Source organism: Colwellia sp. KU-HH00111, assembly GCF_040362745.1.
Classification (GTDB): domain Bacteria; phylum Pseudomonadota; class Gammaproteobacteria; order Enterobacterales; family Alteromonadaceae; genus Colwellia.
Map to the genome: position 1 here is coordinate 173,015 of NZ_BAABWO010000005.1, position 57,671 is coordinate 230,685.

The 57,671-nt window shown below is 39.0% G+C and carries 50 protein-coding genes (2 of these 50 running past the window's edge); 22 read left to right on the forward strand and 28 right to left on the reverse strand.

All coding sequences use genetic code 11. The features are described from left to right. Both ABXG98_RS11025 and ABXG98_RS11030 read right to left on the reverse strand, forming a co-directional pair. Positions 1 to 590, reverse strand: partial view of a hypothetical protein gene (locus ABXG98_RS11025; protein ID WP_353538736.1) — the start only. The gene continues 787 nt to the left of window position 1, outside the view; the window shows 590 of its 1,377 coding nt (coding positions 1–590); it begins with the start codon at positions 588 to 590; its stop codon lies off the left edge, out of view. A 135-nt stretch (positions 591 to 725) separates the two neighbouring features. Further along, positions 726 to 1,802: an acyltransferase family protein gene (locus ABXG98_RS11030; RefSeq protein ID WP_353538737.1), complete on the reverse strand. Its 1,077-nt coding sequence runs from the start codon at positions 1,800 to 1,802 to the stop codon at positions 726 to 728. A 197-nt stretch (positions 1,803 to 1,999) separates the two neighbouring features. On the opposite strand from ABXG98_RS11030, the gene ABXG98_RS11035 reads away from it, so the two are divergent. The 4 genes from ABXG98_RS11035 (at position 2,000) to ABXG98_RS11050 (ending at position 6,109) form a co-directional block, all read left to right on the forward strand. Next, the gene (locus ABXG98_RS11035; RefSeq protein WP_353538738.1) at positions 2,000 to 2,485 is read left to right on the forward strand and encodes a transcriptional repressor; all 486 of its coding nucleotides are present in this window, start codon (positions 2,000 to 2,002) and stop codon (positions 2,483 to 2,485) included. A 129-nt stretch (positions 2,486 to 2,614) separates the two neighbouring features. Then, positions 2,615 to 4,981, forward strand: a complete 2,367-nt coding sequence (locus tag ABXG98_RS11040; protein ID WP_353538739.1) for a M1 family metallopeptidase — start codon at positions 2,615 to 2,617, stop codon at positions 4,979 to 4,981. After that, positions 4,981 to 5,505, forward strand: coding sequence for a DUF6702 family protein (locus ABXG98_RS11045; RefSeq protein WP_353538740.1), 525 nt, complete (start codon positions 4,981 to 4,983; stop codon positions 5,503 to 5,505). The genes ABXG98_RS11040 and ABXG98_RS11045 overlap by 1 nt, the downstream gene beginning before the upstream one ends. Positions 5,506 to 5,644: 139 nt before the next feature. Continuing rightward, positions 5,645 to 6,109 carry a chemotaxis protein CheX gene (locus tag ABXG98_RS11050; protein ID WP_353538741.1) on the forward strand — a complete coding sequence of 155 codons (465 nt, stop codon included), beginning with the start codon at positions 5,645 to 5,647 and terminating at the stop codon, positions 6,107 to 6,109. 100 nt (positions 6,110 to 6,209) lie between these two features. Here the strand turns inward: ABXG98_RS11050 and metE are convergent, their stop codons facing one another. Further along, entirely contained in the window at positions 6,210 to 8,492 is a 2,283-nt protein-coding gene (gene metE / locus ABXG98_RS11055; protein ID WP_353538742.1) for a 5-methyltetrahydropteroyltriglutamate--homocysteine S-methyltransferase, read from the reverse strand. Positions 8,493 to 8,631: 139 nt separating this feature from the next. On the opposite strand from metE, the gene ABXG98_RS11060 reads away from it, so the two are divergent. Both ABXG98_RS11060 and ABXG98_RS11065 read left to right on the forward strand, forming a co-directional pair. After that, entirely contained in the window at positions 8,632 to 9,552 is a 921-nt protein-coding gene (locus ABXG98_RS11060; RefSeq protein WP_353538743.1) for a LysR substrate-binding domain-containing protein, read from the forward strand. Positions 9,553 to 9,621: 69 nt separating this feature from the next. Beyond that, on the forward strand, positions 9,622 to 10,224 hold the full coding sequence (locus ABXG98_RS11065) for a DNA-J related domain-containing protein (RefSeq protein ID WP_353538744.1): 603 nt from the start codon (positions 9,622 to 9,624) through the stop codon (positions 10,222 to 10,224). 22 nt (positions 10,225 to 10,246) lie between these two features. On the opposite strand, the gene ABXG98_RS11070 is transcribed toward ABXG98_RS11065, so the two are convergent. Continuing rightward, on the reverse strand, positions 10,247 to 13,354 hold the full coding sequence (locus ABXG98_RS11070) for an efflux RND transporter permease subunit (protein ID WP_353538745.1): 3,108 nt from the start codon (positions 13,352 to 13,354) through the stop codon (positions 10,247 to 10,249). After that, positions 13,354 to 14,421 (reverse strand): efflux RND transporter periplasmic adaptor subunit, encoded by a 1,068-nt coding sequence (locus ABXG98_RS11075; RefSeq protein ID WP_353538746.1) that lies wholly within the window; start codon positions 14,419 to 14,421, stop codon positions 13,354 to 13,356. The genes ABXG98_RS11070 and ABXG98_RS11075 overlap by 1 nt, the downstream gene beginning before the upstream one ends. Before the next feature lie 185 nt (positions 14,422 to 14,606). Here ABXG98_RS11075 and ABXG98_RS11080 point away from each other — a divergent pair, with 185 nt between their 5' ends. Beyond that, on the forward strand, positions 14,607 to 15,026 hold the full coding sequence (locus tag ABXG98_RS11080; RefSeq protein WP_353538747.1) for a secondary thiamine-phosphate synthase enzyme YjbQ: 420 nt from the start codon (positions 14,607 to 14,609) through the stop codon (positions 15,024 to 15,026). A gap of 172 nt (positions 15,027 to 15,198) precedes the next feature. Here the strand turns inward: ABXG98_RS11080 and dnaB are convergent, their stop codons facing one another. From dnaB to rpmE, 7 genes are all read right to left on the reverse strand, one after another. Beyond that, on the reverse strand, positions 15,199 to 16,617 hold the full coding sequence (gene dnaB / locus ABXG98_RS11085; RefSeq protein ID WP_353538748.1) for a replicative DNA helicase: 1,419 nt from the start codon (positions 16,615 to 16,617) through the stop codon (positions 15,199 to 15,201). Between the two features lie 141 nt (positions 16,618 to 16,758). Next, positions 16,759 to 17,706 (reverse strand): DUF4097 family beta strand repeat-containing protein, encoded by a 948-nt coding sequence (locus ABXG98_RS11090; RefSeq protein ID WP_353538749.1) that lies wholly within the window; start codon positions 17,704 to 17,706, stop codon positions 16,759 to 16,761. 66 nt (positions 17,707 to 17,772) lie between these two features. Next, complete coding sequence (locus ABXG98_RS11095) at positions 17,773 to 18,336, reverse strand: hypothetical protein (protein ID WP_353538750.1); 564 nt, start codon at positions 18,334 to 18,336, stop codon at positions 17,773 to 17,775. Beyond that, positions 18,329 to 18,934: an RNA polymerase sigma factor gene (locus tag ABXG98_RS11100; RefSeq protein WP_502901555.1), complete on the reverse strand. Its 606-nt coding sequence runs from the start codon at positions 18,932 to 18,934 to the stop codon at positions 18,329 to 18,331. The genes ABXG98_RS11095 and ABXG98_RS11100 overlap by 8 nt, the downstream gene beginning before the upstream one ends. 286 nt (positions 18,935 to 19,220) lie before the next feature. Beyond that, on the reverse strand, positions 19,221 to 19,826 hold the full coding sequence (locus ABXG98_RS11105) for a hypothetical protein (RefSeq protein WP_353538751.1): 606 nt from the start codon (positions 19,824 to 19,826) through the stop codon (positions 19,221 to 19,223). 12 nt (positions 19,827 to 19,838) lie between these two features. Next, positions 19,839 to 23,798, reverse strand: a complete 3,960-nt coding sequence (locus ABXG98_RS11110; protein ID WP_353538752.1) for an ExeM/NucH family extracellular endonuclease — start codon at positions 23,796 to 23,798, stop codon at positions 19,839 to 19,841. A gap of 460 nt (positions 23,799 to 24,258) precedes the next feature. Then, positions 24,259 to 24,471, reverse strand: a complete 213-nt coding sequence (rpmE, locus tag ABXG98_RS11115) for a 50S ribosomal protein L31 (protein ID WP_353538753.1) — start codon at positions 24,469 to 24,471, stop codon at positions 24,259 to 24,261. Positions 24,472 to 24,692: 221 nt separating this feature from the next. On the opposite strand from rpmE, the gene priA reads away from it, so the two are divergent. From priA to ABXG98_RS11140, 5 genes are all read left to right on the forward strand, one after another. Further along, complete coding sequence (priA, locus tag ABXG98_RS11120; protein WP_353538754.1) at positions 24,693 to 26,945, forward strand: primosomal protein N'; 2,253 nt, start codon at positions 24,693 to 24,695, stop codon at positions 26,943 to 26,945. A 71-nt stretch (positions 26,946 to 27,016) separates the two neighbouring features. Further along, on the forward strand, positions 27,017 to 27,586 hold the full coding sequence (locus tag ABXG98_RS11125) for an SPOR domain-containing protein (protein WP_353538755.1): 570 nt from the start codon (positions 27,017 to 27,019) through the stop codon (positions 27,584 to 27,586). A 94-nt stretch (positions 27,587 to 27,680) separates the two neighbouring features. Next, positions 27,681 to 28,199, forward strand: coding sequence for an ATP-dependent protease subunit HslV (gene hslV / locus ABXG98_RS11130; protein ID WP_353538756.1), 519 nt, complete (start codon positions 27,681 to 27,683; stop codon positions 28,197 to 28,199). Positions 28,200 to 28,296: 97 nt separating this feature from the next. Then, positions 28,297 to 29,640: an ATP-dependent protease ATPase subunit HslU gene (gene hslU / locus ABXG98_RS11135; protein WP_353538757.1), complete on the forward strand. Its 1,344-nt coding sequence runs from the start codon at positions 28,297 to 28,299 to the stop codon at positions 29,638 to 29,640. Between the two features lie 23 nt (positions 29,641 to 29,663). After that, positions 29,664 to 30,023, forward strand: coding sequence for a gamma-butyrobetaine hydroxylase family protein (locus ABXG98_RS11140; protein ID WP_353538758.1), 360 nt, complete (start codon positions 29,664 to 29,666; stop codon positions 30,021 to 30,023). A gap of 41 nt (positions 30,024 to 30,064) precedes the next feature. Here the strand turns inward: ABXG98_RS11140 and ABXG98_RS11145 are convergent, their stop codons facing one another. The 6 genes from ABXG98_RS11145 to dusB form a co-directional block, all read right to left on the reverse strand. After that, a complete protein-coding gene (locus ABXG98_RS11145; protein ID WP_353538759.1) occupies positions 30,065 to 31,924 on the reverse strand; it encodes a methyl-accepting chemotaxis protein in 1,860 nt (619 codons plus the stop codon). Between the two features lie 186 nt (positions 31,925 to 32,110). Beyond that, entirely contained in the window at positions 32,111 to 33,403 is a 1,293-nt protein-coding gene (gene purD / locus ABXG98_RS11150; RefSeq protein WP_353538760.1) for a phosphoribosylamine--glycine ligase, read from the reverse strand. 80 nt (positions 33,404 to 33,483) lie between these two features. Beyond that, complete coding sequence (locus ABXG98_RS11155) at positions 33,484 to 34,362, reverse strand: class I SAM-dependent methyltransferase (protein WP_353538761.1); 879 nt, start codon at positions 34,360 to 34,362, stop codon at positions 33,484 to 33,486. A gap of 343 nt (positions 34,363 to 34,705) precedes the next feature. After that, positions 34,706 to 36,307, reverse strand: a complete 1,602-nt coding sequence (purH, locus tag ABXG98_RS11160; protein WP_353538762.1) for a bifunctional phosphoribosylaminoimidazolecarboxamide formyltransferase/IMP cyclohydrolase — start codon at positions 36,305 to 36,307, stop codon at positions 34,706 to 34,708. 102 nt (positions 36,308 to 36,409) lie between these two features. Further along, positions 36,410 to 36,697 (reverse strand): DNA-binding transcriptional regulator Fis, encoded by a 288-nt coding sequence (gene fis / locus ABXG98_RS11165; protein ID WP_114325692.1) that lies wholly within the window; start codon positions 36,695 to 36,697, stop codon positions 36,410 to 36,412. A gap of 54 nt (positions 36,698 to 36,751) precedes the next feature. Next, positions 36,752 to 37,759 (reverse strand): tRNA dihydrouridine synthase DusB, encoded by a 1,008-nt coding sequence (gene dusB, locus ABXG98_RS11170; protein WP_353538763.1) that lies wholly within the window; start codon positions 37,757 to 37,759, stop codon positions 36,752 to 36,754. A 267-nt stretch (positions 37,760 to 38,026) separates the two neighbouring features. On the opposite strand from dusB, the gene ABXG98_RS11175 reads away from it, so the two are divergent. The 5 genes from ABXG98_RS11175 (at position 38,027) to ABXG98_RS11195 (ending at position 43,738) form a co-directional block, all read left to right on the forward strand. Next, the gene (locus tag ABXG98_RS11175; RefSeq protein WP_353538764.1) at positions 38,027 to 38,884 is read left to right on the forward strand and encodes an MBL fold metallo-hydrolase; all 858 of its coding nucleotides are present in this window, start codon (positions 38,027 to 38,029) and stop codon (positions 38,882 to 38,884) included. Between the two features lie 28 nt (positions 38,885 to 38,912). Further along, positions 38,913 to 40,688: a GGDEF domain-containing protein gene (locus tag ABXG98_RS11180; RefSeq protein WP_353538765.1), complete on the forward strand. Its 1,776-nt coding sequence runs from the start codon at positions 38,913 to 38,915 to the stop codon at positions 40,686 to 40,688. Positions 40,689 to 40,717: 29 nt separating this feature from the next. Beyond that, positions 40,718 to 41,539, forward strand: coding sequence for an SAM-dependent methyltransferase (locus ABXG98_RS11185; RefSeq protein ID WP_353538766.1), 822 nt, complete (start codon positions 40,718 to 40,720; stop codon positions 41,537 to 41,539). A 69-nt stretch (positions 41,540 to 41,608) separates the two neighbouring features. Further along, on the forward strand, positions 41,609 to 41,878 hold the full coding sequence (locus tag ABXG98_RS11190) for a hypothetical protein (RefSeq protein WP_353538767.1): 270 nt from the start codon (positions 41,609 to 41,611) through the stop codon (positions 41,876 to 41,878). Between the two features lie 15 nt (positions 41,879 to 41,893). Beyond that, positions 41,894 to 43,738 (forward strand): GGDEF domain-containing protein, encoded by a 1,845-nt coding sequence (locus ABXG98_RS11195; RefSeq protein ID WP_353538768.1) that lies wholly within the window; start codon positions 41,894 to 41,896, stop codon positions 43,736 to 43,738. Positions 43,739 to 43,757: 19 nt separating this feature from the next. Here ABXG98_RS11195 and prmA read toward each other — a convergent pair whose 3' ends face one another. After that, positions 43,758 to 44,639 carry a 50S ribosomal protein L11 methyltransferase gene (prmA, locus tag ABXG98_RS11200; protein ID WP_353538769.1) on the reverse strand — a complete coding sequence of 294 codons (882 nt, stop codon included), beginning with the start codon at positions 44,637 to 44,639 and terminating at the stop codon, positions 43,758 to 43,760. Between the two features lie 115 nt (positions 44,640 to 44,754). On the opposite strand from prmA, the gene ABXG98_RS11205 reads away from it, so the two are divergent. Next, positions 44,755 to 45,234, forward strand: a complete 480-nt coding sequence (locus ABXG98_RS11205; protein ID WP_353538770.1) for a putative 4-hydroxy-4-methyl-2-oxoglutarate aldolase — start codon at positions 44,755 to 44,757, stop codon at positions 45,232 to 45,234. A gap of 96 nt (positions 45,235 to 45,330) precedes the next feature. Here ABXG98_RS11205 and ABXG98_RS11210 read toward each other — a convergent pair whose 3' ends face one another. The 3 genes from ABXG98_RS11210 to ABXG98_RS11220 all read right to left on the reverse strand — a co-directional run bounded on the left by ABXG98_RS11210 (position 45,331) and on the right by ABXG98_RS11220 (position 49,595). Then, a complete protein-coding gene (locus ABXG98_RS11210; protein WP_353538771.1) occupies positions 45,331 to 46,953 on the reverse strand; it encodes a di-heme oxidoredictase family protein in 1,623 nt (540 codons plus the stop codon). A gap of 98 nt (positions 46,954 to 47,051) precedes the next feature. Next, positions 47,052 to 48,197 carry an imelysin family protein gene (locus tag ABXG98_RS11215; protein WP_353538772.1) on the reverse strand — a complete coding sequence of 382 codons (1,146 nt, stop codon included), beginning with the start codon at positions 48,195 to 48,197 and terminating at the stop codon, positions 47,052 to 47,054. A gap of 33 nt (positions 48,198 to 48,230) precedes the next feature. After that, entirely contained in the window at positions 48,231 to 49,595 is a 1,365-nt protein-coding gene (locus ABXG98_RS11220) for an OmpH/Skp family outer membrane protein (protein WP_353538773.1), read from the reverse strand. A 216-nt stretch (positions 49,596 to 49,811) separates the two neighbouring features. On the opposite strand from ABXG98_RS11220, the gene ABXG98_RS11225 reads away from it, so the two are divergent. Beyond that, positions 49,812 to 50,810: an NAD(P)-dependent oxidoreductase gene (locus ABXG98_RS11225; RefSeq protein WP_353538774.1), complete on the forward strand. Its 999-nt coding sequence runs from the start codon at positions 49,812 to 49,814 to the stop codon at positions 50,808 to 50,810. Between the two features lie 94 nt (positions 50,811 to 50,904). Continuing rightward, positions 50,905 to 51,792: a kinase gene (locus tag ABXG98_RS11230; protein ID WP_353538775.1), complete on the forward strand. Its 888-nt coding sequence runs from the start codon at positions 50,905 to 50,907 to the stop codon at positions 51,790 to 51,792. A gap of 65 nt (positions 51,793 to 51,857) precedes the next feature. Here ABXG98_RS11230 and ABXG98_RS11235 read toward each other — a convergent pair whose 3' ends face one another. From ABXG98_RS11235 to ABXG98_RS11245, 3 genes are read right to left on the reverse strand one after another with little or no spacing between them, the layout of a single operon-like run. Next, positions 51,858 to 52,073, reverse strand: a complete 216-nt coding sequence (locus tag ABXG98_RS11235) for a TIGR02450 family Trp-rich protein (protein ID WP_353538776.1) — start codon at positions 52,071 to 52,073, stop codon at positions 51,858 to 51,860. After that, positions 52,060 to 52,701: an HAD family hydrolase gene (locus tag ABXG98_RS11240; RefSeq protein WP_353538777.1), complete on the reverse strand. Its 642-nt coding sequence runs from the start codon at positions 52,699 to 52,701 to the stop codon at positions 52,060 to 52,062. Before ABXG98_RS11240 ends, ABXG98_RS11235 begins: the two co-directional genes overlap by 14 nt. Before the next feature lie 18 nt (positions 52,702 to 52,719). Further along, the gene (locus ABXG98_RS11245) at positions 52,720 to 53,013 is read right to left on the reverse strand and encodes a DUF3081 family protein (protein ID WP_353538778.1); all 294 of its coding nucleotides are present in this window, start codon (positions 53,011 to 53,013) and stop codon (positions 52,720 to 52,722) included. 229 nt (positions 53,014 to 53,242) lie between these two features. On the opposite strand from ABXG98_RS11245, the gene ABXG98_RS11250 reads away from it, so the two are divergent. After that, the gene (locus ABXG98_RS11250; RefSeq protein ID WP_353538779.1) at positions 53,243 to 54,121 is read left to right on the forward strand and encodes a tetratricopeptide repeat protein; all 879 of its coding nucleotides are present in this window, start codon (positions 53,243 to 53,245) and stop codon (positions 54,119 to 54,121) included. A 133-nt stretch (positions 54,122 to 54,254) separates the two neighbouring features. On the opposite strand, the gene ABXG98_RS11255 is transcribed toward ABXG98_RS11250, so the two are convergent. The 3 genes from ABXG98_RS11255 to ABXG98_RS11265 all read right to left on the reverse strand — a co-directional run bounded on the left by ABXG98_RS11255 (position 54,255) and on the right by ABXG98_RS11265 (position 57,420). After that, positions 54,255 to 54,986 carry a LytR/AlgR family response regulator transcription factor gene (locus ABXG98_RS11255; RefSeq protein WP_353538780.1) on the reverse strand — a complete coding sequence of 244 codons (732 nt, stop codon included), beginning with the start codon at positions 54,984 to 54,986 and terminating at the stop codon, positions 54,255 to 54,257. 11 nt (positions 54,987 to 54,997) lie between these two features. Continuing rightward, the gene (locus ABXG98_RS11260) at positions 54,998 to 55,891 is read right to left on the reverse strand and encodes a sensor histidine kinase (protein ID WP_353538781.1); all 894 of its coding nucleotides are present in this window, start codon (positions 55,889 to 55,891) and stop codon (positions 54,998 to 55,000) included. Positions 55,892 to 56,292: 401 nt separating this feature from the next. Next, positions 56,293 to 57,420 (reverse strand): formylglycine-generating enzyme family protein, encoded by a 1,128-nt coding sequence (locus ABXG98_RS11265; RefSeq protein WP_353538782.1) that lies wholly within the window; start codon positions 57,418 to 57,420, stop codon positions 56,293 to 56,295. 156 nt (positions 57,421 to 57,576) lie between these two features. On the opposite strand from ABXG98_RS11265, the gene ABXG98_RS11270 reads away from it, so the two are divergent. After that, positions 57,577 to 57,671 carry the beginning of an RCC1 domain-containing protein gene (locus tag ABXG98_RS11270; protein ID WP_353538783.1) on the forward strand. It continues 1,483 nt past the right edge of the window, so only the first 95 of its 1,578 coding nucleotides appear in the window; it begins with the start codon at positions 57,577 to 57,579; its stop codon lies beyond the right edge, outside the window.

The window sequence follows — 57,671 nt, forward strand, 5'->3', positions numbered from 1 at the left end:
TTTTCATCACGACAAAAAGCCAGTAAAAACTCTCGCTCAGTAGAAAAGTCACTACTTTTGGGGCCTTTTGACAATAGTTTCAAAAAAGACTGTTCTATATGCCAACTGAGGTAATTATCGGCATTTTCAAAAAACGAACTTAGTTTTTTATCTGAAGGTGTATAACGGCGAAGTTTTTTAATTAACGTAGCAATTTGCTCAACAAGCTCAATGGCGGCAGGATAAAATTCTTCCGCTGTTTTTAACTTTAACGTTTGCTTGATATCAGCATCTAGCGCTATTTTTAGCTGATAAGAATATAAATTTAAATTCAGTCGATAATCGCTTTGACTATCAGGATTTTCGCCTTCAAAACGCTGACTAATAAACCGACTTCGAACTAACGGCAGATGTATTTTAGCGGCATAGTACGCGCTGTGGTTTTTAATATTGCTGTAAAAAAAGTCTTCTACATTCAATGTGCTTGGGCTTATTCCCATATCTAACGGCAGCGAAAAATACAAATCTATTCGTTGTTTTTCTTCTGGCAATAGTTGATGATTTAATTTGAAGGACAAATTCTCATCTTGAGTTAACTTAACTTTTTTCACGCGATAATAATTACCCTTAAACCTTGCTGCTGGATCGACTAAAACCAATTTATTCTGAGATCAAAATGATAAAGTAACTGATTAACCTCATTAATTTTTTACTTAAGTTAAATATACAGCATTAAGGAAAGTTTACTAAATTTTAATGAATATTTTTCTTTGATACAGCTTTAATGAAACGAACCAAAAGACGACCACATGGCTCAGCGCAAACAACAACGACGCTAGCTTTGGCTCAGCAATGGCGTTGAATTGTAAATATAACCAACGGTACAAACTACTACCTCCCACCTCAATAGTTAAATATACCGTAACAACAACAAATGATAAAACATAGACAAACAAAGGGTTAGTGCCATAAACGAGCAAAGGCGATACCAGATGTGTTTGTGCCTTGATATCGATTAACCACACAAAGAAAGCTAATAATAAACAAGCACAACCTGTGGTATAAATAACATACGAACTGGTCCACAATGACTTATTAATCGGTAACACTTGGCTCCATAAAGCGCCCAAACCAATAGCTAAACCACCAATAATAATGAGTTTTACCACGCTCGATTGTTTATCTTCAATTTGGGTTAAATAGCGCGTTAATTCAAAGCCTAGCAACATATTTACCACCGCAGGTAAGGTACTCAACAAGCCCTCAGGCTCAAAACTTATCCCATTGATGGTATACATGTGACTAGCACCAATAATGGCAAGATCAAACTGGCGAACAATATTGCCATCAAGGGTTAAAGCAGCCTCACCAGCGCTGAGTAGTAACAGCCAATATGTGGTAAGAATCACACCGCAGGCTATATAGATTGCCCGTTTATTTAACAAGATAATCAGACTTGCTGCGATAACGTAAGCGATACCAATGCGTTGTAAAACCCCCATAATGCGCCATTGTTCCATCGGCATATTAAAAGGAATAATATTGAGCAAAAGTCCAATAACAAACATAATCCCTCCCCTTTTTACAATACGAAAAAACTGGGTTGGCGTTGCGGCAAAATCACTCTTTTTAAAGGAGAAAAACATGGCAGAGCCAATAATAAACAAGAAAAACGGAAACACTAAATCAGTAGGGGTGACGCCATGCCATTTTGCATGTAGCAAAGGGGCATAAACCTGTGACCACGTGCCAGGCGTGTTGACTAAAATCATTAGCGCGATAGTAACTCCTCTAAAAGCGTCAAGGGCAAGGTAGCGGGTCATAATAGTTCCTGAGAATAGATGTGTTTTTGTCTAATAAGTTTAAAAAAATCGCAAATGACAGCGGTGTCATTTGTAAGGTAACAAAAATATGACCTAAATCATATTCATTTATTGGTTAATAAAACTAGGGCATGTGAAAAAAATATCAATAATGCTACACTGGTTGAAATCATTATAGACACAAATAAAAATTCAAAATGGCAGAACCCGTTTCATCACATGACACTACTCATGACTCTATACACGACACGGTATATGAAAAATTACTTATTCAAGCTCAGCAAGTATGTCAGAGCAAGGGCGCTCGTTTAACAAAAACGCGTGAGCAAGTTTTTTTATTACTCGCGAAACATCAAGGTGCGGTTGGCGCTTACGATTTATTAGATGAATTAAAGCTGCTAGACGCAGCGGCAAAACCTGCAACCATTTATCGCGCACTAGACTTTTTATCAAAGCAAGGCTTTGTCCATAAAATTGAGTCTATTAATGCCTTTGTTATGTGCCATCACTTTGGTGATTGCAACCACCCAGTACAATTACTGATTTGCGATGAATGTGGCCATGTTGAAGAAATTCAATCAAACAACTTTGATTTAGCATTACGCTCAATGGCTGACGCTAACGGTTTTAGTATTAGCCATCAAATTGTTGAAGCCCATGGCCGTTGTAAAAGGTGTCATTAATCTTATTAATGACACCTTTTATCTCAAATACCCTTTTCTGCCTTACCAAGCGACTCTGCAACATGCTATAAAAGCCGACTAAAAAATGGATTTTGTCCATCAAATTTGCAACTATAAAATTGGAAGGTTATGAAATATTCATTATCAACAGCACTTGTTTGCCTATCTGTTGCCTTTGCGAGCAGCATAGTTTCTACCAGCGCTCAAGCTAAAAACACCATAGCTAGTGACAAATTTCGTCAACTAGATGAAATGTTACCGACACCAAACGTCTATCGCACAGCTTCAGGTGCGCCAGGTCATCAATATTGGCAGCAACAAGTTGATTACCAGATTGATATCAAACTAGATGACCAAACCCAGCAATTATCAGGCTATGAAACGTTAACCTATACCAATAATTCACCAGATACACTGCGTTATATCTGGTTGCAACTTGATCAAAATAAATTAAAACGCAACGCTGATGCCAAACTGATAAAAACTACACCACCATTAAAAAAAGTAACATACACTGGTGTGCGTAATATGATTGAGACGCCAAAATTTGATGGTGGCTATAATATCACTAAGGTTACTGCCAGCAGTGGTAAGGCACTAAATTATGTGATTAATGGCACCATGTTACGTATTGATTTGCCCAAAGCGCTAAAATCAGGGAAAACCACTGAATTTAATGTTGAGTGGAATTATCAATTACACGAACAAAAAGTATTAGGTGGTCGTTCAGGCTATGAATATTTTAAAGAAGATGATAACTACTTATACGAAATTGCTAGCTGGTTCCCTCGTGCTGTGGCTTATTACGATACCATGGGTTGGCAAAATAAACAGTTTTTAGGGCGCGGCGAATTCACCTTAGAGTTTGGTGATTATGATGTAAAAATTACCGTACCAAGCGACCATATTGTTGCAGCTACTGGTGAATTACAAAATGCCAGTAAGGTATTAACCAAAACTCAACGCAAACGTTTAAAACGTGCCAAAACAGCGAAAAAGCCTGTACTAATTGTGACTGTTGACGAAGCATTGGCTAATGAAAAATCCCGTGCTAAAACAACCAAAACTTGGCACTTTAAGGCCAAAAACGTTCGAGATTTTGCCTTTGCTTCAAGCCGCAAATTTATTTGGGATGCTCAGGGTTATCAACATGGTGGTACCAACACCATGGCAATGTCTTATTATCCTAATGAAGGTAACCCTTTGTGGGAAAAATACTCCACAGAAGCAATAATTCATACCATGGAGCAATACAGCAAATATACCTTTGACTACCCATATCCGGTATCAATATCGGTTAATGGCCCTGTTGGCGGCATGGAATACCCAATGATCACTTTCAATGGCCCACGCCCAACGCTGAATAAGAAAACCGGTGAAAAAACTTATTCACGCCGCACTAAATATGGGTTAGTTGGGGTGATCATCCATGAAGTTGGTCACAACTATTTCCCGATGATAGTCAATTCTGACGAACGTCAATGGACCTGGATGGATGAAGGTTTGAATACTTTCTTGCAATTTTTGGCCGAACAAGCATGGGAAGAAGACTACCCTTCACGCCGTGGTGATGCCGCCAATATTACCAGTTACATGAAAAGCAGCAATCAAGTGCCTATCATGACCAACTCAGAGTCAATTTTGCAATTTGGCAACAATGCCTACGGTAAACCAGCAACGGCGCTCAATATTTTACGTGAAACCATCATGGGTCGTGAATTATTTGATTTTGCTTTTAAAGAATACGCTCAACGTTGGAAATTTAAACGCCCGACTCCAGCTGACTTTTTCCGAACCATGGAAGATGCCTCAGCCGTTGACTTAGACTGGTTCTTCCGTGGCTGGTTTTATACCACAGATCACGTTGATATCGCTTTAGGCGACATTCATTTGTATAGTGCTGATAGCCAAAACCCTGATACCGAGGAAGCTTGGTTGCGTGCATTAGAAAATGAAAAGCCTGAATTCATCTCAAGCTTAATGAATAAAGGACAATGGGTGAGAACCCAAGATAGACCTGAATTATTAGATTTTTACAATGAGCATGATAAGTTTACCGCCACCAATGCTGCGCGTAATAAATACAATGCAAGTATGAAAAAATTAGAGCAGTGGCAAAAAGATTTATTATTAACACAAAGTAATTTTTACTTAATCGACTTTGAAAACAAAGGCGGCTTAGTAATGCCCATTATTTTGGACATCACTTATGCTGATGGCACCAATGAGCATATGAAAATACCTGCAGAAATCTGGCGTCAAAACTCAAAAAAGGTTTCAAAATTATTGATTCGTGATAAAGAAATTACCGCTTTAGCTATTGACTCAAAATGGGAAACCGCTGATGTCAATGTGAATAATAACTACTGGCCAGCCAGACCTATTAAATCTCGCTTTAATCTTTACAAAAGAAAGAAAAAAGACATGATGCGCGACTATAATGAAAAATTAAAGTCGGCTGATGATAAAGGCAATGAAGAAAACGAAGTGAATTAATGTTGGCTTTAATTCGTTCTTTAATCAGTAAAGCATTCATTGCCATACTGTTGGTTGGAGCAGTAGCATCCGCTACTGCTCACACCTATTTTTTTGGCGTTTCAGAGCTAAATATCAATAATGAAAACCATCGTATTGAAGTTATTCATCAGTTTACTGCCCATGATATTGAAAATGCTATTGCTGAAATAAAACAAGTCAGTTTTTCTCCTGAGCACCCGCAATATGACCAACTAATACAATGGTATATTGAGCAGCATTTTATTTTAGCGCAATCTAATCAAGTCATTGAGCTAGATTGGATTGGCTTTGAAGTAAAACGAGGGCAACTCTTTGCTTATCAAGAAAGCCGCTCACAACACGCATTGCACAACTTACGCATAAAGAATACTGTACTCACCCAAACGTATGTTGAACAAGTAAACACGGTTAATTATCAAGATTTAAATCCTTTAAATAAAATTCAAGGTAGTTTAACCTTTGATATATCATCTAGTGTTGCTATTATTAAAGCGAATAAATAAATACTTGTACTCACCTGATACGGTTTATTGCCTCCTAGGACACAATCAAGTGAGTATTAATTTCACAGTTTGATTTACATTTGTAGCAGAAGTGTGCAAAATCAAAACATTACCTAGTAACTAAGACTCGGACGACTTCATGAAAGTAGAGTTTATTAACCCGTTTTTATCATCCATGTTAAATGTCATGTCTACTATGGCAAGAATGGAATTGACTCCCGAAAAGCCTAAATTAAAGAAAGATGATGTTGCCATGGGCGATGTATCTGGCTTAATAGGCATGGTCAGCCCAGAAGCAAAAGGTTCGCTTTCTATCACCTTTGACGCCCCGTTAGCACTTGCCACCATGAAAGGTATGGTTGGAGAAGCCCCAGATGAAGTCAATGACGAAATAACCGATTTAGTTGGCGAAATAACTAATATGGTCACTGGTGGAGCTAAACGCATGCTCAGTGAAAAAGGCTTTGAATTTGATATGGCTACGCCCATTGTTGTCTCTGGCAAAGCTCATACTATTCATCATAAATCAAAAGGGCCTGTAGTGATTATTTCATTAAAAGGAGAAGTGGGTAAAGCCTACATAGAATTCTCTTTTGATGAGTAAGATTAACGTTATCTAAACTAGCTCTTCACAACTACATACTGAAAAAGCACGCTACAATAGCGTGCTTTTTTATTGGCTCTGCTTATAGCTAATCATTTAATTAATCACTGACCGCTCTTAATTGCTTTGCCGCCAAAACCATATTAGCTAATGCTGACTTAGTTTCATCCCACCCTCTTGTTTTCAAACCACAATCTGGATTAACCCACAATCGCTGAGACGGAATATACTGCTGCGCTTTCTCTAACAAAGCTACCATCGACTCAACCGTTGGAACATTAGGAGAGTGAATATCATAAACTCCAGGCCCTAAATCATTTGGGTAAGACTGTTGTTCAAAGGCATCAAGTAACGCCATGTTGGAGCGTGCAGTTTCTACGGTCAGTACATCTGCATCTAAGGCAATAATGGCTGGTAAAATATCATTAAATTCTGAATAGCACATATGGGTATGAATTTGGGTATGTGCGGGTGCTTTAGCAGCAGACAAACGAAATGATGCCGTCGCCCAGTCTAAATAATGTTGCCATTGACTTTGTTTGACTGGCATCCCTTCACGTATTGCTGGCTCATCTATTTGAATAATTTGTGTGCCATTATTTACTAAGTCATCTACTTCATCACTGATCGCTAGTGCTATTTGTTTGGCAACCTGCTCTCGTGGCAAATCATCTCGAACAAATGACCAAGTTAATATGGTAACAGGCCCCGTTAACATTGCCTTTACTGGCTTGTCTGTTAAACCTTGCGCATACTTAATCCACTCTAAGGTCATAGGATGTTTACGGCTAATATCACCAAAAATAATTGGCGGTTTAACACACCGAGAGCCATAGCTTTGTACCCAAGCAAATTGAGTAAAGGCAACGCCTTCGAGTAATTCACCAAAGTATTCCACCATATCATTACGCTCAGCTTCACCGTGAACTAACACATCTAAGCCTATCTCTTCCTGACAAACAATTGCCGCTTTGATTTGGGCTTCAATTAACCCTTGGTAGGTTTGCTGATCTATTGCATTTTTTCGCCATTTTGCTCTCACTTCACGAATATCGCCAGTTTGTGGAAAAGACCCAATAGTGGTCGTTGGCAAGCACGGTAAATTAAGCGCTTGTTGTTGAATTTGTTTTCTTTGCTCAAAGGCTACTGCCCGTTGATAATTTGCTGTAGTTAATGATTTCACCCGTTGCTGCACATCAACGTTATTGATGCGCGGAGCAACACGCCTGCCTAAGGCTGAGTTAGAATATAAGGTAATTTCATCACTGTTTTCACTAACAAGCGCCTGCTTTAGTAACGCTAATTCTTGACATTTTTGTTTGGCAAAAGCCAACCACGACTTTAATTCGGCATCCATTTTTTGCTCTTGCTCTAGATCTACCGGCGAATGCAGTAATGAGCATGAAGGCGCAAGCCATAGTCGCGTCCCTAATTGCCGATATAATGGCTGTAATTTTTGAAACACAGACACTAAGTCAGTTTTCCAAATATTTCGACCGTTAATCACGCCTAAGGAAATAACCCAGTGCCCTGGTAATGCACTAATAATCAGATCTACTTGGGTTTTTTCAGCAACAGTATCAATATGAAGTCCATCAACCGCTAGGCATTTTATTAATGCCACATGGTGATCTATAGCGCCAAAATAAGTGGTTAACAATAGCTTGAGTGTTCCTTTGTTCAAGCTATTATAGCTTTGCTTAAAGGCTTGTTGCCAATCACTATTTAACTCTAAGGCTAGTATCGGTTCATCAATTTGCACCCAAGTTACCCCAGCAGCAGATAGCTGCTGAAAAACTTGTTGATATCGTGCTAATAGCGAAGGCAATAACGCCAGTTTATCATCATTTTCTACAACACTTAGATGGAGGTAAGTCATAGGGCCAATCAGTACAACTTTGCGTTGGTCTGACACGGCTTGTGCATCATTATAGTGAGACAACAATGGCGCGACATCAACCTCAACGTCATTGGCTACTAATGCTGATGAAAGCTCAGGCACAATATAATGATAGTTGGTATTAAACCACTTGGTCATATCACTGGCAGCACACTGACACCCGGTAGGTGCTTGTCCTCGTGCAACGCTAAATTCAATATCTAAAGTATTGTTACTTTGTGCACCATGTTGATGGGTAAAACGTTTTGGCACCAGCCCCAGTAATAACGTGGTATTTAATACATGATCATAATGGGCAAAATCACCCACGGGTAATAAATCAATGCCTGCATCGTGTTGAATTTGCCAATTTGATTCTCGGCGTGATTTGCTTTGTGCTAAAAATTCAGCTTGGCTAATATCGCCACGCCAATATTTTTCTAGTGAAAATTTTAACTCGCGTTTTGCGCCAATACGCGGAAAACCTAATGTGTGAATGTGCATAACCTACTCCAATAAATTGATTAGAAACTAACATCATAAAAAATATAGACGTCTAGACGTTTGAATGGTTATACTTTAAAAACCATGAGCACAAAGCACAAGCGCAAATAATTCAATAAGGATATGAAAAAATCTCATTATGTTCGAAATAAAGCACTTAAAAACACTATCAAGCATAGAAGCGGCAGGTAACATTAGAAAAGCGGCGGAGACACTATTTATAAGCCAGTCAGCGTTATCACACCAACTAAAAGATTTAGAGCAACGATTGAATACGCCATTATTTATCCGTAATACGTCTCCGGTGCAATTCACCACTGAAGGTGAAATATTACTATCATTAGCCCATGATATCTTGCCAAAAATTAATCACTCGCTGTTAGCACTAAAGCAGGTAAACAAAACTGAGACTAAGTTAAGTATTTCAATGGACTGTCACGCTTGTTTTCAGTGGCTTTTGCCTGTTACTGAACAGTTTACCAAGCAACACCCTGAGCTAACCATTGAATTCTTGGAGCAAATTTTTGCTCATCAAGATAAAAAACAAACAACTGCGGATATAGTTTTTACTGATGAAAAGTGTGTTAATGAAAACTATACTTACCAAGCGCTTGGTACGTTTGAAGTGGTTGCCGTTTTTGCTAAAACACATCACAACCTAGGTAGCGCCAAAAACTTGCACCAGCAAGCGTTTCTCACCACCGAAGATTTTAATCAGCAAGTACTGCTGACCTATCCAGTTAAAGCTGAAAAGTTAGATATATTTAAGCTATTTTTAAATAAAAGTATTGATAATAATGAACTCACTAAACCAAAAGCCATTAAACACGTTGCCAATAGTCATATGATATTACAAATGGTTGCCGCCAATATGGGAATTGCCACCCTGCCCAAGTGGTTAGTTAACAGCTTAACTAAGCAATCGCTCGTTCAAACAAAACGTATTGGTGAGGCCGGTATATTTAAAACACTGTACGCACGCTATCAAAACGACAGCAAGCATTTAGCGCTGATCAAGCTATTTATTCCGCATGCTATAGCGGCATTCAATCGATTATAGGATCATTAAAATAATTACTAAATGACAACAACAAGGTACAATAAAAGTACAAGCATAGCAGAGACTCGAATGCAGACTTTAAATCGCTATTTAACTCCCATACTCCATGAACTAGAACGCTTCATGCAATGCTATCCATTGAGCAATGAACATCAAATTATTAAACATTTACAAACTCAAAAAATCTCGCCTTTTGAAACCTTTAGCTTAGCGGATAGCAAAGATTTATTTAATGCGCACTTTTTGTGTATGCACGCGCTTTACCAGTTAAAAAAGCAGTATCAATTATCTCAAAAATATAGGCTTGTCATTAGTGCGATACAAATACAAAGAATCACTATAAATGAGGTGAAAGCTTTAAGTGAGTCATCACCAACCTCTCTTGACTCTACAGATCCTCTGGAAAGTTATTACTTAAATTCAAAACATTATTTTGACACGCAAAAAGCTCAAATAGAGGGTATGCTCACATCCTTTTGGCAAAAGTATCTCGCGCAAGATGAAAAAAATGCTGCACTGGCAGTGCTAAATTTACCAGCAAATGCTGACGCTAAAATGGTTAAAACCCGCTATCTCCAGCTGGTACAAAAACACCATCCAGATAAAGGCGGTAGTAACCAAGCCTTTAATAAAATTCAACAAGCCAAAACTGTGCTAGATAAAGCTTTTTAGCGAGTATTCTAAACATATCCAGTTATGTATTGTTTAACTTTGTTTTATTGTACGCACGACGCATCACTAATTGATATAAGGCAGGAATAGCAAACATCGTTAAAAAAGATGAAAAAATTAATCCCCACACAATTGATGTTGCCACCGGCGACCATACCAATGAGTGTCCCCCTAAACCTGATGCTAACGAAAACAAACCAGCGACTGTTGTTAACGTGGTAATGATAATAGGCAACATGCGTCGACGTGCGGCATAGAAGGTAGCATGTGTTAAGCTCATCCCTTTGTTAATATTGTCGTTTGCTGTCGAGATCAATACTATTGAAGAATTAACTGCAATACCTGCTAGAGCAACAATTCCATACATGGTGAACAAGCTTAAGGGATGACTCGATACCAGTAATCCTAAAGTAACGCCAACAAAGGCTAACGGCACTGTTAACAAAATCATTAAGGGTTGAAAGTAACTTTGAAATTGCGTACTGAGAATCAAGTACATTAAACCAATACCAAACAAAAACAACACACCAATTGCATCAATACTTTCTTGAATATCATCAAGTTCCCCTGAAAAATCTAACGAGGTATTAGGAAAACTTGCTGATATGGTTTGCCAATGCGCTAGAATTAGCGCATTAGCTTCAACAGTATCCATCAATTGTTTGTCGATATCAGACTCTAAAGTAATGGTGCGTTTAAAGTTGTAATGTCTTATATTACTTTTTACTTGCACTGTTTCAACATCGACCAAATCACGTAATTCTATACTTGTGCCATAGGGTGTTGGCAGCGTTAACTGCAGTAACGTATCAACATTTTCAAATTGATTAATTTCAGATGCTGTAGACTTTACTCGCAGCGCAACGCGATCGCCCTCTTCCTGCACATAACTCACAATCTCACCATCGATCAACATTTTAATAGCGCGTTGAACATCAGTTGGTGCTACACCAAATCGATTGATTGCATCCGCATTTAACCTAAGTTGCAAGCCAAACCGACCTTTTGAGTCATCATCAGATACATCTTTATAACGAGCATCAGCTTTAACAAATGCAGTTAAGGCATCTGTAGCCAAACGCAGTTCTTCATAATTATCACCACGTACTTTGACACTCACAGGTTTACTAGTAGGCGGGCCACCAGCTAATTTCAAAAATGAAATATTTACCGGGCCAACAACCGAAGAAAGTGCTGTTCGGGTGTCTTCAATGAGCGTTTCAACCGATCTCAACTCATCTGTTTTAGGATTAAGTGACACCAGTACTTGCCCTAAATGGTCACCAAATAAAGGCGCCATTTCAGTGAAGGTTTGTCCGGCATAACTGACCACAGATCGTGTTTCTGCTTCATTTAGTCCAGCAATAGTAAGACCTTCAATTTCTTGTACCTTCGCCATGGTATCTTGCAGCGAACTGGTTGGCGGCATTTCTACGTTGACATAAAACAAACGAATAGTGTCAGCAGCAAAAAAGTCGGTACGAATAAGCCCAGCAGCAATAGAGCCAATAGCCATAACTAACAATAACACCATCCCTGCGAGTGTTTTTTTAGGATGACGCATCACCCGTAACAAACCAAAACCGTATTTTATTTTGAGTTTATGAATAATGCTTTGACGAATATCATCCATACGGCTGGGTTTATCAAAATCAACCTTGGCCGCCATAATATGGCCTGGTAACATCCAATAAGCCTCAACTAAGCTGAAGGCTAAAGCAACGGTTACCACCAGCGGGATGACCATCATAAATTTACCTAAAATACCTGGCAATAACATCAGAGGTAAAAAAGCAGCCATTGTGGTTAACACTGAGGCTGTCACTGGCCTGATAACATCTTGTAAGCCGGTCCAAGCCGCATCTATACCTTGTAAGCCTTGTCTTAGCTTGTAATAGATTGACTCAACCACCACCACTGCATCATCAACTAACATACCTAATGCGATGACAATGGCTAATAACACCGAAGTATTTAGGGTTTGATCTAAGGCTTGCAAAACTACAAAAGTGCCTGCAAGCGTGAATGGAATACCGATAGTCACCAAGAGGCTAACGCGCCCCCCTAAAAAAAACCAGGTGACAAGCAACACAAAAAATAAGCCATAAATCGCATTGGTTTGCATTATGCTTAACGCGTTTTTAGTGATAAGGGTTTGATCGTCCACCAAGGTAAACTCTACACCCAAGGCTTGGCCGACTTTATTGCGGTCTTTTATAAACTGGTCTACACGTTCAACAAGCTCTAGCGTATTGGTGCTTTCTTGTTTCATTACCGCAAACAAAACAGCTGGACGCCCCTCAAAGCTGACAACTCTATCAGCTTTAGCACGTGTTCTAACGACCTCGGCAACATCCGTTAGTCTCAGCTCAGACGTTGCCCCATCAGCGGTTAAAATGGGTAACTGCGCCAAGACATCGGGATTAGTAGTGGTTCCTTGTATTCTTACCAACCATTGATCTTTAGCTATACGTGCTGTACCAGCTGAGGTATCAGTAAAAAATGCGCGAATAGAGTTTGCGATAGTTACTGGCGAAATGCCCAGCTGCTGCATTTTATTAATATCAAACCGTACATGAATTTCAGGGTCTCGCAGCCCAGTGTCTTGGACACGATCAACCCCCGAAATACGCGCCAAATCTTTTTCTAATGCCCGTGCCTGGCGTCTTAAGTTTTCATCATCGGCAATACCTGACACCACAACTGTCGCAGTTGGGAACGCATTGGCTGAGGTGACTTCAAAGATGGTCGGCCTTTCTGCCTCTGCTGGCATTTGATCTTCTACATTACTAATTTCTCGACGCAAATCGGCAACACGTTTATCAAACTGTCGTTCATCCATATCGTGAAATCTGACTAAAATACTCGATAACGCTTCTCGACTGGTACTTGAAACAAATTTAATATCTTGAATTTTTTCCACCGACTCTTCTATAACGTCGGTAATTTTTTGCTCAACATCTTTTGCTGAAGCGCCAGGTAAAAAGGTGGTTATTTGCACCCAATTGAAATTAATTGACGGATCTTGTTCGCGAGGAAGTTGTTGATATACTACAGCGCCCATAACTAAAATAAGCACGAAAAACAAATTAGTTAATACATGGTTTTGAATGAGATTACGTAACCACATTATGATTTGTCTCCATGACTTATCTTAATTTGTTTGGTTACTTCAATTTCATCACCATCGTTCAAACCATGGCGGCCCTCGGTGATTATTCTAGTATTTGGTGTCATATTAAACGCCAAGGGGCGGCCTTCTTCTGCGGAGCTTACCGCAATAAACTTTGCACTATTTTTATCCCCTAGTTGCTCAACAATAAAATAACCTCTTTTTCCATCACGTTTTAACAATAAGTGCGCAGGTAAGTACGACATCTCACTCTGCCAACGTAAGCGTCCTGTGCTGCCCGGTATTGCTTTGTTATCAGTGAATACAAAACGTGCTTCTCGACTCTTCTCGTTACTTTGTATAACCGGTAATATCGTACGCAACGCTACCTGATATTGCGTTGAGCCAACATCAAATAGATAGGCGCTAGCCCCATTAAAGCTCGACTCATCACTGTTAGCAATTTTCGCGGAAACTTCTAAGTCATTAACCTCGACCATTTCGATAACAGGCTTTCCATAACTAATCATTTCGCCGACACTAGCAATTCGCTGTGTAACAACGCCGTCGAATGGCGCTTTTATGCTGCAACGTTCAACATTGAGTTTGGCCATATCTAATAAGGCTTGTTGCACTTTTAATAATGACTCGGCTGTTGTTACTGCACTTAATAATCTATCTAGCTCAGCTTCCCCTATATTTTTGGCTTTTACGAGTTCTTCGCCACGTACTAATTCACGTTTATTTAGCAATAACTGCGTTTTTGCTTGAGAAAACTGAGCATGCTCAATGGTTAATTTAGCGTTATTATCAATACAATCAACACGCGCTAGGATTTCTCCTTGATTAAAGGTATCACCCACTTTAGCCCGCATCTCGCTTATCACACCAGAGGTTTGTGCGGGGATATGACCTTGATTCAAGCTTACCACCACAGCTGGAGAGCTTCGCGTTGGATTCATCAATAAACGGCTGGCAACTTCTGCGGTAACCAGTGTCGCCGCATAACTAACTGACGAGCTAATCATTGACGACAATACAAATAAGATTGCCAACCACAATGTGAGAACACGAAAACAACTCATGTAAAGATCCTTAAAACTAGCTAATACCAAGTTGATTATGCTAGCGAGTAATTTATAACAATATTTGAATACTGTTACTTTGACAACGACTGACCTAGGGGTCAATATAATCCTTGTATCTTTTTGTACAATAATAGATGGGTACACCAATGGTACTAATAAAAATAAGAGGTTTGATATAGATTATGTGGCAACAACGGGAAGTTACCTTATCAGCAAAACAACGCGGTTTTCATTTAATTACTGATGAGCTTTTACAGCAACTGACTAGTTTAGGTAAAATCAAATGCGGCATACTTCATTTATTTATTAAACACTCTTCCGCTTCGTTAACAATTAATGAAAATGCCGACCCAACCGTTCGCAGTGATATGGAAAAGCACTTTAATATCATCGCCCCTGAGCGAGCGCCTTATTATCAACATACTTACGAGGGTGATGATGATATGCCCGCCCATATAAAATCAAGTTTGCTGGGTTCGAGTCTTAGTATTCCTATCACCAAAGGGCGTTTAAACCTAGGTATTTGGCAAGGCATATATTTAGGTGAACATAGAGATCACGCAAGTAGCCGCACTATCGTCGCCACCATCCATGGTGAATAACGTATATTAGTTTACTAATCCTCTTCTAAAACATGGGGTCCAGCGTAATTATCAAAACGTGAGAATTGACCTTGGAATGCTTGAAATATGAGTGGTACTCTGCCAAATTAAGGTCATTGTGTTACGTTGCACCTTGGCCTATAAAGAAATAATACTCACAAATATAAACAGGTTAATCCTCTTCTAAAACATGGGGTCCAGCGTAATTGTCAAAACGTGAGAATTGACCTTGGAAGGTTAATGGAACTCGTCCAATGGGGCCATTACGTTGTTTACCTATGATGATTTCCGCCATGCCTTTAAATTCACTATCATCGTGATAAACCTCATCACGGTAAATAAACATAATTAAATCAGCATCTTGCTCAATTGAGCCTGATTCACGTAAATCAGAGTTAATTGGCCGCTTATCACTACGTTGCTCTAGACCACGGTTTAGCTGAGAGAGCGCAACTACAGGTACTTGTAGCTCTTTAGCTAACGCCTTGAGTGAACGAGAAATTTCAGCAATCTCTAAGGTACGGTTATCAGAAAACTGTGGTGCACGCATCAGTTGTAGGTAATCGATCATAATTAATGAAATACCACCATGATCCCTATGAATACGTCTTGCTCTTGAGCGCACTTCAGTAGGCGTTAAACCAGCAGCATCATCAATAAACATTTTACCATTTTCAATCAACAGCCCCATGGTCGAAGACAATCGAGCCCAATCTTCATCATCTAATTGACCGGTACGAATTTTAGTCTGATCGATCCGTCCTAACGATGCCAGCATCCGCATCATAATTTGATCAGCAGGCATCTCTAAACTAAATATCAACGCAGGATACTCTTGTGTCATCGCCGCATGTTCAGCCAAGTTCATCGCAAAGGTTGTTTTACCCATTGACGGACGTGCAGCAACAATAATTAAGTCAGATTTTTGCAAGCCAGCGGTCATTTTATCCAAATCAGCAAAACCACTGGGTACGCCAGTTACACCACCTGTTTCTGTTGAGCAAAGCTTCTCAATGCGATCAACGGTTTTTTCCAATACCGAATGAAGGCTTTCTGGCCCTTCAGATTTGTTGGCACGTTTTTCCGCAATTGCAAATACCTTGGTTTCAGCAAAGTCTAACAACTCGGCGCTGCTGCGTCCTTGGGTATCATAACCAGCCTCAGCCAATTCGTTCGCAACTGATATCATTTCACGTGTGACTGCACGTTCACGAACAATGTCAGCGTATGCAGTGATATTGGCAGCACTTGGCGTGTTTTTCATCATCTCTGCGAGATAAACAAACCCACCGGCATCATCAAGCTTTTGATCGTTTTCGAGTGCTTCAGAGAGAGTAATTAAATCAACAGGCTCACCCAACTCGATTAATTGACCTATAGTTTCAAAAATAAGGCGGTGTGAGCGCGTATAAAAATCCTCGGCGACTGTTTTTTCTGCAACACGATCCCAAGTTTCGTTATCCAGTAACAAGCCACCCAGCACTGACTGCTCAGCTTCTAACGAATGAGGGGGTGTTTTTAAGTCATCAATTTGTTTATCTTTGATAAACTGCCTTTCTTTGGCAAATTTACCGGGTTTTCTTTCTGCCATTTACTGAGCCTTATTGAAAAAGAAGAGTGTAAAAGTTTAAGTGGGTTAATGTAGCAGAAATGACGAAAAAAATAGAGGATTAAAAACATAAAAAGCAGGATATTACTGCCTGCTTTTTATTTGATAAACGTTTTCTAAGCTTTATTTAACCGTTACCTCACCACTGACAGTGTTAACTCTTACGGAGCCATTAGCATCACCCGTTTGAAAAAACAGTTTTGAGCTGGGGCCATATTTAGCACGGTCGGCCTTTTGATTAGTGAGTTTGTTGATCAAATCGCCACCGGCATTGGCTTTTAAACGAAAGTCAGCTGATACCTTGTTTTGAAAGTCAAACTCAAGAGAGCCACTAACCGTTGAAGCCTTGACCGCTGCATTGGGTTTAAGGGATAACCGCACTTCAGTATCACCACTAACCGTAGAGGCTTTGAATTCATCAACCTCTGCTAAGTTTAATTCACTATTACCTGAAATATTATTTATAGATACTTCATGGGCTTGTGAACTAACGTTAATTTCACCACTTACCGCTTGAAAATAGATCACTCCTTTTGAGTCTTTATCTTTAATATCACCGCTGACTGACGACAAGTTAATATCCCCTTGTAACGACTTGGTGCTGATGTTGCCGCTGACACTAATAAGTTCAATGCGATTATTAAGCTTTGTTGCCTTGATATCACCGCTAACCGTTTTAACCGCTACGTTATTGGTTAAATTTTCCAATTCAACATCGCTAGAAACACTCTCAAAATTCAGCCTAAGATCTGTAGGCATATGAATAATTAACTTTGAACCTTTAGAGTTCCAACTACCTCGATTAGGCATATCCACTTTAATAGTAATTGTTTTACCCGTTTGTTCAAATATTATTTTTTCCGCGTTATCATCAAGCTCACCTTTGACCTTAACAACGGCGTCGTCCCAGCCAATAATGGTCACATCTCCACTTAAATTTTCAACGGTAACCGTATTAACGCCAGCACTTGGCAAAGTTGCATCGACTTTTTCACCCGCTAAACTTACTGGGGTAAAAAACAGACTAACACTGGTTAGTGCTGCCACCATGTACTTATTTACCTTATTCATATAAACCTCAAAATTATGTTATTTCTACTATCTTTTGACAAAACTTGTCATCTTGAACCGAACTGACTAAATTGATTGCCAGTGCACGTTATTGTTATTCATGTACGGATATAACTGTTGTAACAAATTCAATTCTTGTTGCTGGGTGAAGCGCAATAAATTAAGTAAATCGACATTATTGGCGTCTGCCTTGAGCGCTTTTTCTATTGTCTTACGTGCTTGCGCTAACTCCTCTAATTGATTTTGCATGGTGACCGGCAGATTAGACATATCAGGTTTGCCATAACTCACTAACATTGCCTGTTTTTGTTGCTGAAAATTTGTTTGCATGGCCTTTACCAGTACATCGCTATTAAGCGCGGCTTGTTCTGAGTGATTCGATACTAAATCTGGTGTTATATTAGTGCTTGTCGGCGCAAAAGAAATCCAAGCAACCAATACGGCAGCGATAATTGACGCCGCCCATGCCATAGGCGGCAGACTTTGTTGCTTATCTGTATGTTGAACGCGTTGATTTTTATGTTGAATAGCGCGCTCAATCCCTGGCCATAAATCACGCTGTGGTTGCATATCTTTCGGCAGCTTTCTGACCTCAGACGCCAACGTTTGATCTGATACCTGCTTATTCATCATAACCTCCTACAACTGCTGCTTCGCTCATAGCTTGTTTCAATAGTGTTCTGGCTCTGTGATATTGCGATTTACTTGAGCCTACCGCCATACTTAACATGGTTGCTATTTCCTCATGCCGATAGCCTTCGACGGCAAACAATACAAAAACCAACCGCGCTCGCTCTGGCAGTTGAGCTATATGTTTGTCTAGTACTTCTAGCTCAGATGAATCATCTAACTCCACCGCTGCTTCATCAGGTAATGAGTAATTTGTTTGCTCTTCAATGCTAAAAACTCGTTGGAACCAATTCTTTTGTTTACGAATATGACTTAGAACAACATTACTGGTAACACTGTGCAGCCATGTACTAAATTTACTTTCACCACGAAAGTTGGTGATTTTTTGCCACAACACCACAAACACTTCTTGGCAAACATCTTCTGCGCTGTCTTTGTCTGCAAGCATACGCCAACACAAGGCATAGACTTGCCGGTGATGCCTTTGATAAAGCTGATGAAAAGCGATTTGCGAGCCCTGCTGTGCTTGAGTAATCCACTCTTGCTCTTGAGCGCTGACAAACAACTTGTTGGCATCAATGACCTTAGCGTTATTCAAAAATTCATACTCTGTTAATTGTTGTTTAATAGTTAGATGCAGTATGTCAAAAAAGGGTTTAAAGCTGAACGGTTATATTTTTTGTTATGGCGATAAAAAGCTAAAAAACAAAAAAACAAAAAAACAAAGAGTTTGGCAGGATAAGACTGAGCATTGTTGCTCGAATTATTCCAGTAGTAGCAATCGGGCTAATTTATTACAAAAAAAAGTCCTAGTATGCAACCTAGGACTTTACTGGAAATCTCTTCACAAAAAATGAAGGGGGTTTACTGGGGTATTACTCATATTACCGCTTAGCTACTTTGGTGGGTAAACGAGTTACTAACAACAAAGCCAGTAGCATTAACCCCATTGAACTTGGCTCTGGCACCTGGGTTGCTCCAACAATACTTACACTACTATCAAGTACTTGCAAGTTAGAAAAACTTGAACCAAAATCATCGGCTAGTGCTGCAGATAAAATATTAAAATTTGCATCACCTTGCGTTAAGGCAACAAAATTAATGGTTATTAAGTTAAATTCTTCAAAAGCTGATTGCGCAGCAAATAAATCATCAAACCAAGCAAAGCTAAGTTCGCTCATAACCAATTGCCCCAATACAGCATCATTGAAATTTTGTGTGCTTGGTCCAAAAGGATCTACATTTAATTTATCACCAAAACCAAACGAGCTAATTGCTAGCAAGCTTTCATCATAAGCTAAGCTAATACCAAAGCCTGAAATCAATTTTTGAAACCCTAATGCATCGGCTTCAATATCTTGCACTTGAATATAGGCGCTGACCGTATCACCAATATTAAAAGTATCATGATCAAATACTGTGGTAATCAATGTTGCATTAGCATTAATGCTAACCAGCATAAAAAGGGTTGCTATTAATAAATTTTTCATTATATCTCCTAGTTATATTGCACAGCGTGAACGCGTACATTTTGTCATAAGTGCCCTGGCATCGTATAAGTTCACCATGCCGTCAAAGTTAAAATCATATTCCAAACCAAATTGTTCACCTGCACGCAATCGTTGCGTGAACAACGTAATATCTGACCTGTCAATGTCTTGATCACCATCAAAATCACCAATTAACGCTTGCGCTTTTGGTAAGCTAAAGGAAATAACCACAGGGTCATGATCTGATGCTCTAAATGCATCAGCGCCATAATACTTGGATAATTGCTCGCTTGACTTTGACTCTATGTTGTAATCAAACACATGGGGTTCATCAGCATTTATGTGCCACACTTGTGCATCATCGACCATCGCGGCCATTGCAGGTGTTGCTAAAGCATGGTCTAAAGAGCCCACTTCACCTGCATATGAATAGGTGTAGGCATTCACCCCTTGATGTTTAGCAAGCAAATCTTGATATTGGTTTGAGATAAATACGCTAATTGGATCTTCTTTCGCATAAGAATTCATATCGCCAATAACAATTATGTTTGATTGATCGACATTGGTTGGGTTAGTCGATAACCAACTTAGGAAAGCCGTTGCTGCTTGGGTGCGCAGTTCATTCCAACAACCTTGACCGTCGCCTAAGTCAACATTATTACCCGTAGCACTGCTACAACCGGCTTTTGCTTTTAAATGATTAACCGCTACCGTAAATACCGTATCATCGGCTACCGCTTTAAATGATTGTACTAATGGCGGTCTATTGCCATAATCAAATGGCACTTGCTCGGTTGTTGCCCCGTTATTCACGGTTGCCACTTTACTTGGCTTGTATAGCATACCAACAGTAACTTTATCTCCACCTATTCTATCTGCATCAAGCGAAACATATTGATAGGTGCCCGCTCCCATAACATTATTTAAGTTACTTGTTAATTCAGCTATCGCTGATAACTCACCAAAACCATCATTTTCAATTTCCATTAAGCCAATAATGTCGGCATTAATTTCTGCAATGGCATTAACTATTTTATCATTTTGACGCACAAACTCTTCATAGCTACTAGCACCACGCGAGGTTGGAAAACCAGCCCCTTGACCATCACCGTTGAAGTAATTTAATACATTAAAGCTAGCTACACGTAGATCACTTTCTGTAGAGTAATTTGGCGCTGTTTGACGGGCATTAGTTGAACTAAATACCGGAGCGGTCGATGGGCGAACTCTAAATTTTTGATAACTATAATCAAGAATACCCGTTAATTGACTAACAGAATCACCTAGCCTCAAAGTGTTGTTGTAAGCTAAGCTGCCAGTAGGAAATGGCACTTCATTTGAGTTTTTCTCATTACTCATGTCATCTACGTACAAAATATTACGAGCATTTGAGTCAATTAATGCAATCGCATTAGCACTGTTAGGTGCAAATAAGTTAGTTGGTTTAATTAAACGACTACTTGCAACTGCAAATTCTCCATATTTACCTAAGTTATAATGATCTGTCACTTTAAGCGATTGGCGATTAGTGACCAACATTCCTTCAAGTGCTTCAAAATCGTTAAAACTATTAACGGGTAATGTAAGTTCTGATGCTTCGATAGCGGTTGCTGCACCACAATCAAGATAAGGTTGAGAGAGTGATAATTGAGTTCGGTTATAAAACTCTTTAACATCACCTAAAACACGGACTAGCTGATCAACCGCTGGCATATCACCTTGACTGTTTAGATCAACAAAAATAGCTTCTGACGTTTGACTGTCGTCATCATTATCACTAACTTCTTCTTGTATGAAGAAACCAGACAAATCATTGGCTATTGCCGTGACAACCGCTTCAACAATTAACCGCTGGCCAATCAATGGTGAGGCAATATCACTACCCTGCACATTGCTGATGAATGTTGCAGGGTCTTTACACATACCAAGTTCAAGCTCGGGTTCATCACTAACACCATTAAACTCATGGCTACCTAAATAACTAAAGCTATTACTTGCATGACTTTGCCATTCAATGCTTTTGTCAAATTCATCGTTAGTAATCGTATCTCCTGTCGAAATTGTTGGTAGTCTAACTAAAGTTACATTAGCTGCCCAAGATTGACGAACCCCTTTGGTACCAAAACTATCAACAACGTTGCCATCGAGAGTTAACTCAATATAGTCATCGCCATTAAAGTTAATAGCACTTGAGAACACATCAACATATGCCTTTAACGCACTGTCAGCAGTAATTTGGCTAGAGCCGATTACCAGTACATCTTGACTGGCAATTTCACCGGTTAGCGAAAGCGTGGCTGTTGGCTCTGTTGAACCATTTGAATACTGATTAAAAGCCCACCCCGCTAGTGATATTGTTGCATCAGTAGGGTTAAAAATTTCAATCGCTTTATTGTAACTACTGCCTTCAACGTACTCTGAGAAAAATAATCCAGCGCCAGAAGGAATTGGGTCAACTGGGTCAACTGGGTCAACTGGGTCAACTGGGTCAACTGGGTCAGTTTCACTACTACAATCTAGGTCAAATATTTTTTCTACCCACTCAGGATGATCAATAAACGGGTTACGGTTTCCTTGAAATTCATATATTTTATTGTTGCGATTTCGCTCATATTCATCAACAGGATCGGCTTCATGCCAAGCTAATAACGCACACAATTTTCCTAGTTTAGCTTCACCGACAGAGGTTAAGGTATTCACTAAATTAAGGTTGGGTGTTTGTGAATCATCGCCTTGATAACGAACATCCATATAAAATGTCATCCGAGCGATATCCCCTTTCACTTGAGCTCTGGGCTCAAATGAATCACTATCCACCTTATTTTCTGGCGCTTCAGCTAATTCGCTATCACTAAAATCAAAATCTAAATTGCCGCGTGCAGAATTTACTGAAATATCGGCCGGACGTAAGTGATGAATATCAGTATATGCTGAGGCACTTGAGCTAGGAAAACCATGGCTTTTGGCCCAAACATGTTCACGGTTCCAATTATCAGGGTTTGATGATTGCGAACCACTACCATTTGAGAACTTTGCAATAGAGTTACCTTTATAAATTAAGATAACATTGTCGCTATTGGTAGGGTCTTCATCTGTTTGTGTCAATGCCGTCCAAACCTCTGAATAAGATAACACTTGGTGGTTTGTTGCAGTAATGGCAGAAATTATCGTTTTTATCTCTGCAACGCTTTGTCCTGCATTTATCGCCTCAATAGCATTAGCGTAATAAATAGCATCATTAAAATCATTGCTTGACGCAACCTTAGTTAAATCAGGGCAATTATAACAAGCATTGCTTATAGTGGTTTCGTCCTCGGGTGGAGTGCCATCATCTGGCGGTATTTCACCATCAGATTTAGCTTGTCCTGAAACAATCACCTCATCAAAATTAATATATTCTGAGCCGGCATTGTTTTTCATGCTTATTCGAACAACTAAACTTGAACCTTCTGCAATTTCTGTGGTTATTTGCTGTGTTTCAAAGTCATCTATTAAGGTGTAATCGCTTGAACCTTTGCCTTGCCAGTTAGGAACTAAAGTAAATGTGTCACCATCGATTGAATATTCTACTGATAAAAAATCAGTGGGTTCATGGTTACCAGTTTCACTCGCGGCAATGGCTAAGGTTATTTGTTCAAAGTTAACAATAGAAATTACTTCACTTTGCCAAAATGCAACACCATCCAAATCTCTGCCTTGAAACTGCTGGTTATTGACTTTAAACCAGTCAGAAGTTGCAGTTAATCCTGCAGACGAAACATTAACTGACCATTTGGTCACATTTTCCATATCAACAACATTGAAAACCGCACCTTTACCGTCAATAGTGGGATCATTGAAGTCTTCTTTCCATATTTCTTCAGAAAAAGCCGAGGTAGATATTAAGCAAGAAACAAAACACCCTAATAACCTCCTGTTTTTATGATTTTTTTTATTAACCCTTTTGACGTTGGTCAACTCATCTTTTTTCATTATTATATTCCCTAGGTTTGAAAAGTATAAATACTATACTACTATCATTACAATTTTGTTACATTATATTAACGAAAACCCATTGTTCGATAAATAATATTGACCAAATGGTTATTTCATAGAAAACAAATAGCGACCAAGAATTGTTTAGTATTAAACCTAATTGGCCTAAGTATCCAAGCTCGGCTAATCGCACCAACAGGCGACGTGGCTATGAATAAAATGATGAAGGTTGCGGGACAATTTATACTTAAAGGCAAAGGTTGTGGAGTTGAAGTGTAAAGCGCAGGGTCGTACTCAAACGAGTATATTGAGATGGCTTGGGCATACTTGGGGTATATATATTTATCAAAAAAAAAGCTTTTGATTAACATCAAAAGCTTTTTCTTACTAAGCATCGGTGTATATCAATAAACTAGGTTCACTGAATAATCCGAGCTTGTTACTTTTTAATGCAACTTTACTTCTTAGAAAGTGCACCAAAACGTTTGTTGAATTTATCAACACGACCACCAGTTTCAGCCGCTTTTTGCTTACCAGTGTAGAAAGGATGACATTCAGAACATACGTCTAAATGAACATCTTTTTTAGCTGTTGAACGAGTTGTAATCACATTGCCACAAGAACAAGTTGCTTTAAACTCAGTATAATCAGGATGAATACCGTCTTTCATGGGGACCTCTATATCTCTTTCGAGAAAATGGGCGCATCGCCACTCAGCCGTTTTGCTTTAAAGCTTAAACGCTAAGCACCATACGTAGTTAAAAAATAATGGGGGCGAATAATAAATGATCACCACGATAACTGCAAGCAAAAGCAGCGCAAAATTATCTAAATAAACGCCTTTATTAAAAACAATATTAAGATAAGATAAGCGGTCAAATATCATTATAAATGCAATTACCATTCGTGTCTGAACAATATGTGCAAGTTGCTGTTCCCGTACCTATGCGGCAGCTATTTACTTATCAAGTACCTCAGGAGATGCAAGCACCGTCAATTCAAGTTGGCGAGCGTGTTGCTGTGTCGTTTGGCTCGAGAAAGGTCATTGCTATTGTCATGGCAATCAACTCTGACATAGATCCCATTGTTGATGATGAACGCACCATTGCCAATAAAAAAATAAAGCCCATTGCGAGTCGCCTTAACGATAGTTTTCATCTAAGCGACTCCTTAGTTAGCTTCTTAACCTTATGTGCTAATTATTACCATCATCCCATTGGAGATGTATTTCAACAGGCCTTACCTAAACTATTAAGGCAAGTAAAAAATGTCGATATTAAACCCCCAATGGTTTTTCAACGTGTCACAGTAACTGACCCCGTAAAAGCAGAACATTTGGTAAAAATTGAAAGCAAAGCGCCAAAACAATTTGCGTTGTATCAGTTAATTAGCAAGCATCAAGGCACAAGTTGGGCGGAATTACGTACCTTGGGTTATAGCAAAACACAACTTAATGCGTTAATCGCAAAAGACTTGATTTGTGAAGTAAAACAACAGCCGCATCAATTCAGTTGGCACAAAGAAAACCTAGCCCAAGAGAACAAACAAGTATTATCTACTGAGCAAGCCGTTATTGTCAGTACCATAAACCAAACACTTGAGCAGTTTTCTTGTCATTTAATTGATGGTGTTACTGGCAGTGGTAAAACAGAAGTTTACCTGCAAGCAATGGAAGCGGTATTAGCAAAAAGTAAGCAAGTGCTGGTAATAGTTCCTGAAATTGGTTTAACGCCTCAAACGCTGTTGCGCTTCGAACAACGTTTTAATGTGCCTATATGTTTGCATCACTCAAACCTAAATGACACCGAACGATTAGACACTTGGTTAAATGCGCAGCAAGGCAGTGCTGCTATTATTATTGGCACGCGCTCTGCCATATTCTCCCCTTTGCATCAACTGGGCATGATCATCATTGATGAAGAACATGACAGCTCATTAAAACAACAAGATAGCTTTCGTTATCACGGCCGTGATATGGCTATTTTACGTGCCCGACAATTAAATATTACTATTATTCTTGGTAGTGCTACCCCTAGCTTTGAGTCATTACAAAATGCCTTGTCCGGGAAATACCACTACCATCAATTGCGTCACCGTGCTGGCAAAAGTAAAAAAGCAAAAATAACCTTATTAGACGTGGCTAAACAGCAAATGGAATTTGGTCTATCAGGGAGTTTAAAGCACGAAATTTCAAAAACCCTAGCACGAGGTGAGCAAGTGTTAGTGTTTTTAAATCGTCGTGGTTATGCGCCGGCCATAACGTGTCAAGAGTGCCATTGGTTATGTGATTGCCAACGCTGTGATAAGCCTTACACCTTTCATCAAAAGCAACAACTGTTAATCTGTCATCATTGTGGCAGTCAAAAACGTGTACCACGACAATGCCCTAGTTGTGGTAGTGTCCGAATAGCACCTGTTGGCCAAGGCACTGAACAACTAGAGCAGCGTATTCATGAAATTTTCCCAGATGTCAGTATCGTTAGAATAGATAGAGACAGCACGCGTAAAAAAGGCGAGCTTACTAGGTTATTACAAGAAATTGCTGATAAGAAACATCAACTATTAATTGGCACGCAAATGCTAGCAAAAGGCCACCATTTTCCTGACGTTACCTTAGTAGCAGTACTCGATGGTGATGGCGCTTTATTTAGCTTTGATTTTCGGGCCAGTGAACAAATGGCACAACTGATGATTCAAGTAGCAGGTCGAGCTGGTCGCGCCAGTAAGCCGGGGCAAGTATTAGTACAAACAAGTTATCCCGAGCACCCATTACTTCAAGATCTCGTGCATAACGGCTACCAACATTTTGCCAAACAAGCATTGGTTGAGCGAAAACAAGCAATGTTGCCCCCCTTTAGTTTTCAAGCGTTAATTCGTGCAGAAGCAAATTACCCTAGCTACCCTGAAAAATTCTTGCGACAATTAACCGAACTTGATCTTATCAACTGTCAGTTTGCTGGACCTGTACCCGCTGCGATGGAAAAAAAAGCAGGTAAATATCGCTATCACCTTATTTTACAAGCAAAATCTAGAAAAGAGTTGCATGTCACAATATTACAGTTATTAGCTGCGATTACTGATAATGAGTGGCAAAGTAAAGTTCGTTGGAGCTTAGATATCGATCCTATAGATTTAAACTGGTAATCATCAAGCTTGTAATTAGAAATCACTTAAGGATAGAATAGCGGCCATTGTTCGCGACTTTCCTGCTGTCCATGTCAAACCAAGATTACATTGCTAGAACACCGTCAAAAAAAAACAAAAACAGTCCTTATAAAAAGAAATCGGCTGAACCTGCACCCAAGCCTGCTTTAAAAAATAGACTGATAGGTTTTTTCGCGTTGCTATTAATTGCTGGTTTTGCCTACGGTTTGTGGTTCTTAAAAACAAGCCCGAAAACCAAAACGCCGACAGTGGAAGCATCCGTTGCAACAAAAACTAAAGCAGCCAAAGAAACCACATTACCTAAGCCACCTAAAGAAAAGTGGACCTATGTTGAAAACTTGAAAACTAAAGAAATTGAAGTGGGCGAGTACGAAGTAAAAGAAAAAGGCCCATACAAAATGCAATGCGCCTCGTTTAAAACCAATGCCCAAGCAGAAGCCCTGAAAGCTAAAATGGCCTTTGTTGGTATCGAAAGTAAAATTCAAGTGGCACAGGGTAAACACAACACTTGGTATAAAGTGGTATTAGGTCCATACGAGCGCAAGCGTCAAGCAGAAGAAGACAAGCATAAATTAAGAAATAATAAAATTAATGGTTGTCAAATTTGGCTTTGGAAATAATTTTAACCCAATAAAATTGATTCTATCCTTGAAAAGTCAGTAATAATCCCAACTTTATTTACATCAAAATGTATTTTTAAAGATTGGAGTTAATGTGACTACTATCGTTTCAGTTAGACGCAATGGCAAAGTTGCCATTGGTGGGGATGGACAAGTATCTCTGGGCAATACCGTAATGAAAGGTAATGCCAAAAAAGTTCGCCGTTTATACAACAATAAAGTCTTAGCTGGTTTTGCCGGCGGCACGGCTGATGCTTTCACTTTATTTGAGCGCTTTGAAAGTAAATTAGAGCAGCACCAAGGCCACCTCACTAAAGCAGCGGTTGAATTAGCAAAAGATTGGCGTAGCGATCGCGCTTTAAGAAAACTCGAAGCCTTACTGGCGGTCGCCGATGAAACCGCCTCACTCATCATCACAGGTAACGGCGACGTGGTTCAACCCGAGCATGACTTAATAGCAATTGGCAGTGGCGGCAACTTTGCTCAATCTGCAGCGACAGCCTTACTAGAAAACACTGAGCTGAGCGCAAAAGAAATCGTTGAAAAGTCGTTAACTATTGCCGGTAGCATCTGTGTATTTACCAACCAGACACAAACAATAGACGAGCTTTAAGTTTTCAATGAACAAGGTTGAATTATAAATTCAACTGTAACGTTTATATAAAAGATCAGGTCTTGTTAAACAATCAAGACAACACGAGGATAAACACATGTCAGATATGACTCCCCGCGAAATTGTCCATGAATTAGATAGCCATATTATTGGTCAAAGCGATGCCAAACGAGCCGTTGCCATTGCCTTAAGAAATAGATGGCGTCGCATGCAGCTTGATGAAGCGCTACGCAATGAAGTGACCCCAAAAAACATTTTAATGATTGGCCCTACTGGCGTTGGTAAAACAGAAATTGCCCGTCGATTAGCTAAATTAGCACGCGCGCCTTTTATTAAAGTTGAAGCAACAAAGTTCACCGAGGTGGGCTATGTGGGTAAGGAAGTAGAAACGATTATTCGCGATCTAGCCGATATGGCGATCAAAATGGTCAAAGAAGATGAAATGAATCGGGTAAAACATTTGGCAGAAGAAGCCGCTGAAGAGCGAATTTTAGATGTTTTATTACCTCCTGCTCGAGATGGTTTCGGCAATGCTGAAAAGTCAGCAACAGAAAGTGACAGTAACTCTACACGCCAAATATTTCGTAAAAAATTACGTGAAGGTAAGTTAGACGAGAAAGAAATTGAACTAGACTTAGCAGCGCAACAAGTGGGTGTAGAAATTATGGCTCCCCCTGGCATGGAAGATATGACTTCGCAATTGCAAAGCATGTTCCAAAATATGTCGAGCGAAAAAACCAATAAGCGCAAATTAAAAATTAAAGACGCATTTAAAGCACTTCAAGAAGAAGAAGCGGCCAAAATAGTTAACCATGATGACATTAAGCAAAAAGCGATTCATGCGGTTGAGCAAAATGGTATTGTCTTTATAGATGAAATAGACAAAATATGTAAACGTGCCGACAGTAATAGTGGTGGCGATGTTTCGCGTGAAGGAGTTCAGCGCGATTTGCTACCCTTAGTAGAAGGCTCAACTGTTAGCACTAAACATGGCATGATAAAAACAGATCATATTTTATTTATTGCCTCTGGTGCATTCCAAATGGCTAAACCTTCTGATCTCATTCCTGAATTACAGGGGCGTTTACCAATACGTGTAGAGTTAAAAGCGCTCACCACTGAAGATTTTGTTAGAATATTAACCGAACCTTTTGCTTCATTAACAGAGCAATACATTGCATTATTAGCTACTGAGGGTGTTGCCATTGACTTTAGTGATGACGGCGTACAAGCCATTGCTAATGCTGCTTGGCAAGTCAATGAAACCACTGAAAATATTGGTGCTCGTCGCTTACACACTATGATGGAGCGGTTAACCGAAGAACTTTCATTCCATGCTAACGAACGCTCAGGCGAAACCATAGTGATTGATAAAGAGTATGTTAACAATACCTTGAACGAAGTGGTTAAAAACGAAGATTTAAGCCGCTTTATTTTATAAGCTATGGCCTACTTTGATCGATTATGACGATAAATAAATTCATCATTAACACCCAAGAAGCGACCTTGACCATTAGTTTTACTGATGGTCAACTCGCCTGCTTGCCTTTTGAGTTTTTACGCGTTTTTACTCCGTCAATAAAGCCTAATGCAAAATCTCACCCCTTAGTCACTCATAAGAAATTAGTAACCTTGCTTAAAATAGAGCATGTTGCTCAACATGGCTTTAGATTACTATTCGATGATCAACACAGCGCTATCTACTCCAGTGAATACCTATGCCAACTGAGCCAAGAATATGAGCCGCGCTGGCAACACTATTTAACCGAGCTAAAGGCTTCTGGCCATTCACGCGAAGCCAAGATAGATATCACCCAATTATAACGGCTGGTATCGCTAGTCATTAAATACATCTTCCTTGTTGATTAAACTTTAAAGCGACTGACCTCATTGTAAAGAATTTCCGCTTGCTGTGAAATTTCTTCACTCATATGGCCGTTTTGCTTAGCCGACTCCCCTGAGTGTTCAGTGACATCCCTAATCATCACCACATGCTCATTAACCTCTTCTGCAACGGTACTTTGCTCTTGAATTGCAGTAGCGATTGAACTAGTCATATCCATAATTAATGACACATCTTGAGCGATTTCTTCTAACATCATCCCAGCTGAATTCGCCTGTTTAGCACTTTCATCACCTTGATCTCGGCAAATAGCCATTAATTTAACAATTTCTTGGGTGCGTTTTTGCAGCTGCCCAATAATACTCTCAATTTCTTGAGTTGAATCTTGGGTTCTACTTGCTAATGTTCTGACTTCATCAGCAACAACAGCAAAACCACGACCTTGCTCCCCAGCCCTAGCGGCTTCTATCGCTGCATTTAAGGCTAATAAATTAGTTTGTTCGGCAATGCCACGAATAACATCAAGCACAGATGCAATGGTGATACTTTCTTTTTCTAACTCTTTAACGACACTTTCTGAATCGAGTAATTTCTCTGATAAATCAGTTATTTGACCAATTGTGCGATCAACCCCCTGCTTGCCTTTGCCAGCATTGTTATTAGTGGTTTCCGCCTTCTGCGCTGTTTCTCTGGTGTTGTCAGCTATTTTATCAACCGTTGCAACCATTTCAGTCACCGCAGTAGCCACTAAGTCTGTTTGTTGAATTTGGGTTTCAACACCAGCATTGGCATTATGAATATTCTCACTTAGGCTGCCAGTAGCTGTATTTAATGTGGCAACAGCAGTATTCACTTCAACAATTAAGTTCCTGAAGCTGGCTAACATTTGGCTAAACATTGCTGCCATACTGCCTAATTCATCTTTTGATTTTACATCTATATTGGTCGTTAAATCATTAGTGTTAGCAATATGCTCCATAGTTTGCTGCAAACTGGTAATACGCGATAGAATATTTTTGCTGATGATAAAGGCCAACAGCATACCGATAACAAGGACGGTAAAAAACAAGCTATAGGCTAGGTTATTTACAAAATCGGTGTCGTCAACAACCACTTGCTCTGTCTTACTGACCAAATTTTCTAGTATGCTGTCAACTTGATGTACTGCCTCTCTCATTTCAGCAAGTATGCCCATTTTAGCGTGATAGCCTAACGCCTGCTGAGCGGTAACTAAAGATAAAAAGCTTGCTTGATAGACGCCTAAAGCATCAACTACTTGTGCTTTTTTATCCGCTGTAAATGCGCTGGCATTTACGTTACTGGTAAGGGTTGCGGTATTATTTTTCAATTGTGTTACATACTTATCATCAAGGCGTAACATGAAATCTTTCTCATTGCGTCTTAACTGCAGCATTTCGCTGCGCAACTGATAATCATCATTACCAATCAAGCTTTCTGCATCATGTACCGCACTTCTTAACTGCCCATACAAGCCATCTTTTGCATGTAAGCCAATTTTCTGCTGCATATCAACCAAGTGTTTAAAGTGTTTTTCATAGCGGGTTAACACCGATTGTAATTGAGTAAACTCACTTAAAGTTAAGCCTGAGTTTTTTAAATCTTGATCTAAAAAATTAATCTGCTGCTGCAGGTCTTGCATATTTTTATTAAATTTATCCAAATATTTAAGATCTTTACGAGCTAGAAAGTCTTTTTCATTTCGCCTTAATTGCAAAACTGCACTTTCAATAGCGCCGATATTAGTTGCAACCTCAATATCATGTTGCAGTGCATTACTTGCATAATTTAATAAGGCAAGCATCAATGCCATAGCCACAGCAAAGACAGCAGTATTTATAATTAATTTATGTTTGATAAGCATAACCAGAAACCCAATATTTAGTGTGCCTTAAAAGAAGTACATTAATTATAGGAAAGCTTTCTGAGTTTTGTAGTTTTTTCTGGCTTAGCAAATAGCTGCTTCTGCTTATTTGACCAACTCCAGCAATGAAAAAGGCCGGTAACTGCGGTTATCGGCCTTTATGACAGGTAAAATTTTAGGTGTTTGTTAGGTGTTTTGCTCGCGCGCAATTGCACGGTAAGCAATATCGGTTCTAAACTCAACACCTTGCCAGCTAATTTGATGTAATAACTCATAAGCGAGTTGTTGTGCCTGGGTTACCGTATTACCTAACGCTGTTGCACAAAGCACTCGGCCACCGTTAGTGACTACATCGCCTTGATCATTTAACTGAGTACCGGCATGAAAGGTTTTAGCACTTTCATTTTGGTTAGTGTCAAGGCCTGTGATCACATCACCCTTAGGGTAGCTTGCTGGATAACCTTGAGCTGCTAGCACCACACCAACGGCTGCACGACTATCAAAAGCGATACTGGCTTTATCTAATTCACCACGCGTTGCCGCTAAGCAAAGCTCAACGAGATCTGATTGCAAACGCATCATAATAGGTTGTGTTTCAGGATCGCCAAAACGACAATTGTATTCGATTACATTAGGCGTACCATCAGCAGCAATCATTAACCCTGCATATAAAAAGCCAGTATAAGGCGCGCCTTCAGCAGCCATACCTTCAACCGTCGGCATAATAACTTCAGCCATAATACGGTCATGAATTTCAGCCGTGACTACAGGTGCAGGAGAATATGCACCCATACCGCCAGTATTTGGCCCTAAATCGCCATTGAGCGCACGTTTATGATCTTGGCTTGTTGCCATTGGTAAAACGTTGGTACCGTCAACCATAACAATAAAACTAGCTTCTTCACCTGCTAAAAATTCTTCAATAACCACTCGGTGTCCGGCATCGCCAAAAGCATTACCCGCCAACATATCTTTAATGGCCGCTTCAGCTTCAGCTAAGGTTAGGGCAACAATAACCCCTTTACCTGCGGCTAAACCATCGGCTTTAACAACAATTGGCGCCCCTTGCTCACGTACATATGCAAGTGCTGGTTCAACCTCGGTAAAGTTGGCATAACTGCCCGATGGAATGTTATTACGAGCTAAGAAGTCTTTAGTAAAAGATTTAGAGCCTTCAAGTTGTGCCGCTTTAGCGCTTGGACCAAAAATAGCTAAACCACGCGCTTGAAAAGCATCAACCACACCATCCACTAATGGCTGCTCTGGACCGACAATAGTAATAGCAATGTCTTCGCTTTGTGCAAAAGTGACAAGGGCTTCGTTATTACTGATATCAATGGCGACATTTTCAAGTTTATCTTCCGTTGCTGTACCGGCATTACCGGGAGCAACAAACACTTTAGTAACTTGACTAGATTGTGCTGCTTTCCACGCCAACGCATGTTCACGGCCACCTGATCCTATAACTAAAACTTTCATTTATACTTCCTAATTAAATTCATTTTTACAAACCCAGCTTAGAGTAACTTCAGCCCTGCTACGCTGGGTTTAAGTGAGTGTTACTTTTGTGCTTTAAAATCACTAAAACTGCTGTTTTCTGGTTTAATAAACTTTAAGGTCATGCGGTCACTTTCACCAATAGCCAGATATTTTGCTTTATCTTTATCACCCAATGCTAGCGATGGCGGCAATGTCCACACACCCTTGGGATGCTGTGCCATATCTTTGGGGTTGGCATTAATTTCACTTGAGCCTGCAAAACGAAAACCTGCATCTTTAGCTTGCTTAATAGTATGAGCTTCTGAAACATAACCTTTCGCTTTTTCAGGAGCAACACCTGCTGGAAGACGGTGTTCAACTACACCAAGCACACCGCCAGGTTTAAGTGCTTTATAAGCATCTTTAAACACTTGCACCACACCTTCATCTTTCCAGTTGTGTAAGTTTCTAAAAGTTAACACTAAATCCGCACTACCTTGCGGTGCTAATTCACTGGGTTTTCTTGGTACAAAATCCGTTAAAACCATCTCACTAAATACGGCATTTGAAGCCAATTTTTTTTGTAGTTTTTTACGTGAATTAGAATAGTAGTTATCTTCGCCTGTATCCGGGTAATGCGCACCGTAAAGTTTACCTTGGCCTTTTAATGCAGGAGCAAGAATTTCTGTATACCAGCCACCACCTGGGGTGATTTCAACCACAGTCATGGTCGGCTTAAAACCAAAAAAGTTTAACGTTTCAACCGGGTGACGATATTGATCTCTAGCTTTGTTTTTTGCAGCGCGATGTTCGCCAGCTACCGCTTGCTCAAGCGCTTTACTGGCATGTACATGTTCACTATGTGCATGAATACTCATGCTAGATAGGGCACCAACACTGAGTGTTGAAGCAATTAACGTTGATGTAACAAATGTTCGTAAACTTTTTAACTTAGTCATAATATTTCCGTTTATTGTTTGCTGTTATCGAAAGTGCATTAGTTATAGCAGATTTTAAATAAACAAGCAGCGATGATTTTATTTCCATACTTAAAATGATTGTAAGTAAATAAATCAACACTGCTTAATATTCGCTAACCACAAAGTTTCTTCATAATTAATAAAGACTCTTTAAGTTGATTAGTTACACTTTTAACGCATAAATTTAGCTTATCAACGACAATAATTAATAAAGATTCTTTAAGTTGATTAGTTACAATTTAAAGGAAAAAGCACGGAGCGTATGACTATACGTGAGCACTTTTAACGCATAAATTTAGCTTATCAACGACAAGAATCGAAATTAATGGCGGAAGTGACGCATTCCTGTAAACACCATAGCAATGTTGTGCTCGTCTGCTGCGGCAATCACTTCATCATCACGCATTGAGCCACCTGGTTGAATTACCGCAGTAATACCCGCTTCGGCTGCAGCGTCTAAACCATCACGGAAAGGGAAGAAGGCATCAGAGGCCATTACTGAGCCCTTAACTTCTAAGTTTTCATCTGCGGCTTTTATACCCGCAACTTTTGCAGAATAGACTCGGCTCATTTGTCCTGCGCCGACACCAATGGTCATGCTATTTTTAACATAAACAATGGCATTAGATTTAACATATTTTGCCACTTTCCAACAAAACTGTAGATCGCGCATTTCATCTTCGCTTGGCTGGCGTTTAGTAACAACTTTTAACTCATCACTACTTACACTTCCTTGATCTCTGTCTTGTACTAATAAACCACCATTAACGCGTTTATAGTCAAACCCTGTGGTTTTAGACTGCCATTGACCACATGCTAATAAACGTAGATTAGGTTTAGTTGCAATCACTTTAGCTGCCGCATCAGATATGCTAGGTGCAATGATAACTTCAACAAATTGACGTGAAATAATTGCGGTCGCGGTGTCAGCATCTAACTCACGGTTAAAGGCAATGATACCGCCAAACGCTGACGTTGGGTCAGTTTTATAGGCGCCTTCATATGCCGCTAGAATTGAATCACCAATTGACACGCCACAAGGGTTAGCGTGTTTAACAATCACACAGGCTGGCTCATCAAACTCTTTAACACATTCTAATGCGGCATCAGTATCTGCAATATTATTGTATGATAATGCCTTGCCTTGTAGTTGCGTTGAGGTAGAAATTGAAGCTTCTTCAGGATTAGCTTCTTTGTAAAAAGCCGCATCTTGATGTGAGTTTTCACCGTAACGTAAATCTTGGGTTTTAATAAACTGGCTATTAAAAGTACGTGGGAATTTAGCTTTATCATCAAATGACGGTGTTGACTCTTCGTCGCCGTAGGCAGGTAACATTTTACCAAAATAATTAGCAATCATACCATCGTAGCTTGCGGTATGCTCATAAGCGGCAATTGCTAAATCAAAACGAGTTTTAAAAGTTAAAGAGCCTTCGTTAGCATTCATTTCAGCAAGCACGCGATCATAATCGCTAGTATTAACAACAATCGCCACGTCTTTGTGATTTTTTGCAGCGGCGCGCACCATAGTTGGACCACCAATATCAATATTTTCAACGGCATTTTCTAAGGTACAGTTTTCATAACTCACTGTGTTAGCAAACGGATAAAGGTTAACCACGACCATATCAATAGCACTGATATTGTTTTCTTGCATCACACCTTCATCTAAACCACGACGGGCTAAAATACCGCCATGGACTTTTGGATGTAAAGTTTTAACACGACCATCCATAATTTCAGGGTGCCCAGTATAATCAGACACTTCGGTCACTGGAATGCCATCAGCGGCTAAAAGTTTCGCTGTACCACCGGTTGAAAGCAGTTCAACCCCTTTTTCGCTTAAGCTGCGAGCGAATTCAACAATACCCGATTTATCAGAAACACTTAATAGTGCGCGTTTAATAGGACGTGGAGTATCCATTATTTTAAGTACCTTTCATAAAATTTAAATCGATATAAGTAAGTTTTATTACTTATATAAAAACAGAAAAGCACCCGTGGGTGCTTTACATTATTTGAATTTTTAGTTCATACCGTATTTTTTTAACTTCTTACGTAAGGTACCGCGGTTAATACCTAGTAAGTTTGCTGCTCTTGTTTGATTTCCGCGCGTATACATCATCACTTCTTCTAACATTGGCGCTTCTATTTCACTTAACACAAGGTCGTACATGTCATCAACGTCATTGCCATTTAACTGTTTTAAGTAGTTATTGATAGCTATTTTAGCTTGTGTACGCAACGGAGACGTTTTCGTTTGCGTTTGAATATCACCAGTGATGAATGGAGAAGAAATATTTTGTTCGAACATAATGTACAACTCTTTCTATTAATAATAAGTATAAATTAAACAACCAATTGTTCGCTAATGAACAAGTTGATCAAAACAAAGGTTTAGCATCTCAAGTTGTTCACTAGTCGACGACAAACCATTAAATGTAGCTCTAAATTCTTTACCATGTTCCCCAGCGAAACACTGTGTATAACATTCGCCAAGTGACGCAAGAGAATGTATATACCAAGAAACATGTTTACGAGCGATTCTCACGCCCATAAAATCACCATAAAACTGATGCAATTCCTTTACGTGTCCAAGTAAAATTGAACGTACCTCACTCACTGAGGGAATCGGCATTACGGTGCCTGTTTTCAAAAAATGGTTAATTTCTCGAAAAATCCAAGGTCGCCCTTGAGCACCTCGGCCAATCATAATTGCATCGGCTCCGGTATAGCTTAATACTTGCTCAGCTTTTGCTACTGAGGTTATATCGCCATTTGCAACAACTGGAATTGAAACTGCCTGCTTAATCGCCTTGATAGTGTCGTACTCAGCATTGCCTTTATAAAAGTCATTTCGAGTTCGACCATGTACTGCAAGCGAAGCAATACCGTTATCTTGTGCAATTTTGGCTATTTCAACACCGTTACGGCTATTTTCACACCATCCTGTGCGAATTTTTAACGTTACCGGAATATTTACCGAATTCACCACAGCTTTCACAATTTGCTCAACCTGTGCTGGCTCTCTTAACAAAGCAGAGCCCGCTAATTTTTTATTTACTTTTTTTGCTGGGCAGCCCATATTTATATCAATAATCTGCGCGCCATTTTCAGCGTTAATTTGGGCAGCAAACGCCAATTCATCGGCACAACTGCCAGCAATTTGTACGCTGCGAATACCCGCACTTTCACTATGAATCATTCTCAGCTTTGACTTTTCGGTATGCCAAACTTTAGGGTTAGACGATATCATTTCTGATACAGCCAAACCGGCACCTAACCGACAACACAATTCACGAAAAGGTTGATCAGTGATACCTGCCATAGGCGCAAGAAAAACGTTGCTGTCAAACTGATATGAACCGATTTTCAAACCTTCACCCTACTGATTACTTTTTGACCTACCCTGCAAAAGGGCGCTAAGTTTACGTGTTTTTTTGCCCCTTGAAAAGCATATAATTTAAACAAAATTTGATTTTATTTGTATTTTTAATATTGACTTTTGCCAAACCATTGATGTGAACAGTTTTTGTACAATCACTTGGGCTTATTCGTGATAAAAATCACCTCAAGCCCATAACACTTTTGAAAAACGCTGATATAGGTTAAGGTGGTTTTATCAACAAAAGAGATAAATGCTATGAAAATATTAAACCTAACTCTGTGCTTTTTATTTATTTGCACTTTAGCCCATGCCAGTAATTTTGATGACATAGAAATGAAGGTGACCAAAGCCGGTGGCGAGGTATACATGTTACAAGGTGCTGGGGGCAATATTGGCGTATTAGCTACTGCTTCGGGGTTGTTACTGGTCGATGACCAATTTGCTCCTTTGGCAAAAAAAATTGAACATGCTATGGATGGTATTAGTAGCAACCAACTCAAGTATATTGTCAATACTCATTTTCACGGTGATCATACCGGCAGCAATACTTATTTCTCAGATAAAGCCCCTATTTTTGCGCATCAAAATGTCAGAGCAAGACTGAAAAACCAAGCTGAAACTAAGCAAGCAGCCTTGCCTGTGGTAACTTATGAACACGGTATTCGCATTTACTTAGCAGCGGAAGAAATTCAATTAAGTCATTTCCCTGCTGCCCACACAGACGGTGATACCATAGTTTATTTCACCCAAGCCAACGTCCTTCATACTGGCGATCTATTTTTTGAACTGGGCTTTCCATATATCGATTTAAATCATGGCGGTAGTGTTAAAGGTTATTTAGCTGCTGTTAATAGTATTATCGCATCGATGCCTGACGATGTTATCATTATTCCTGGACACGGTGAGCTGACAAATAAAACGCGCTATATCGCTTTTGCGAACATGATCGATTACAGCATCAAGCGAGTTGAAGGCTTTTTAGCGCAAGGTAAAACTGAACAACAAATATTAGCTCTAGGTATTGGCAAAGACTATCAACAGTGGTCGTGGCGCTTTATTAATGAAGAAAAGTGGCTAAAAACGCTGATCAATGATTTAAAAACCAGCCATTAATTCATTATAACAATAAAACATTTACAGCATGAATAAACAAACACCTAAAAACATTTTGTTGAGATTATGTGTTATTTTACACCTAACGATAGCCTCTATTGCGATGGCTTACGGTCAAACATCAATTGATGATAAGTTATCGCAAGCAGATCAAGTCGCAACTAATGATCCAGAGCTTTTTGCTAGTTTGCTACAAGAAATAAAGCGTAACGACAAGCAGCTGAGTACGCAGCAGCAACATCTACTTGATTTTCTTGTTGCGCAACAATTAATTTTTCACTCAGAATATCAAGCGGCAATCGTTTCAATTAAAAGCATTATTAATTCAAACGCCAATACTTTATTGAAGTTTAGAGCCAAACTGAGCCTGATAAATATTTTTACCGAAACTCACAATTGGCCAGAAGGCTTGTCCTACCTTTCAAGTGTTTTAACTGATTTACCTTCAATAGATAACGAGGCAGTCTATCAACAAGGTTTGGTAACAAGCGCGACATTTTACAATCAACTTGGTCAATTTCAGTTGGGTTTAGATACAGCAAAACGCCTTGCATCACTCAATACCAATGCAGACATGCAGTGTGTTGCTAAAATGCTAATGTTAGAGTCAAGCTTTAAACTAGGACAGCTTTTAGCCAATGACCCCAGCATCCAAAGCGCTATTAATACTTGCCAACTAAGCAATAAAGCACTCCCCATTAGCTTTATTCATTCATATATTGCCAGTATTGCCATAGCAAACAACAACCCAAGTAAAGCAATCACCTTGTTAACCGCGTCTTTACCCGCAACAATAAGTACCAATCATGGCCGAATTGTCGCTCAATATTATGCATTATTAGCACAAGCATATTGGTTAAAAAATGAGATTCCCTTAACGCAAAAATTTGCCTTAAAAGCCCTTGAGTTTCAGAAAGATACAAGTACCACATTAGCTAAAATAAAGGCTTATGAATTACTGTACCAAGTTGCACAATCACAAAAAAACTACGAATTAGCCTTACTCTATTATAAAAAACACGCTATCGCCGATAAGCATTACTATAATGATGCGCAAGTAAAGCATTTAGCAGTACAACTTGCTGAAAATAAAAGTATTGCCCAAACAAACAAGATAAATTTACTGAAAGAAAAAAACCAACTGCTAACCACAGAGCAAGCACTAGTTAATGCTTATGCTAATAACAACCTGCTTATTATACTGGTATTAATGCTGACCTTGTCGGTACTGGCATTTTGGGGGTATCGATTATTGAAAGCAAATAAGCGAATCAAACAGCTCGCTGAATACGATGATCTGACAGGAATATTCAACCGCCGCCACTTTACCCAAGTAGCCAACAATGCCATTCGGTATTGCCACAGTGCCGAGCAAGAATTAAGTGTCATTATGTTTGATTTAGACCATTTTAAAAAAATTAATGATAATTATGGCCATGCTTGTGGTGACTGGGCATTAAAAAGAACCGTACGGGTTTGTAAAAAATTTGGCCGTCGAAACGATATATTCGCTCGTTTAGGTGGTGAAGAATTTTGTATCTTGTTAACTAGTTGCAATAGTTTAACCGCACAACAAAGAGCAGAAGCTTGTAGACAAGCTATTGCTGAGATTGACACTACAGAGTCTGGGTTTGATTTTACAATAACCGCAAGCTTTGGTGTATCCTCAGTTAAAAATAGCGGCTTTGAATTAGAAAAATTATTAGCTGATGCAGATAGTGCAACCTACACCGCTAAGAATAACGGCCGAAATCAGGTGGCAGTATTTCACCCTGACATTAAAAGTCAGTTGTATGTAGTTTAATACTTTAGATATTTCAAAGGATAGCCTGAATGAAAGCAAGTTTAATTTGTGTTGGCACCGGCATGACCCTTGGCGCACACATTAGCCCCATTACTAAAAGCTATATTGAACAAGCCGATGTTGTATTCTCGCTAATGTCCACGGGTATTACCGAGCGCTGGGTAGAAGAGATGCATGCAGATGTGCGTAGTTTACAAGCTTTTTATCAAGAAGGTAAAAACCGCCATATTACTTACAATGAAATGGTTGAAGCAATATTAACCGAAGTACGCTTAGGCAAGTCTGTGGTGACGGTATTTTATGGGCATCCGGGGGTATTTGCTTGCGTTAGCCATAAAGCCATTGCACAAGCCAAACTCGAACATTACCCCGCCCATATGGAAGCGGGTATATCCGCTGAAGATTGTTTGTATGCCGACTTAACTATAGATCCCGGCAAAACTGGCTGTATACACTACGAAACCAGTCAGTTTATGTTTTATCATCGCACTATTGATCCCGCTGCTCATCTTATACTGTGGCAAGTTGGCTTAGCTGGCGATAAATCGCTGACCAAATTTGCTACCGGTAAAGCATACCGCCAAGTATTGGTGGATTTATTATTAACAAGCTACCCCGGCGATCATCACGTTATATTATATCAAGCCAAGGTGTTACCCATAGATACCATGAGAGCAGAAAAGATAAGGTTAACCGACTTAGTCAAAGCTGAGCTATTTATGCACACTACGTTGGTTATTCCGCCCAGTGAAAAAATGCGCCCCAACCAAGCAATTCTCAACAAATTAGCGGCATTAGATAAGCAAGAACAACAAACTAAACCTAGACCTAAGCTAACGCTAGTGTTATAAATTATTAGAGAATAAAAACACGACACTTTTACGCATCTAGGTTAACGCAACGAAAACGGAGCAATAAGCATGACAAGTATTATTCAAGCATTAGCACAAATGGGCCAAGATGCCAGTTTACAAAACGATTCCGCCATTGAGCAATGGTTAACAACAACAGGGCTTGATGAGCAACTAGCAACCGCTATTGTTAACAAAGATATCATCACGCTTGAACGTCAGTTAGATGTGTGTCCCGATGTGGTTTGTATAATCCTTACTCCTGATGAGGATGATGATGAAAACGAAGATGAGGATGATTCAACCGAAGAAACAAACCAACGTGTTGTTGGTTTATAATCAAGACGTATATTGATGAGAGCTGGCAAAACCCATAACGGGTTTATTAACTTAAGGTTTGTTATCTCTAGTGTTAACGCTCTTATTTTGATCACTGTGTTTATTAGCTTATTGGTACAAGCTGATGGGCACAGTCACTTAAATTCACAAACGACCTTTGATGAAAAACTCGCACAAGCTGATGCTATAAGAAGTAGCCAACCCAAAAAATTTGTCAAATTAATCAAACAGCTTAATCAGCAGACGAATGGCATTACTGATTCGCAACAATTCTCTCTTGATTATCTAAATATTTACCTCTTAATGTATCAAGGCGACTTAGCCGCAGCTGCGACTGCTGCCAAAGCATTAATCAACTCTGATACCAGCGCTTTATTAAAATTTAGAGCCCAAATAGCTTTAGTTAACGCTTATGGCGTTAGCCAAAATTGGACTGAAGGCTTATCCTCTTTATCAAGCATGTTAGCTGAATTACCATTGATAGATGAAAAAAAAAGTTACGCTCAAGGTATACTAATTTCTGCTATTTTCTATAATCAAATCGGGCAATACCATTTGGGCCTGTCTTACGCTAAAAAAGCTGAATCAATTAGCAAGCACGGCAGAGATCAGTGTATTGCTAAAGCACAAATTATCGAATCGTCTTTCAAGCTAAAGCAACTAACTTCTACAAGCCCAATAATTGAGCACGCCATCAGTATATGTCGAATCAATGATGAACCGCTTATTATTAACTTTATTCATTCTTATGTAGCCAAACTTTACCTTGAAAATCAACAACAAGATAAAGCATTGTCATTATTAAATGCAACCTTAGAAGACACCTTAAATACTAATTATTCTCGTATTATTGCAGAGTATTATGCATTACTTGCACAAGCCCACTGGTTAAATAACAACGCGAACTTAACCAAACAATTTGCCTTAAAAGTGCTTGAATATGAGAAAAAAGAAAATACTACTCTCGCCAAAGTTTCAGCGTATAAATTATTGTTTGAAGTGTATCGAACACAAAAAAATTACGAATTAGCCTTGTTGTATCATCAAAAATTCGCCATTGCCGATAAACTTTATGACAGTGAAACACAAGCTAAGCATCTTGCTTTTCAGCTTGCGGAGCACAAATCTATTGCACAACAAAGCAAAATTGACTTACTTAGCCAACAAAATGCACTATTAAAAAGTGAACAAGCCCTATCCCGAGCTAACACTGAAAAAACCCGATTGATTATCATGGTATTAGCTCTGACGTTAGCGGTGTTAACTTTTTGGGGATATCGTTTATTAAATGCCCATAAGCTGATAAAGAAAATGGCTGAGTATGACGCCCTCACCGATATATTTAACCGTGGACATTTCACCCATGTTGCCAACAACACCATAGAGTATTGTCAAAGTACCGAACAAGCCTTAAGCGTAATCATGTTTGATTTAGACCATTTTAAAAAGGTCAATGATAATTATGGCCATGCTTGTGGAGATTGGGCATTAAAAAAAGCGGTAATGGTTTGCCAAGAGAACAGCCGTCAAAATGATGTGTTCGCCCGTTTAGGTGGTGAAGAATTTTGCATTATACTCACAGGGTGCGATAAGCGGGCAGCATTAAAACACGCAGAAATCTGCCGACTTGCTATTGCCAATATTGATACCAGCGAGTCAGGTTTTGAATTTAACATTACCGCTAGTTTTGGTATTACTGATAGTGATACTAGCGGTTATAACTTAGAAAAACTATTAGCCGATGCTGATGAAGCCGCTTATCAAGCCAAAGACTTAGGCCGCAATCAAATAAGCATTTATGAGAATGAACAAATGAGCGCAACCGTTATAATGTTAGAGGACTCGCCCAAAGCCACATAACAATCAAAGAATACGACGGTTATTTACGCTGACCATTTAAACGAACCCACTCTTCTTTTAGGGTCACAGGGTCCATATCGCACCATTGTCCATAAATGTCTTGTAAGGTTTGTGCTTGTTCTTCTAAAACACCTGACAATGCTAACAAGCCTTTATCACCCACATATTCTATAATGGTGGGGGCTAACTCGCGTAATGGACCTGCTAAAATATTAGCCACAACCACATCGGCTTGGTACTTTGGCTGATCTTTAGGTAAATACAATTCAAGTCGGTCATCAACGTTATTGCGTTTAGCATTAGCAAGGCTCGCTTGTAACGCTTGTGGGTCAATATCAATACCAATCACTTTTTTAGCGCCCAATTTTAATGCGGCTAGGGATAAAATACCTGAGCCACAACCAAAATCTACTACGGTTTTATCTTGTAAATCTAAACCATCAAGCCAAGTTAAACACAAGGCAGTGGTTGGGTGGGTGCCTGTACCAAATGCTAACCCCGGATCGAGCATAACGTTGACAGCACTAGCATCTGGCACATCACGCCAACTAGGACAAATCCATAAACGCTGACCAAACTTCATTGGGTGGAAATTATCCATCCACTCACGCTCCCAGTCTTTATCTTCTAGCGGCTCAAGTTTGTATTGCATTTGGGTTTTATCGGGGTGAATACCCTGCAAATAGTTAATGACTTTATCCATATCATGGCTAGCCTCAAATAACCCCATCACTACCGTATTTGACCAATAAATAACGTCATCACCCGGAAGCGGCTCATAAATAGGGGTATCTTGTGCATCGATAAAAGTGACTGCTTGCGAGCCACAGGCAACTAACCAGTTGCTATATTTTTCTGCAGTTTCTTCGTTAGCACTTAATCTAAGTTGTATCCAAGGCATGTTGTTGTTCCGATCATTTAGGTTGGTTTATGGTCACAATAATTGTTCGCAATGGTAGTTTATCATTGATTAGTGCTAGAGTAGGAACAAATTCATTTGTTATAAGAAATTTTCTATGCTTGATTTGCTACCCGATTTATTTGATCAACACTCACCTCTTTTGCAATTAGCCCAACCCGTATTCAATGATTATGGCGCTAACATTATTTTTAGTGGGGAAATTGTGACAGTTTCGTGCTTTAACGATAATTCAAAAGTGAAAGAGTTAGTGGCAACTGACGGCACAGGTAAAGTGATGGTGGTTGACGGAAAGGGAAGTTTAACACGCGCATTGTTAGGCGATATGCTCGCTGAACAAGCCGTTGCAAATGGTTGGCAAGGAATTGTAATTAATGGCTGTATCCGTGACGCTGGCACTATTGCAACGCTACCGCTTGGCGTTAAAGCATTGGGTTGTAACCCTATTAAAACAGAAAAACTCGGCGTGGGTGAAATCAATACCCAAGTCTCGTTTGCTGGGCTTGAGTTTACCGCTGGTCACTATATTTATGGTGATGCTAATGGCTTGGCGATTAGTGAAAAGTCATACACTTAGCTATAAAATTATTTAAGCCACTTGAAGATGCAAGTTTCAGGTGGCTGAATGCTGCATCTACAAGAGAAGCAGTTTTATTAAAAAGACATTACATGATTATAAAGACATAACAAAATTAATTAATGATTGGCGTTCAGATTTTTCTAAAGCCATAAAGTCATTTTTACTTTGTTCCGCTTCACCTCCATGCCATAAAATAGCTTCTTCAACACTTGCCGCTCTACCGTCATGTAAAAAACCTGCCGCAGGGTTTACTGTTTTAGTTAAGCCTATTCCCCACAAAGGTCTTGTTTTCCATTCTCGACCATTGGCAGTAAAGTCACGGCGATTATCAGCAAGGCCGTCACCTAAATCATGTAATAACATATCAGTGAATGGGTAAATATGTTGGCCTTTTAAGGCTTCTGGCGCCACCAAACCGCCGACGTATTGATTACCCGTTCCCGTAATAAAATCAGGTTGATGACACCCTGTACAATTAATTTGGGTAAATAGTTGCGCTCCTGCAATAACAGACTCGTCATCAATATTGCGTCTTGCCGGCACAGCTAAAGTTTCAGCATAAAACACAACATCATCAGAAAACGATTGGGTTGCTTCAGTACCACCTTGCTCATCAACACCTGTGTCAATAAAGCCTGTACGTGCAAGGTAGCTTTCATGTAATGATGTGTTAGCAATACTTTCTTCTGGAAATAATGGGTTAGTTACGCCCATGTCACCACGTAAAGCACCAAGCGACTGAACTCTTACGCTAGGTGTACTTGCTTTCCAGCCAAAACGCCCTAATGAGACAGGATTAGGATCGTTATTTTTAGCTTTTACAGCATCATAAACCCAATTAGGACGACCAGAAATACCATCGTTATTTCTGTCATCTTCATCTGATAAAGCTAAAATGTCGGCTTCGTTAATCACTTCCAATAACCCTAATCCAAATACAGGCATTCCGTTTCTCGGGCTATATCTTACATTAGCTTGTAGAAGCGCACTATTGCCGGGATTTTCATCGTCAGTATCGTATGGCTTTTCAATAGTAAATATTGGTTTTTTAAGCTCCGTAGTGCTGCCATCAGCATAGGTGGCGGTTGAATATTCATAGGAGATATACACATTGGCTTGACCAATAAATGGGTTTTCTTGCCAGTCAGCTCGCGCTTTTAAAACACCTCGATGAAAAAGTTGCGTACCAAAACCATCAACACCTACATTTTGACAATAGTTATTGTCTAGTGTCGGTTCTGCACATTGGCCATCATCGATGCTTATTCGTAAAAAAATTCCTGCGTCTGATCCTAATAAAACACGAGTTTGATCTTCAGCAATAGTAATAGTTGATGAGCGACCGTCGCGTTGATGGCAGGAGTTACAATCTTGATTGTTAAATACTGGCCCTAAACCATCCAACTCTGGATGCTCTGTATTAGGCGCTGTAGTGTAGGCAGTCTCAAAGTGCGTATCACCGGTTAAGTGTTGTTCTAACTCAGCCGCGGTTAAATTAGGCATTGGTGTTGAAAAACCATGACCTGAATCACTCGCATCGATTGCTGTTGCGTCGCCGCCTAAATTACTCACATGGGTGTAGGCAACCTGAGTTATTTCTTGTTCTGAATCGTTCTTACTCTCATCTGAACTACTTGAATTGCAGCCAGAAAGAACAGTTGAACAAATCAGTATAATAGATAAATTCGTTAATTTTGCTCTTCTTAAATTTTTCATCGAACATAGTTCCAGGGTACTATTTTGAAGTGTCGTGATAAAAAGACTAAACCTCCTTGTCCAGTATTTTTTTACATAAAAGGGTAATGTTTACTATCTTACTGCTGCCATGCTTGTAATTTAGTTAATACATCATTTTCAAGAGACGTTTGCAGGATTGATAAAGCATCAATTGCCACTTGAATACGTACACGTCCATCAACATCATTAATGGCTTGTCTAAAAGGCATATCAGAATCACCGGCAATAGCTTCTATTGCTGCAATAGCATCAACAATTTCTGTATCTATTCTAGTAGCAACTGTTGAATCAGCTGCGTTTACAAAATCAATAATACCTGCTTTATCAGCTTCAGCTAAAAATTCACCACGGTAAATATTTTGCACACCGCGGATATTGTCAGTAAAGTCAGCTAGAGAATTCCAGCTATATTGTGATTCTACCTTTGAGGTATCAATATTCTCTATACTGCTACCAAAGGGTTCTGCAATTTTACCGTTACCTACCTCATCAACAATACCGATCATACCATTAATTAATTCTTCCACTACACCCAGTTGCGACGCATACACCTCATTATTTGCACTCAATAATAACGCTTTATAAGCGGGTGAGTTTTCATCATTAGGATCATTAGCTACTGTCCAAGCATCAAATAATGTTTGTGTATAGCCTTTAAATACTTCTGCTGCTGCTGACAGATACTCACTTTCAAGTGTGGTCATTTCTTCAATGCTTTTTTCATTATCAGTAACACCATCACCAAATAATAAAAACTCCATGGTATGAAAACCTTGTACATCATCATTAAAAGTCTTTAATTCGTCAGCACTAAAACTAGTTTGAGAATCTAATAAAGCTTGTAAATCACTAGTATTTAAAGGCCACGTATCTAAATGTGGATCGATAGAAAGCGCATCGACTGGCCCAAAAATATGTGATTCGCCTTGTTCCCACGGTACTCGAACATCTTTCCATGCTTGCTGAGCTGCAGCTAAGTTTTCTGCCGATGGTGTATTTACTAAGTTTTGCGTTGCTAATAAGAAGTCAGCAGCTTCATCATTAAGGTTTTGATAACCTGCAACAATAACATCATTAGTTAAGTTGGTAATCATCTCGGTTGCAGCAAAACTAAATCCTGTAGGCTCTACAACAGCTACGTCATCATCAGATGAACTCCCACCACAAGCTGTTAATACAAGTGCTGACATAGCTGCGGCTAATAAAGATTTTTTAAATATCATGTTTTTCCCTTACTTAATTTGAATTAATTGTGTTTATATTGAAAAGAAATAACCCATAGATAAGCTAAAACTGTTGTTATCATCTAAGGTATCTAATGCATGCATTTGTTGACCCAGTTCAGCTTTTAATACGATATTTTCTATAGGGTAATAATTCACGCCAAAGGCAACAGATTCGAGGTTAAAACGCTCAGTTGCTATGCCTTGTTCAACTTTTTTAATGGGGTTTGCATACTCATAAATGCTATAGAAGTATAATGGCTTGCTTAAATTAAAAAGATGTTGACTGTTGTATGATAGCTCGACGAATGATGATTCTGCTTCACTCCCCAATTGTGAAAAGTTGCCCGGCTTTAAACCGGGTGTGGTTTTATTGGCTGTAGTGATGGCTTCACTATCGTCTAACGTGCCAAATAAATATTGCCCACGTATTAACCAGCTTTCATAGCTATAGGCACCATGAACACCAAAAATTCTTAAGTTACCATCACCTTCAACTTTAGAGTTATTGTTACGGTTACCTTTAGTGTCACCTGTATAGTAACTAATACCAATACCTTTCCCAGCTTTAATATCTCCGTAATCTAAACGAAGTGTGAGAGCTAAATCATCAGCATTCACACTTTCAAATCGTCGTTGATGACCAGTAGCAACCCAGTTATAGGTTCGAAAATACTCTGAATTTAATCCTGTGGTGATTAACGTTTGAGCGGTAAAGTTATGCCATTTACTGATTAAATTAATACCTGTTTCATGCCAAACTTGAGGGATAAGGGTTACTTCACTCCAATAACGTTGTGTTGAAAAGTATTGAGTTGGTTTATGCAAATCAGTGCCCAAACCAACAGGAACAAATATATGCCCCATTTTTACAGTAAAATAATCATTAGCCGTGTATTTAACCTGCATTTTTTCAACAATAACCTCACCACCTGCTTCCACTTCAGTTTCAAACTCACCAAATTCTTCAAAACCATCATATTCTAGTGTTGTGCCTGTACCACCGTGTTCATATTCCAGTTCAATTTCTACTTGCCACTTCGGATCAAAATCATAAACAAATTCCAGTACTACGCGCTCTAAGTCTGTACTAGCTCTTCGTTCAGGATTTGTGTCTTGAGTATTTTGATAAACATCTTCACTTTTATAAAGCAAACTACCGTAAGAGTTAATTTCCCAATTCTTTTTGCTCGTAGCACTTTGTTTTACTACTGAGGTGTTATGGTCAATTTCTTTAATAGGGCTAGCTTTTAAATCGGCTAATTGTTTTTCAATAGATTGCAGTTGCTTTTGTTGCTTTTCAAATGCAATTTCTAACTCAGATTGTGTGGCAGCAAGTGCGCTGTTATTTAAGAAAAATGCGCAAAAAATAACGGTTGGTATTACTAGTTTTTTCATAAGGACAATAAAAACTCAAATGATAATCAATATTGTTTGCAATAATAATACTAACAAGCCCTTATTGCAAGTGATAATGATTGTTGTTTACATTTCGTTTGATGCTTTTAAATTGGTACTTTGATTAAAACGTTGTTAATCAATTTTGAGATAATCTTTTTTGCTAACTTATGATAAAATTAACCTATCTGATAATTGCCTTATTTAAAGTTAAAAATGAAATATTTTCCTGTTTTTCTCGATGCAAATAAACTCTCAGCTATGGTGATTGGTGGCGGAGAAGTAGCCACTCGTAAAATTGAATTATTATTAAAGTCGACCACCCAAATTACCGTTATGAGTGAAACGGTGTGTGCTAGTGTTGAGCGGTTAATTAACTTACATCAGTTAACCTGGTTAAAGCATAATTATCAGGCGGGACATTTTTCTACAATTAACTTGGTGATTGCAGCCACTGACGACATGTTGGTAAACAAGGCTATTTATCAAGAAGCGACACCACTTAATATACTGACCAACGTAGTAGATCAACCCGATCTGTGCACCTATATCACGCCAGCAATTATTGATAGAAGCCCGATGATTATTGCCTTATCAAGCTCTGGTAGCTCGCCTATTTTGATACGTATGTTACGTGAGCAAATTGAAAAAACATTACCACAGGCCTACGGCAAGCTCGCTGACTTTTCTTTTAAGTTTCGTGATCATGTTAAAGCACGCGTTAAAGGATTACGCAATAGACGCAGTTTTTGGGAGAACACCCTGAGAGGGCCAATAGGACAAGCCATACTCAATGGCAAACAACAACAAGCAGAACAGCAATTAATTGCCAGTATTAAACAAGAAATCGCTCCACCTTGCGGAGAAATTGTATTTATTCATAGCAAAGACGGTAACCCAGACAACATAACCTTAAGCGCCCATCGCACCATGCAATTTGCCGATGCTGTTTTTTATGATGATGACGTTAACCCTGAGCTAATTGAGTATGTTCGCCGAGACGCTGAAAAATTTCCACAATCGGTAAAGTCTAGCATTCTAATTAATTATCAACATGCAATTGAGTTAGCCAAGCAAGGACAAAAAGTGCTTTATTTACTCGCGGGTAATGAAGCACTGCCAGCTAATGCAGCACTAAACAGCAGCGGAATAAATACCCAGTCATTTACCTTTGGCGATAATGGCAATGGCGCTTGTGCTACTGATGAACATTAGCAGAAGTTGTTATTGAGATAAATTGTCACATTGCGGTTTTATTCACCATTGATGATATCGCTCGAATTACTTTATACCAATGGCATGGCAAAGAATGATGCAAACCTTTATCGACAGGCATGTATTACCAGATGATTTTAACCGGGTAATTAAGGCGTATTATCAGCCCTTAGCTCACCGGTTATTCAATCTATTTGATTCAAGCAACTCACCTTTTTTTGTTGGTGTTAATGGTTGCCAAGGAAGCGGGAAATCTACCTTGTCAGCCTATATTGCAGATTACCTGTCACGTGTGCATGCGTTAAATGTTGTGGTGATGTCATTAGATGATTTTTATTTTGCTAAAAGTGAACGAGATCAGTTAGCTACTCAGATCCACCCTATGTTGAAAACACGCGGGGTGCCTGGCACACATAACACCTCGTTATTATCATCAGTGATAGCGCAACTCAAAGAAAAAAAATCCAATGTTGTCATTCCTCAATTTAATAAAGCAACAGACAACCCCTACTCTAAAACACAGTGGCAATGTATTGACCAACCTGCTGATATCGTTATTTTAGAGGGTTGGTGTTGGGGCGTGCCCGCTCAGAAACAAGCTCAACTTAGTCAGCCAATTAATGCGCTAGAAAGGAACAACGACAGTGAAGGAATATGGCGAAATTACGTTAATCAACAATTAGCAAGCTATTATCAGCCTCTCTATCAATGCTTCGATTATTGGATTACCTTACAAGCACCAACATTTGATTACGTATATCAATGGCGATTAGAGCAAGAACAAAAATTAGCGGTATCTCTTGCTGCTAGAAAGAAAGCAACGCAAGATGAGCTAATGAATGCTGAACAAACACGACACTTTATACAGTACTTTCAACGGCTAACAGAGCATGGCATAAAAACTTTACCGTTATTCGCCGATACCACCTTTGTTTTAGCTAAAAACCGCTGTATTCAAAGCGTGCAACAAGCCGACAGATAATGTTGCTTGCTATAGTGTTCTGAAGAGCTAGGTTTAGCTATAGTACTTCAGCACTTCTAATAGAATTACTGCCACCCCATTAACCACTGGGTACTGTCTTTCAAGTCACGCCAGTTAATTGCATACTCATTGTTAGTCATCGCTGCTTCAATCACGCATTCCACTACCCTCTGGTTTTCATCAAAGACCACCTTAGTGATGATAAAATGTTTTTCTTTATTATTAATTTCAACTTTGGTCCACTTGCTGTTGAGCAACACTTTAGGATTAACTTTGTTCATGGTGTGTGAGGGTATCTTTAATCGTTATATTGATAGGTTTGTGTGTCTGTTCAATAATATCACTCAAGGCATTGAGATCATCAACGACAAACGTCGCCAAATTTGCATACTCTAATGTTTGACCGTAGCTCACTAAACAAGACTGGGTTTGTGCATTATTTGCCATTAGAATGTCATACAAAAAGTCCCCCACACACAATATCTGATTTGCAGGAATAGACCAATGCTGTGCTAAATATAGCAATGCATCAGGTGCAGGTTTTGCCTTGAAATCTTCCCGAGTTAATAACAGATCAACATTTAGGTTATTGTTCTTGAGCTTCAATGATCCCGCTACTTTATTATTACGTGTAACAATAGCATACGGTATATTCAAGCGACTAAGCAAAGCGAGTACTTTATCAGCACCGGCAAGTTTTGTGGCATGATGTGCGTCGGCCATCTCATAATCATTAACCACTTGTTTAGCAAGGCATTGCTGCTTTTGTGGAAGTTGGTCAATAAAGGAAAGTACATCAACTTCAAGCGGACAGCCAACCGCTGCTTTAATTTGAGTAAAGTTTAAAGAAGACGAGACGAGTGTGTTATCTAGGTCAAAAACGACCCCAGCAAGTGGTTGTTTGATCAAATTATTATTTCCTAACTATCAATATTTTTTTAAAATGTTATCGACTAGTTTAGTAAAGTTAGCCACCGTATCATCATGACTATAATCAAACTGATACTTGTTGTGAAAAAGTAACGTTACGGTTAAGTCATGGTATGAAAGCCAGCACTGATAGCCGTCGAAGTCATGCCAGGCCTTGATTCCTTGTAACTCATAACCTTGATTAACCTTTACTCCGTTGTCTCTGATTACATTAAAAACATGTAATAAGTTACGTTTATCCGTTGTTATTTTATCAATAACAGTGTCCTGCTCAAAGGTTAGCTCTGTCATAATAATCCTCCAGTAAAACTGAATATACGTATGATGCCCGTTCAAGGATCACAACATGCTTTACTGAACTACCATGGTTGCCATTGTTTAATATTTACTACCATCTGTATTATAATACAACAACAATTGCTTGTTTTTTGAGCCAACCAGAGTATTATCTTAAATGAGCGCTTCAACGTTTAAGCTTATAATTCGCAATGATATTTAATATAAAATAAGGATATTCAGTATGTTTAATCATTTAATACGGATGTTAATCATCATATTTATTACCGTATATAGTTTCAGTAGTTTTTCATTAGAAGTGCCTGCTTGTCAGTCAAAGCAATGTAAACAATACTTTAAAGATTATAAAAAATACTCTAAATCTGGTTACGCGGATGCCATGACCACATTGGGTGATTTATATCTAAATGGCCATGGAACCAAAAAAGATTTTAGCAAAGCGTTTAAGCAATATAAGATGGCTGCTAAGTATGGCTCTGTAACAGGGCAGCATAAGGCTGCCATGATTTATTTAAACAATGAAAAATATAAAGATATTGCCAAAGGAATAAAGTATTTAGAAAAAGCAGCAAGGGCTGGTAGTTCCGAAGCCGCATTTGTTTTAAGCGTTATTTTTTATAAAGAAGACTTTCATGAACAAGACTTTAGTAAATCGGATAAATGGTTAACTAAGGCCTATAAAGCTAATCATAAGAACTCGAGTTCATTTATCCAATTTATAAAAAACTCTAACAATCTTACAGTCAATAACTACCCCAAATTGCATAGGCTATTATCAGACAAACCATTGCCAACAAAAAAAATAGAAACCGCACCTCAGAAAAAAGCATCGATATCAGAACAGCGTAAAAGTTTACCTCCTCATAAAGATGATGATATTGAAGTAATAACGGTCACTGCTAATTTACATAGCATGTTCGATGTACAAATTGCTAGTTTAAAAAATACGTATCCTCAAAAAGGAGCAGTAGCTACAGGCACTAGAATACTAGGTAAATCATGTGACGAAATGCTTTCATGCAGCACTATTGATCAAGGGCAACTTAATCTACTTATCAATAATATAATGGGGGCAGGCTCTGTTTCAAAATTTTATCCCTGATTAATAAACCATTTTTTTGCAAATGACCATGATTGACAATAAACCTGTCATGGTCATTTTGCTGGGCGCTATTTAGTTGCTGTAAACATTCTTTTATTTATATACCGCTTTCAATTACAGAATATTGCCAAAATCACAAAGACAATAACGCTTTTAACTTTACTGCATTTCTGCGTGACACCTCAATTAAACGCCCATTGTTTAGTAAAATATCAAAACCATCAGTAATGTTCTCTTCAATCTTTAAAATACTTTGTAAGTTTATAATAAACTGTCTGTTGGTTCGAAAAAATTCGTTGCTTGGTAATCTTTCTTCAATTTGGTTAAGTGATTTTTTTATAAATGCTTTTTGGCTCAATTTTGTTGCATCTTCCTGCCAAAATAACCTCACATAATTTTTGCAACTTTCAATTAAATCAATAGATTTTAACGGCACTAACTGGCAGTTTTCACCCTCTTTAACCAGAATTCTACTGTCCATTGTTAATGGTGGCTCAGTAACAACATCATCAATATGATTCGCTTGTGATAATTTTTCAATGGCTCTACCCAACCGAGATTGGCTGATAGGTTTTAACAAGTAATCAATAGTATTATATTCAAATGACTGAACCGCATATTCTGAATAAGCTGTCGTAAAAATTATTTTAGGTTGGTAGTTCAATTGTGAGAGTAAATCAAAGGCATTCTCTTCTGGCATATGAATATCTAAAAACAATACGTCTGGTGTATGTTGTTGAATAAGCAGCAAAGCATCACTTACATTAGCGGCCAAACCTAGCACATTTATTTCGGCAAATGCTCCTAGCATACGCGCCAACCCTTCTCTTGCTAATCTGGAGTCTTCAATAACAATCGCTTTCAATGTTCCCGCTCCTAAATTTGTTCATATGGTAGTGTGATTGTTGCATAGAAGGTCGCTGCTTTGTGTGCTGTTACTAACGTTGCGCGATCGCCATATAACAGCAATAATCGTTGCTTAATATTTGCTAAACCTATACCTGTTCCTGTTGTTTCATTAAGGATCTTAGCTATCGGGTTGTTCACTTTTATAACGACTTGCTGAGCTACTTGAGATATGTCTAAATTCAGTTGAGACTGATGCTTTATATTATCTATGCCGTGTTTGATTGCGTTTTCAATCAGCAACTGTATTAGCATAGGAGGGACCAACACCTGTGTGTTTGTTAATGACACTTTCAATCGAAAGTCCAACCTACTTTCTAACTGTAAACTAACAATTTCAATATATTGCTGAACAATAGCTAACTCTTCATCAAGTGAGATTTTCTCTTGCTGACCGCGCACTAGTGAATAACGTAAAATTTCAGCTAACGACACCACTAAATCATCTGCTTTTTGTTGATTTTCATGAATCATAAAGCGAATATTATTTAAACTATTAAATAAAAAATGAGGATTGAGTTGGTTAGATAAGCCAAGTAATTGTGCATCTTTCAGGTTGTTCTGCAGTTGTAAATAGTCTAATTCAGCCTGCTTAATTCGCCGATTTATGCTACCAGCACTATATAACATCAGCCAAAATAATAACGCAAACATTGTACTCATCAATTTATTAAAAGAAAAAAGCCCTAAAGGAAAATAATGAGTAAAAGGGGTTCTAACATAGCCACTAGCATGCACATCAACACCTCGGTTATTGATATTAAAAGAAACATCACCGACTTCAACCAAATGAGTATTGAGCATATCGAACATAAAAAATGGAAACATAAGTATCGACAACATAGCTATGAATAATGGGGTCATTAGTAATAGCATGAGTAAAGCTAACAATACTTGTTTAGTAATACTGTAGTTGACCCAAGATCGTGTTATATATATCCAGCGAAAACACAATACTATGGCAGTAAATATTAATAGGCTTATTGCTCCTTCCACAAGATAGTAGTTCGCTGTTTCTGGGCTGTTGAACCTAAATCGAACGAGTTGAGGAATTGAGTAGATGAACAAAAAGGTACAGTGCAGCATCCAAAAATAGCGGCTACGAGGCACAAAATTCACATGGTGAGCATGCTTATCCATTATAATATTTACAACTATAGAATCAAAAAGGGAAAAACGTTGGTGCCAAGTATTATGTCACGATGTTCGGTTGAATACCTTAATTCGCTTTGTACTTTTGGCACAACCAGTACTTATAAAAAAGGCTATGGTTCTAACGTGGCACGTGCGAGCTCTTTAACAAACAATTGGGTACTTACTAAAGGCTGACTGACAAGTTCGTTATTTTTCACATTACTGTCTAAGGCTATTCTAAAACCTTCCCCCATGCTGCTGGTGTTATCTTTACCAACATGATGTCTTACATATAGACTCATTGCCCAAGCGGGGTAGCCATAACTGCCGCCACGATGGATAAACATATCATGATCTGCACTCACACTGATAATGCCAAACCATCGCCCATCATAACAATCTTCAAGCCAAGGGGTGCCATCGTTAGGCGCATCGCTATAATCACGATGTTCACAATCGCTCACCAACTCTCCGACATTTCCTATCATGTCATATAGGCCAAACGCATTAGGCTTATATTGGCCTACAATAGCGGTATATTCAGCATTATCATCACAATTAACACCATCCCAATCAACGTCTAAGTCTCGTTTAAACGCTTTTTTCGCTGATTGATCAAACACATTAGCAAAGTCACACAGCTGAGTAATATCATTGCCAAAAAAATAGTTGGTAGTTGAGCCTGCCCGTGCTGCATACTCCCATTCAGCTTCTGATAATAAGCGAAATTTAAAACCTGTTTTTTTAGATAACCAAGTCACATAAGCAGTAGCATCGTTATAACTAATACACATGACAGGATGAAACTCACTTGGGGCATTAAACGATGACTGCCAACTTCCATCTTGTTTTGCTAAAGGAGAAGAGCCGCCACTCCATTGCCAACATTCACTGCTGGTTTGATGACCTGTATCAGCGATAAATGCGCTAAACTCTTTCACTGTCACTTCATATTTGGAAAGTAAAAAGGGTTTTACGGTGACTCTATGCTGAGGCGAATGTTTTACTGTTACCTCCATTTCTTCGTCACTTCCCATCAAAAATGTTCCCCCAGGAATAGACACCAATGAAGGGACAATAAACTCGTTCGCCCAAATTACTGATGTAAAGGCTAGAGAAACTATTAATATCAATACTTTTTTCATATTTTTGTCTCTGTAAAATAAACACACCAATATCTTACTGATATCTTCGTATAATGGTTGTTTAGGTGCTAAACGGAAAGAAATAAGGATAAGTGGTAATTGAACAAGGCTCATTTAAAAACCTTTTACTGTTGCTCGCCCTTAATAAGACCTGTTTGAAGTGAAGGCTTACTAGCTAACGGGTATTTAGTTAATGCAGACATTCTTTTAATCTCGTTTTTCCTATACAATTTCACGAGCGATGATTAAAAGCAATAAAGGGAATTAAAAATGATTTTCAAAACAAGATATTTAGCGGTCTTATTTAGCTTTATTTTAATTACTGGGTGTGGCGGTAGCAAAAGTGCAAGTGACAAAGCTGAGCC

Coding starts and splice junctions, on each gene's coding strand:
- ABXG98_RS11225 (WP_353538774.1), top strand. CDS start 49,812: ATGAAATATTTTCCTGTTTTTCTCGATGCAAATAAACTCTCAGCTATG.
- ABXG98_RS11050 (WP_353538741.1), top strand. CDS start 5,645: ATGAAAGTAGAGTTTATTAACCCGTTTTTATCATCCATGTTAAATGTC.
- ABXG98_RS11195 (WP_353538768.1), top strand. CDS start 41,894: ATGAGAGCTGGCAAAACCCATAACGGGTTTATTAACTTAAGGTTTGTT.
- ABXG98_RS11090 (WP_353538749.1), bottom strand. CDS start 17,706: ATGAATAAGGTAAATAAGTACATGGTGGCAGCACTAACCAGTGTTAGT.
- ABXG98_RS11060 (WP_353538743.1), top strand. CDS start 8,632: ATGTTCGAAATAAAGCACTTAAAAACACTATCAAGCATAGAAGCGGCA.
- ABXG98_RS11095 (WP_353538750.1), bottom strand. CDS start 18,336: ATGAATAAGCAGGTATCAGATCAAACGTTGGCGTCTGAGGTCAGAAAG.
- hslU (WP_353538757.1), top strand. CDS start 28,297: ATGTCAGATATGACTCCCCGCGAAATTGTCCATGAATTAGATAGCCAT.
- ABXG98_RS11250 (WP_353538779.1), top strand. CDS start 53,243: ATGTTTAATCATTTAATACGGATGTTAATCATCATATTTATTACCGTA.
- prmA (WP_353538769.1), bottom strand. CDS start 44,639: ATGCCTTGGATACAACTTAGATTAAGTGCTAACGAAGAAACTGCAGAA.
- ABXG98_RS11035 (WP_353538738.1), top strand. CDS start 2,000: ATGGCAGAACCCGTTTCATCACATGACACTACTCATGACTCTATACAC.
- ABXG98_RS11235 (WP_353538776.1), bottom strand. CDS start 52,073: ATGAACAAAGTTAATCCTAAAGTGTTGCTCAACAGCAAGTGGACCAAA.
- ABXG98_RS11140 (WP_353538758.1), top strand. CDS start 29,664: ATGACGATAAATAAATTCATCATTAACACCCAAGAAGCGACCTTGACC.
- ABXG98_RS11110 (WP_353538752.1), bottom strand. CDS start 23,798: ATGAAAAAAGATGAGTTGACCAACGTCAAAAGGGTTAATAAAAAAAAT.
- ABXG98_RS11190 (WP_353538767.1), top strand. CDS start 41,609: ATGACAAGTATTATTCAAGCATTAGCACAAATGGGCCAAGATGCCAGT.
- ABXG98_RS11265 (WP_353538782.1), bottom strand. CDS start 57,420: ATGAGCCTTGTTCAATTACCACTTATCCTTATTTCTTTCCGTTTAGCA.
- ABXG98_RS11215 (WP_353538772.1), bottom strand. CDS start 48,197: ATGATATTTAAAAAATCTTTATTAGCCGCAGCTATGTCAGCACTTGTA.
- ABXG98_RS11155 (WP_353538761.1), bottom strand. CDS start 34,362: ATGACTAAGTTAAAAAGTTTACGAACATTTGTTACATCAACGTTAATT.
- ABXG98_RS11230 (WP_353538775.1), top strand. CDS start 50,905: ATGATGCAAACCTTTATCGACAGGCATGTATTACCAGATGATTTTAAC.
- metE (WP_353538742.1), bottom strand. CDS start 8,492: ATGCACATTCACACATTAGGTTTTCCGCGTATTGGCGCAAAACGCGAG.
- ABXG98_RS11075 (WP_353538746.1), bottom strand. CDS start 14,421: ATGAGTTGTTTTCGTGTTCTCACATTGTGGTTGGCAATCTTATTTGTA.
- ABXG98_RS11180 (WP_353538765.1), top strand. CDS start 38,913: ATGAATAAACAAACACCTAAAAACATTTTGTTGAGATTATGTGTTATT.
- priA (WP_353538754.1), top strand. CDS start 24,693: ATGCAATTACCATTCGTGTCTGAACAATATGTGCAAGTTGCTGTTCCC.
- ABXG98_RS11210 (WP_353538771.1), bottom strand. CDS start 46,953: ATGAAAAATTTAAGAAGAGCAAAATTAACGAATTTATCTATTATACTG.
- ABXG98_RS11070 (WP_353538745.1), bottom strand. CDS start 13,354: ATGTGGTTACGTAATCTCATTCAAAACCATGTATTAACTAATTTGTTT.
- ABXG98_RS11065 (WP_353538744.1), top strand. CDS start 9,622: ATGCAGACTTTAAATCGCTATTTAACTCCCATACTCCATGAACTAGAA.
- ABXG98_RS11105 (WP_353538751.1), bottom strand. CDS start 19,826: ATGAAAAATTTATTAATAGCAACCCTTTTTATGCTGGTTAGCATTAAT.
- ABXG98_RS11260 (WP_353538781.1), bottom strand. CDS start 55,891: ATGACCCCATTATTCATAGCTATGTTGTCGATACTTATGTTTCCATTT.
- purD (WP_353538760.1), bottom strand. CDS start 33,403: ATGAAAGTTTTAGTTATAGGATCAGGTGGCCGTGAACATGCGTTGGCG.
- ABXG98_RS11045 (WP_353538740.1), top strand. CDS start 4,981: ATGTTGGCTTTAATTCGTTCTTTAATCAGTAAAGCATTCATTGCCATA.
- ABXG98_RS11185 (WP_353538766.1), top strand. CDS start 40,718: ATGAAAGCAAGTTTAATTTGTGTTGGCACCGGCATGACCCTTGGCGCA.
- dnaB (WP_353538748.1), bottom strand. CDS start 16,617: ATGGCAGAAAGAAAACCCGGTAAATTTGCCAAAGAAAGGCAGTTTATC.
- fis (WP_114325692.1), bottom strand. CDS start 36,697: ATGTTCGAACAAAATATTTCTTCTCCATTCATCACTGGTGATATTCAA.
- rpmE (WP_353538753.1), bottom strand. CDS start 24,471: ATGAAAGACGGTATTCATCCTGATTATACTGAGTTTAAAGCAACTTGT.
- purH (WP_353538762.1), bottom strand. CDS start 36,307: ATGGATACTCCACGTCCTATTAAACGCGCACTATTAAGTGTTTCTGAT.
- ABXG98_RS11245 (WP_353538778.1), bottom strand. CDS start 53,013: ATGACAGAGCTAACCTTTGAGCAGGACACTGTTATTGATAAAATAACA.
- ABXG98_RS11220 (WP_353538773.1), bottom strand. CDS start 49,595: ATGAAAAAACTAGTAATACCAACCGTTATTTTTTGCGCATTTTTCTTA.
- ABXG98_RS11125 (WP_353538755.1), top strand. CDS start 27,017: ATGTCAAACCAAGATTACATTGCTAGAACACCGTCAAAAAAAAACAAA.
- ABXG98_RS11040 (WP_353538739.1), top strand. CDS start 2,615: ATGAAATATTCATTATCAACAGCACTTGTTTGCCTATCTGTTGCCTTT.
- ABXG98_RS11145 (WP_353538759.1), bottom strand. CDS start 31,924: ATGCTTATCAAACATAAATTAATTATAAATACTGCTGTCTTTGCTGTG.
- ABXG98_RS11080 (WP_353538747.1), top strand. CDS start 14,607: ATGTGGCAACAACGGGAAGTTACCTTATCAGCAAAACAACGCGGTTTT.
- ABXG98_RS11205 (WP_353538770.1), top strand. CDS start 44,755: ATGCTTGATTTGCTACCCGATTTATTTGATCAACACTCACCTCTTTTG.
- ABXG98_RS11030 (WP_353538737.1), bottom strand. CDS start 1,802: ATGACCCGCTACCTTGCCCTTGACGCTTTTAGAGGAGTTACTATCGCG.
- ABXG98_RS11175 (WP_353538764.1), top strand. CDS start 38,027: ATGAAAATATTAAACCTAACTCTGTGCTTTTTATTTATTTGCACTTTA.